The sequence below is a fragment of the Enterobacter soli ATCC BAA-2102 genome (assembly GCF_001654845.1).
GTDB classification, from domain to species: Bacteria; Pseudomonadota; Gammaproteobacteria; order Enterobacterales; family Enterobacteriaceae; genus Enterobacter; species Enterobacter soli.
In genome coordinates this window covers 1-45,228 of record NZ_LXES01000027.1, presented here as the reverse complement: position 1 = coordinate 45,228, position 45,228 = coordinate 1, and the positions used below count along the sequence as shown (strand labels likewise).

The window sequence follows — 45,228 nt, the reverse complement described above, 5'->3', positions numbered from 1 at the left end:
GTGCGCTCGCGGCGGGCGGCGGCGGGATGTCTGCTGGAAGTGCGCTGCTGGCGCTCGCAGGGCCGGTCGGCTGGGGGATCGGTGCGGTGGGTATTGCGGGTGGTACCTTACTGGCACGCCGTAAAAACGGCAAAATCATCGACCAGGCTCAGACCGAAGAGCGCGAAGTGCGTTCGCAAACCTCAAAACTGCGCATCGTGGAACGCAGCGCCGAAGAACTGAAAACGCTGACCTCGGAACATTATCAGGGCACTGAAGGTATCGTGGATGTACTGGAAAAAACCGCCCCGCGTGACTTCAGCCAGTTCAATGCGAATCAGAGAGAGCAACTGGGTGCATTGATCAACCATATCAATGCTTTGTCAAAACTGATCAACAAGAAAATCCAGTGATGGACGGGATGAAACGTCATACTCCGGTGAGCGATCAGCTCATCGGGAGTGCGGTAAATGCCCTCAACCAGGCGCGTATTAACGATGAGATTTTAACGCTCTCTCGACAGGATATTGCGTTTGATCTGGCTCGTGAAGTGATGCAAAAGGCGCGTGATTTTGTCGCCTCGCCGGGCAATATTCTCGGCAGCATGAGCACCAAACATGGCGAAATTGCCGAGCAGGTTGAGGTGGCCGTGCGTAATTCGGAGCAGGCTATTGAAGAGAGGCTACAGGATGCCTCCACCTTTCGCGCCACATTTGAGGGAGTGGGCCGCACCGCGCCGCAAGATTATCTGATTGATGGCCTGGATGTTCAGTCCAAATTCATTAACGGCACCAACAATAACCTGATGCATGTCCTGAAGCACATGGAAACCTACCCCAATTTCGGCAAGGATGGGTCGTTCTATCATATTCCAAAAGATACCTGGCAGGAGATTCAGGACGTTCTCGACGGCAAACCCGTAGAAGAACTTAAATCGAGCACAATTGAGGCGATTAAAGCAAAAGTCGATGAAATTGAAAGGCAAACGCAACGTCTTTTTGCCGACGTGGTGCGTCCGGGGGTCTCTGATTACAAGGATGTGCAGTTGGGTAAAATCGACGAGACGCTCGACAAGCACGATCAGGAGCTGGCCAAACAAAACGACGCGAAACGCGCTGAGATCATCGATGACCATCAGCCTTCGCTGGCCGAAGGGATGCGCGCAACGGCAATGGGGGCCGCGGTGGGTGGCGCCTTTGCGCTCGGCACCGGGATATACCGTAAATACCGCGACGGCAAAAATATCTTTCGTGGCGACTTTGATGCTCAGGACTGGCAGGACGTTGGACTGGACTCGCTGAAAGGTGCGGCTATCGGTGGCATATCCGCCGGGGCGATTTATACCCTGACCAACTACGCGTCGATGGGCGCCCCTTTCGCCAGCGCGTTGGTCACCGCGACTAAAGGTGTGGCAAGCCTTGCGCACTCTTATCAGCGCGGGGAGATTGGTCTGGATGAGTTCACCGACCTTGGGCTTATCGTCTGCGCGGAGTCGGCCATCGTCGGTGCCATGACCGTCGCGGGACAGGCGTTGATCCCCGTGCCGGTGCTGGGGGCGCTCATTGGTTCGATTTCCGGGAAGTTTATGGTCACCGTGGCCAAAAGCCTGGACGGTAAAGCGCGTCAGGCGTTGCAGGCACGCATGGATGAATTTGCCCGCCGGTTAGATGCTATCGAACAACAAGTACTTAACCGTATCTTGTCTGAATTTGCCGCCCTGGGCGAACTGACGGCGGCGGCCTTTAATGTCGAAAATAACCGTCAGCTGCTGGAAGCAAGCATCACGCTTGCACAGGCACATGGCGTTGAAAACGATAAAATCATTAAAAATGCGGATGATCTGGATGCGTTTATGACGGCGTGATGTCGGGATAAAGGTGTTTAAATTAAACATCCCCATTTGTAAGAATGGGGATGTTTTATCTAGAAATTAAAAGTGGACAGGCGTAATTTCTCGTCATAAATTTTCCATCACCTGAAAGTACTATTTCCAGGCGTAATAATTGATTATAACGAGAGGCTTTTATACTGACAGGCTTAATTGAAGGGATAAAGAGTATTATAAACAGGTTAGATGCTAATACATTTTCATTATCAACTATCCCCCTAACAAGTTAGATATGTTTTTCCATGCCGAATAATTACAAAAAATTACGTTCACATCAGGGCTAAAAATATATCATGCATTATTTATAAAAAGTGTGGTTATTCAGCCACCTGCCCCGCATGAAACATCACCCGCCGCACTAATTCGGCGCTCTTATGCTAAGCAAGCCGCGCTATACCTCGAATCTGGACGCCACCTCTTTGTGTATACTGTTGTGTAAGCCTGCCGTTATTGGTATGTTGCTTATTATATGCAGGAAGCGTAGCCGTTTGGACAGTCGAATACGGATGATGACATCGTTGCTGTATACCTGTTCAATAAATATATAGAAATCGAATGAATTTCCCCTGAAACAATTATGGGGTGGTCATTAAGAATATCATTTTACATTTGAGATTTTCGAAATCGCTTTTTTGCCATTATTTGTCTTTATGTGGTTGAAATAATTCAGAATCGGTCGTTGTCGTACGACTTACAAAGCGTATGAACTTAGCTGTACTTTCTGGGGCGGTGTGTTAAATGGATGATATATCCTGTACACGATCCGCTAAGTCCACAAAACAATAAAATTGTTTACGAACAATCAAGGCAAGCGCAATGAAAATTTTATTAGTGAATAAGTTCTTTTTTATCAAAGGCGGTGCGGAAACCGTTTATTTTCAGGAGCGCACCATGCTGAAACAGGCGGGTGTCCAGGTGATTGATTTCTCCATGCAGCATGAAAAAAACATCCCTTCTGATTATTCGGATTATTTCATCAGCAATGTCGATTACCATCAGGAGAGTAATCTGATTGGGGGGCTCAAAACGGCGGTAAATTTTATTCACAACAGCCGGGCCTGTAAAAAGATGCAGGCACTACTGGAAAAAGAGCGACCGGATATCGTCCACTTCCATAACATTTACCACCAGATGACACCGTCGCTTATCAAAGTGGCGCGCAATTTTGGCTGCAAGACGGTGCTGACTGCGCACGACTATAAGATTGTGTGCCCCGCCTACTCTATGCTGCGCGAGGGTAAGGTCTGTGATGCCTGTATCACCGGGTCGGTATTCAATGCTTTTAGGTATAAATGCCAGGGCGGTTCTGCCTCAAAGAGCTTGCTGCTCTCGTTAGAGGCGACCTGGCAATATATTGCCCAAAATTACCAGGCTCTGGATGTGATTGTTTCACCCAGCGCCTTTTTACGTGGCGTGTTACTGCGTACTCTGCCTGATTCGCGTATCGATGTGATCGTAAATGGCGTTGATAATAGCCATCCCGTTGAGGACGTGAGTGATGACGGCTATATGCTGTACTTTGGCCGCCTGAGCCATGAAAAAGGCGTGGCAACATTGCTGGCGGCGCATCAGAAAATGAAGAATAAGACCCCGCTGAAAATAGTGGGCAATGGCCCGTTGTATGACGAGCTGGTTGCTCAGTACCCGGAGGCTGAGTTTTTAGGGTATATCCAACAAGGTGATGCGCTCAATTCGCTTATTCAGCGAGCCCGGGCGGTGATCCTGCCTTCGGAATGCAATGAGAACTGCTCTATGGCGGTGTTAGAAGCGATGTCTTTGGGTAAACCGGTGATTGGGTCGCGGATTGGTGGGATCCCTGAACAAATTCGTGACGGGATTGAAGGGATCTTATTTGAACCCGGCAATGCACAAGATCTGGCAAATGCGATGGATACACTGGCCGATTGTCAGGAGAAAGCGCGGAATATGGGCTTGCAGGGGCGCAGGCGTTTGAGTGAAGTGTACTCCCTGAACAAACATATGGATTCATTAATGACGTTGTATACAGAACTTCTGAGCAGTCCGCAGCCAGATTTTAGACCTGGCAGCCTGGTGCTCGCGAACAACTCTGAAAGACCACTGGTATGAGCAGACCTGTGGGGGGCGTTGCGGCAGACAGTAGCAGCAAGGAACCTGGAAACCAGACTCCTTGCTGCTAAGCATTACACGTTATAGCCATCAGGATTATTTTTTTGCCAGTTCCACGTGTCACGCATCATCTCATCAAGACTGTGGGTCGCCACCCAACCCAGCTCTTTACGTGCCAGAGACGGGTCAGACCAACACTCAGCAATATCTCCCGGCCTTCTTCCGACAATCTTATAGCTGATCTTCTTTTGTGACGCTTTTTCAAAGGCTTCAATAAGATTAATAACGGAATAACCGATACCGGTGCCGAGATTAATGATCTTATATGCCGCACCTTTATCCACGGAATCCAGCGCCGCTAAATGGCCGGTTGCCAGATCCATCACATGAATGTAATCACGCACACCTGTACCGTCTGGGGTTGGATAGTCATTGCCGTATACCGACACGCTCCCCAGCTTCCCAATTGCCACCTGGGAAATATAAGGAACCAGATTGTTAGGGATACCACCAGGATCTTCGCCAATTCTGCCTGAGGGATGCGCGCCAACAGGGTTAAAATAACGCAAACAGGTAATGCGGAACTGGGGCTGTGCGCGTGAGAAATCCGCCAGAATCTTTTCAACCATCAATTTTGACGTGCCGTACGGGTTAGTGCAGTCACCTGTCCGGGATTGTTCACTTAACGGAATTTTTTCCGGGTTACCGTACACCGTAGCGGAAGAACTGAAAATAAAGTGCTTCACCCCAGCCGCTAACATCTCATTGAGTAAAACCTGGGTACCCGTGACATTATTTTCATAATAGGCAAGCGGTTCTTTGATTGACTCGGAGACCGATTTTAATCCAGCAAAATGAATAACATCGGTGATGTTATGGCTGGAGAATATGGTTTTCAGCGCGTCTCTGTTCAGTATGTTATCAATATAAACCACAGGCTTTTTCCCGGTCAGCTCTGCGACCCGGTCCAGGGATTTTTGTGAGGAATTCGAGAGGTTATCGATGACAACAACGTCATCCCCTCTCTCCAGGAGAGTCAAAACGGTATGTGAACCAATGTAGCCAGCTCCACCAGTAACAAGAATTGCCATACAGTCTCCAAATATATTTGGTGTAAACAACTATTGATTTACCAATGCTACTGATATTAACGGATTATATTAACGCCACCCTGCAAGCGCGTTTTTTCTGGATTTAACCTTCAATTTATAGTTAACTTTTTTCAGCGCTGAAAAAAGACTGAATTTATTGATTTTACTATCATATACAATGAAGTTATCTGTGAAGTTCAACGTATGCACGCCATCGCTCTGATTGATGCCAGAATTTATCTGTTCAATAAGATTCTCAACAAAGCTGTGAGCGTTAAGCGTGACTAACTCTTTTATATAAACTGACTTACCATAGCTTTCCGGGGTGCACTCCTGAGTAAAGAAGTACGTTTTGCCATTTACCCTGCAAGGTGCGCCTGCCCCGCGATGATACGGATTCGAAATGTGTAGCTCTGGGGTTATTTTTTGCCACGGCCCCGTAATATCATTGGCTGTATGGATAACCAGTTCATCATCCATCGTAGTGGATGCCAGATACAAAACTCCATTCAATTCAAAAAGAATGTTATCCGTTAAGGCGATATCAGAGATTAAAACCTTGACCTGGCGCCAGTGCACAGGGAAATCCGTGGACTCGAATAAAATAACCTCTTTTCTTTCTGATGATTCAGGGATCATGAAAAGCTTATCATCACTTTGATATAAAAAAGGAAATGATAAATGGCACTTTATGTTATCGAACCCTTCGAGTTTTACATCTTCAAGCTCATCAAGTTCGGCATTCAGTATCCGGCAGCGTAATGTTCCCTGCGAATCCCGAAAGTTCATCGCTTCATAAAAAACGTAAACTTTATCGTCTTTTTCAATAATGAAAGGATCGGCCTGAAACGTATATTTCTTTTTAAGCTGTTTAGTCCTGGCATGACTCAGAATGTCCAGAGTGTTAGCAGGAAATGCATGTGAACGGTTATTTTTAGCAATCAAAATATCCCAGGTTTCATGGAAAAAAAGGGATTTAATCAATCGTTTTGCTTTAGCTTGCATTCGCGCCTGCACCTTTATCCGTTTCGCTATAGGTGGTTCTTGTACGCCAACATTAACAGCCATTTTAAAACATAGTCGTCAGTTCATTTTTTGTCCAATGGTAAAAATAGATGTCGGGACGTGACAGCGCCAGCGTGGGGTTGCTCTTAGGGATGCTTTATGACAATGGCATTATCGGTATGGTTGAAGAAATGCACTGTAAAGGGGCATTACGGGTTACAGCGTGTTGAATATATTGGTGAGTGACTGTAAGTGGGGGCTTTAGAATGGTGCCGATAATAGGAGTCGAACCTACGACCTTCGCATTACGAATGCGCTGCTCTACCAACTGAGCTATATCGGCCCTGAAAGGCCGGTTACGAGCGTAACCACGGGGCAAAAGAGTAGATCTAACAGGGTGGTGCGTCAATGGCCTTGCGAATCAAACGGCTATTTTTGCACCACCCACGCTTATTTACGCACGAATCGTATCATCACCGAAACCGATCCACTTGTAGGTGGTCAGTGCTTCAAGCCCCATCGGGCCGCGCGCGTGCAGCTTCTGGGTACTTACGGCAACTTCAGCGCCCAGACCGAACTGGCCGCCATCGGTGAAGCGGGTTGAAGCATTCACGTATACCGCAGATGAATCCACTTCGTTCACAAAGCGGTCGGCATTGCGCAGCGTGCGGGTCAGGATTGCGTCAGAGTGCTGCGTACCGTGTTCACGGATGTGCGCAATGGCGTCATCAAGATCGGCCACTACCTTCACGTTCAGATCCAGCGACAGGAACTCATCGTCATACTGCTCTGCTTTTACCGGAACCACTGTCGCAGGGCCCTCTTTCAGCAACGCCAGAGCATTCGCTTCGGCGTGCAACGTTACGCCACTGTCCGCCATCTGCTTGCTCAAAGCAGGCAGGAAGGCATCCGCAATCCCCTGATGAACCAGCAGCGTTTCGACCGTGTTACAGGTGCTTGGACGCTGCGTTTTCGCATTCACGATGATTTTCAGCGCCGGTTCAATTTCGGCGCTGTCGTCTACAACGATATGACACACACCGATACCGCCGGTGATAACCGGGATCGTCGACTGCTCACGGCACAGTTTGTGCAGGCCCGCACCACCGCGAGGGATCAGCATGTCGATGTATTTGTCCATACGCAGCATTTCATTCACCAGGGCGCGATCCGGGCTTTCGATGGCCTGAACAGCGCCTGCGGGTAAACCGCACTCTTCCAGCGCCTGCTGGATGACTTTTACCGTTGCCGCGTTGGTGCGCCAGGTCTCTTTTCCGCCGCGCAGGATGGCCGCGTTGCCGGTTTTCAGGCACAGAGAAGCTACATCCACGGTCACGTTCGGACGCGCTTCATAGATAACACCGATCACGCCGAGCGGCACGCGACGGCGCTCAAGACGTAAACCGCTGTCGAGCAGCCCGCCATCAATCACCTGCCCTACCGGGTCAGCCAGGTTGCACACCTGACGCACATCGTCAGCGATGCCTTTCAGGCGTGCCGGCGTCAGCGCCAGGCGGTCGAGCATAGCTTCGCTCAGCCCGTTTTCACGGGCTTCAGCTAAATCCTGTTCGTTGGCACGCAGAATGTCAGCAGACTGCGATTCCAGATAATCAGCGATTTTTTCCAGCACACGGTTTTTCTCGCGGCTGGAAAGGAGCGCCAGTTTGTACGAGGCGGCTTTCGCAGCTGCGCCCATTTGTTCCAGCATGTTCAGGCTCCTTAACGAATAATCATGTCATCGCGATGCACGGCAACCGGGCCATATTCATAGCCCAGGATCGCATCGATCTGCTGAGAATGGTGCCCGGCAATACGGCGCAGCGCATCGCTGTTATAGCGACTGACACCGTGCGCGATGTCGCGACCTGCAAGGTTGCGGATACGAATCACTTCACCACGGGAGAAGTTACCTGTCACGCTTTTAATTCCTTTTGGAAGTAATGAACTCCCTCTTTCCAGAATTGCGGAGGTCGCCCCTTCATCCACGGTGATTTCACCAGCCGGAGGCGCACCAAAAATCCAGCGCTTACGGTTTTCCAGTGGCGATTCCTGCGCGTGGAAGCGCGTCCCTACAGAGAGGCCTTCCATCACATCGCCAATCACGCCAGGACGGCTACCGGCCGCGATAACGGTGTCGATGCCTGCACGACATGCGACGTCTGCCGCTTGCAGTTTGGTCCCCATACCACCGGTACCAAGGCCAGACACGCTATCCCCGGCGATGGCACGTAGCGCATCATCAATACCGTGAACATCGGTTATCAGCTTAGCGTCTGGATTATTACGCGGGTCTGCGGTAAACAGCCCTTGCTGATCGGTCAGCAGCAGCAATTTATCCGCCCCGGCCAGAATGGCGGCCAGCGCTGAAAGGTTATCGTTATCGCCCACTTTGATTTCAGCGGTCGCGACGGCGTCGTTTTCGTTAATGACGGGAACGATATTGTTGTCGAGCAACGCACGCAGCGTATCGCGGGCGTTCAGGAAGCGTTCTCTGTCTTCCATATCCGCACGCGTCAGCAACATCTGGCCGACGTGAATGCCGTAAATAGAAAACAGTTGTTCCCAGAGTTGAATGAGTCGGCTTTGTCCCACGGCGGCCAGCAACTGCTTGGATGCTATCGTCGCGGGGAGTTCGGGGTAGCCCAGGTGTTCACGCCCGGCAGCAATTGCCCCGGAAGTCACAATCACAATTCGATGCCCTGCGGCATGTAACTGAGCGCACTGACGTACAAGCTCAACAATGTGGGCGCGATTTAGGCGGCGCGATCCGCCTGTTAAAACACTGGTACCGAGTTTTACCACCAGCGTCTGGCTGTCACTCATGATTCTCTGCCGTTCAACAATAAGGGAAAATGATGTCAAACGAACGTTTTAGCAGGACTCAGCCCCGTTGCCAACTGCCTTCGCACAATGTGGAACACTTTGTTGCGCGGGATCAGTAAGCGTAGCGGCAGATTTTGACAATTTTATTACTGAAATAATAAATCACAGTTTTTTAAATTAATTCTCAAATTGTCATAAAACTTTAATTCCAGAACGTTAAAACCCTTCCTGTTTTTCACGGGGCAAGAACAGGTGTTCATTGCTCAGCGAATTTTAGCGCGTTTATAAAACTCAGGATTGAAAATGAAAAAGAGTATTCTGGCATTAGTGGTAATGGGCGTTGTTGCTTCCGCATCTGTACACGCAGCCGAAGTTTATAATAAAGATGGCAATAAACTGGATGTGTACGGCAAAGTAAAAGCCATGCACTATATCAGTGATGATGCCTCTAAAGATGGTGACCAGACTTACGTACGTTTCGGCTTCAAAGGTGAAACTCAGATCAACGATCAGCTGACCGGTTACGGTCGTTGGGAAGCTGAGTTTTCTGGTAACAAAGCAGAGAGCGATTCTTCGCAGAAAACCCGTCTGGCGTTTGCTGGTCTGAAACTGAAAAACTTCGGCTCCTTCGACTACGGTCGTAACCTGGGCGCCCTGTACGACGTTGAAGCCTGGACAGATATGTTCCCTGAATTCGGCGGCGACTCTTCTGCTCAGACCGATAACTTCATGACCAAGCGTTCCAGCGGCCTGGCAACCTACCGTAACACCGACTTCTTCGGCGCGGTTGATGGCCTGGATGTGACCCTGCAATACCAGGGTAAAAACGAAAACCGTGATGCCAAAAAACAGAACGGCGACGGTTTCGGTACTTCTGTAACGTATGACTTCGGTGGCAGCGACTTCGCCATCAGCGGCGCGTACACCAACTCTGACCGTACCAATGACCAGAACCTGCTGACCCGTGGTCAGGGTGACAAAGCGGAAGCCTGGGCAACCGGTCTGAAATATGACGCCAACAATATTTACCTGGCGACCATGTACTCCGAAACCCGCAACATGACCCCAATTTCCGGTGGTTTTGCGAATAAAGCGCAGAACTTCGAAGTAGTTGCGCAATACCAGTTTGATTTTGGTCTGCGTCCGTCCCTGGGCTATGTACAGTCTAAAGGCAAAGATATTGAAGGTATCGGCGACGAAGATCTCGTGAAATATATCGATGTGGGCGCGACCTATTATTTCAACAAAAATATGTCAGCGTTTGTTGATTATAAAATCAACCAACTGGATGACAATAACAAACTGGGTCTGAGCAGCGACGACATCGTTGCGCTGGGTATGACTTACCAGTTCTAATAATGTAGAAATAAAAAAACCGGCTAAAAGCCGGTTTTTTTTTATTTGCCCGGTGGCGCTACGCTTACCGGGCCTACGATATCGTGCATTTTGTAGGCCGGGTAAGGCGAAGCCACCACCCGGCACTGTTTCATCATCAAGCCGTTAGCTTCACCGCTTCGCTGGAAAAGTCATCCGCGGGTTCAAGCTTCAGATCCAGCGTCGCCAGCAATGCGCTTGCCTTGCCGAGGTACTCTTTCAGCGTGTACTCCAGGCGATCGATCACTTCCTGATCTTTGATTGGCGCAACTTGCCAGTTACCGTCTTTATTAAACAGACCAAACTGATAGCTGTAAGTAAAACGTTTTTCCTCGGCTTCCATTTCCATCCACCAGCCCCAGAATTCACGTTTTTCGGGTGCAGGCTTCACATTGACGCATACAGCCAGGCAGTCGAAAAAAAAGCGATTCTCTTCACACTGCTCTTCTCGAATATACGGGCCAAGAGCCATGAACTTCTTAATCAGTCTACTTTTCGGGTGTCCACTCGGTAACGTCATTGCGATCTCCTTTTGTGAAGCCACTGTTTTACCAAACCATCAAAATTTAGCAATCTCTTAACACAATCTCTGCGTGATCCAGCGCGTAATCTCTTTTAGCGCTTTGTCAAAATTCTGATACACCGGGCTGAACGGCACCTCAAGCAGTTTGCCATCCGCAGATGACGATGTGATTAAGCGCGACTCTTCTTCCGGGCTGAACGGATCGTTTTTCCAGAAACCGGACAGCATCGGCGTCGGACAACGCCTTCCCAGCAAGCCCTGCATTTTTAATGAGTAACGATTCAGTTCAACGCGCAGCGCTTCATCAGATGCATCATGCATACCAAGTCGGCTGGCCAGTACGTCCAGATACATTTCCGGTACGCTCCCCTGACGAGCAGGCTCACTTAAAAGCGCATGAACCACCGGGCCAAGACAGGCAACAGCTTTAAGACGAGAAGATTCAAGATAAGCCAGACGCACCGCAACGTTCGCGCCAAAGCGGAAACCGAAAGCGGCCACTCTGGTGTGGTCAACCCACGGGATATTCTCCAGCGCTTTTAACGCGTGCTGGTGCAACAGGCTCGAATCCTGGGTCAGTTTCCATTTAGAGGAGAAGCCAATAGACGGCATATCAAGTGTTAACATCGCGATCCCTTTTGGTGCAAAGTAGCGCTCAAAAAGGCTGTAATAGTCAGTCTGAAGTGAATCCAGACCACCGCACATTAACACGACAGGGAATGGATCTTCGCCATCAGGCATATGCAGGAACCCGGTCACGGGGGCGCCTCCCGGGATAGTGAACTCCAGTTCACGCATCCGGACCGGCAAACGCTGGGCAGCTTCTTCATAAGCACGGTTTGCAAGCGCCTGCGCTTGTTCGGCCAGTTCGTCGCCTTTCAGATGGGGGTAAGCAGCAATGCTGTAGAGGTTGGCTGCATGGAGCCAGTGCTGGCCGCTCAGAGTGGCATCCTCTTCCTGGCTGGCCTTCTGTTGCCAGAGCATCGCCTGTTTAGCCCATTCGTAAATCCAGTTTCCGCCACGATAACCGACCACGGTGTCGTAGAGTTCGCTGTCAGTCCGTTCGGCGTCGCTCATCACGATACGCGCCTGCACGTCGAGGATTTCGCGGGGATCGATTCCGCGCCAGATCCACATCAGGCGGTTAATCATTCGATACCAGTGAGGCACATTTTTGCCGTCTAATGCAGACTGTACTGAAGGCATAGCGCCCTGGTTAAACCGGCGCACCAGCGTCGACGTTTCAGGGTGTTTAAAGCGGGGTTTGAATAGCGTTTCGCTAAGATTTGCCTGCGTCATTGCATTGCCTCCATGAATACATCGTATAGAGACTATTGTAACTCGCCACAAGCTAAAAAAAACAACGCCCGGCATTTCCGGGCGTTAAAATAATTTCGCGCAGGAATTAACGACCAGAGATAGGTGGAACGAAGACCACGCCCATATCCCACGGCTGCTCAATCCAGGTATCCTGAGGGATATCAATCACGTAATCATCCACCAGCGGACGGCCAGCAGGTTTCGCAAAGATAGTGACGAAGTGTGCTTTAGGATACATTTCGCGGATCGCAACCGCAGTACCGCCGGTATCGACCAGATCGTCAATAACGATGAAGCCTTCACCGTCGCCTTCGGCGCGTTTCAGCACGGTCAGTTCACGCTGGTTGTCATGATCATAGCTGGAGATACATACGGTATCGACATGACGAATACCCAGCTCACGTGCCAGCAGTGCGCCCGGCACCAGACCACCACGGCTAACGGCAATAATGCCTTTCCACTGCTCGGAAGGCATCAGACGCGCAGCCAGTTTGCGTGCGTGAATCTGCAACATGTCCCAGGTGACGACGTATTTTTCGCTCATGTGAAGTGTCCCAGCCTGTTTGTATACGGCTTAAAAAGTGTTCAAGGGGGAAATAGGTTGCGCGAGATTATAGAGATCTGACGCACTAAAAACCAGTGTTTAGCGCCCTGAGCCCGAGTTTTTACATGCTTTATGCTACCAGCAACCAGAGAAAGTGGTATTCTCAGTTGCATCTCGCAAGCCTGACTTGTGGTAACTATTAACCTGCTAACCCTGTGACCTGCATCAATGTTTGCAGAGCATCGACAAGGAGACTTATCGTGTCTGAACTGTCTCAATTATCTCCACAGCCGCTGTGGGATATTTTTGCCAAAATCTGTTCCATTCCACACCCGTCCTACCATGAAGAACAGCTTGCCGAACACATTATTGGCTGGGCGAAAGAAAAAGGTCTGCACACCGAACGCGACCAGGTTGGCAACATTCTGATCCGCAAAGCTGCAACCGCAGGCATGGAAAACCGTAAACCGGTTGTGCTGCAAGCGCACCTGGACATGGTTCCACAGAAAAACAACGATACCGTTCACGACTTCACTAAAGATCCTATCCAGCCTTATATCGACGGCGACTGGGTAAAAGCACGCGGCACCACGCTGGGTGCGGATAACGGTATTGGCATGGCATCTGCCCTGGCTGTGCTGGCAGACGACAGCGTTGAGCACGGTCCACTGGAAGTGCTGCTGACCATGACCGAAGAAGCCGGTATGGACGGTGCGTTTGGTCTGCAAGCTAACTGGCTGCAAGCGGATATCCTGATCAACACCGACTCCGAAGAAGAAGGCGAGATCTACATGGGTTGTGCAGGCGGGATCGATTTCATCTCCACGCTGCCGCTGTCCCGTGAAGCGATTCCTGCTGGTTTCCAGACCTTCAAGCTGACGCTGAAAGGCCTGAAAGGGGGCCACTCTGGTGGCGATATTCACTTAGGTCTGGGTAACGCCAACAAACTGCTGGCGCGCTTCCTGGCTGGCCACGCGGCTGAGCTGGACCTGCGTCTGGTTGATTTCAACGGCGGTACGCTGCGTAACGCAATCCCGCGAGAAGCGTTTACTACTGTAGCGGTGCCGGCAGCAAAAGCAGACGAGCTGAAAAAGCTCTCCAGCGTTTATCTGGATATCCTGAAAAACGAGCTGTCCGTTAAAGAGAAAAACCTGACCGTGGTTCTGGAATCGGTATCGACAGATAAAGCCGCTCTGACTGCACAGTCTCGCGACAGCTTTATTCAGTTGCTGAATGCCACACCAAACGGTGTGATTCGCAACTCTGACGTCGCAAAAGGCGTTGTAGAAACCTCTCTGAACGTGGGCGTTGTGACCATGAGCGACGACAGCGCAGAAATCATCTGCCTGATCCGTTCACTTATCGACAGCGGTAAAGAGTACGTTGTCAGTATGCTGGAATCTCTGGGCAAACTGGCTGGTGCGACAACATCCGCTAAAGGTAGCTACCCAGGCTGGCAGCCGGATGCAAGCTCACCGGTAATGGCTCTGGTGCGTGAAACTTACCAGCGTCTGTTCAACAGCACCCCGAACATTCAGGTGATCCACGCAGGTCTGGAATGTGGTCTGTTCAAAAAACCGTATCCGGACATGGATATGGTGTCTATCGGGCCAACCATCACCGGGCCACACTCCCCGGATGAGCAGGTTCATATCGAAAGCGTAGGCCACTACTGGACCCTGCTGACGGAACTGCTGAAAGCAATTCCTGCGAAGTAAAATCCTCATCACAAAGTGAGACAAGCCCGGCAAGCATAGCGCTACCGGGCTTTTTTACAATCCCAATACCAGCTGTCGCTCTAACTGCGGATCCAGCAGCGTAACGTGTAATCCCACCAGCCGAACCCCTCTTCCACCCCGCCGTTCTTCCCAGGCTTTTTTAGCCGTCGCGATAAGATCGTCTTTATTCAGGCGCGGCCAGACGTGCTCCTGGGTGGTTTGCTGAAAATCATTGAACTTGAGTTTGATCCCCTGACGGGCAATCAACAGGTCTGGTTTCACCTTTGCAAGGCGTCGCTCCAGCTCCGGGTAAAGTTGCCCGGTAATAATGGCCTCGCATTCAGCCCAGTCATGAATATCTTCAATCAGCGTCCGTTCCACGCCAACGGATTTACGCAGTCGCTCGTTATTCACGCTTCGCTCATCAATTCCCTGGCTGCGCTCCCACAGGACACGGCCAAACTTCCCGAAACGCTTAAGCAGCATGGCGAGATCGCTGCGCTGCACATCTTCGCAGGTTCGCAGCCCCATGCTTTCCAGCTTCGCGGCGGAGACTTTCCCGACACCGGGTATTTTCCCAAGCGGCAATGTTTTTAAAAAGGCCGGAACGTCATCCGGGGTGATGACGTACTGGCCATTTGGTTTATTCAGGTCTGAGGCGATTTTTGCGAGGAACTTCACCGGCGCAACGCCTGCCGATGCCGTTAAGTTCAGCTCACGGGCAATAGTCTGGCGGATCTCCTGTGCCATCAGCGTGGCGGAGCCGTGACAGTGGACGCTGTCAGTGACATCCAGATAGGCCTCATCCAGCGATAGCGGCTCAATCAGCGACGTGTACCGGGAGAAGATTTCCCGGATATGGACGGATGCCTCTTTGTAGGCCTCAAACCGCCCAGGCAGAAGGGTGAGATGTGGGCAGAGCTTCAGCGCCATCGCCGTGGGCATGGCGCTGCGTACGCCGAATTTGCGCGCAGGATAATTGGCGGTGCTGATCACACCGCGCTGGACGCGGCTACCGCCAATAGCGATAGGGATATCCCGCAGCGCTGGGTTGTCACGCATCTCCACTGCGGCAAAAAAACAGTCCATATCCACATGGATTATTTTGCGCATAGTAAGCCCTCACTCATCACTGGATAAGTATACAGTAAACTTGTGAGGATTGAGAAGTGGATGTAAGAACGCCGGGCGGCGGCCTCGCCTTACCCGGCCGACAAAAACTTAAATAATGCGTTGCTGTTCGCGGGCCATTCTTTTTTTCCGTGCGTCGCACGGCTCCGGGCAATCGCAGACTTTTTCCATTCCCAGGGAAGAGATACCGCCACAGCTGCCCTGAATGCTTTTGCGCTTAAGTATCCAGCCCAGCGACATGCCAAGAACCACCAGCACAAACACCAAAAAGGTTGCCAGAAACGTCAACATCATCAGCCTCCAAAGTCATCCAGCATGATGTTCTCATCTTCGACGCCAAGATCTTTAAGCATCTTAATCACGGCGGCGTTCATCATCGGTGGACCACACATATAGAACTCGCAATCTTCCGGTGCAGCGTGCTGCTTCAGATAGTGCTCATAGAGAACGTTGTGGATGAAGCCCGTATAGCCCGTCCAGTTATCTTCCGGCTGCGGGTCAGACAGCGCCACGTGGAAGGTAAAGTTAGGGTTTTCACGTGCCAGCTGTTCGAACTCGTCGTCATAGAACATTTCGCGCAGGGAGCGTGCCCCGTACCAGAAGCTTATTTTACGCTTGCTGCTAAGACGTTTGAGCTGGTCAAAGATGTGCGAGCGCATAGGGGCCATACCGGCACCGCCGCCAATAAAGACCATTTCTGCGTCGGTATCTTTGGCAAAGAACTCACCGAACGGACCGGAGATCGTCACTTTGTCGCCTGGCTTAAGGGACCATATATACGACGACATCATACCCGGCGGTGCATCCGGCACAGACGGTGGTGGCGTAGCAATACGCACGTTGAGCATAATGATGCCCTTCTCTTCCGGGTAGTTCGCCATAGAGTAAGCGCGCAACGTCGGCTCGTTGACCTCAGACACAAAGCGGAAGAGATTGAATTTATCCCAGTCGGCGCGGTATTCATCCGGCACGTCGAAATCGGCGTAAGCAACGGTGTGCGCCGGGCACTCAATCTGGATATATCCACCTGCGCGGAAGGGTACATCTTCCCCATCCGGCACGCGCAGTTTCAGCTCTTTAATGAAAGTGGCTTTGTTATCGTTAGAGATAACCTCACAATCCCATTTTTTGACGCCGAAAATCTCTTCCGGCAGCTCAATTTTCATGTTCTGGCGCACCGCAACCTGACAGGCCAGGCGGCAGCCCTCTTTCGCTTCACGCTTCGTGATATGCGCCAGTTCAGTTGGCAGAATGTCTCCGCCGCCCTCTTTCACCGTCACACGGCATTGCCCACAGGAGCCACCGCCGCCACAGGCCGAGGAGACAAATATCCCGTTACCCGAAAGCGTGTTAAGCAGCTTGTCACCCGCTGGAGTGCGGATCTGGTTCTGCGGCTCATCATTAATATCAATAATGACGTCCCCGGCATTCACCAGCTTAGAGCGTGCAGCCAGAATCAGCCCAGACAGTACCAGTACAATAAGCGTGAACATCACCACGCCAAGAATAATTTCCATATCGAAGCCCTCAGAGCTGCACGCCGGAGAAGGACATAAAGCCCAGCGCCATCAGCCCGGTGGTGATAAAGGTGATCCCTAAGCCACGCAATCCTGCGGGCACGTTGGCATATTTCATTTTTTCGCGGATCCCCGCCATGGTGACAATCGCCAGCATCCAGCCAATACCGGAACCAAAGCCGTAAACGATGGATTCACTGAAGTTGTAATCACGCTGGACCATAAACGACACGCCACCGAATATCGCGCAGTTCACCGCGATCAGCGGCAGGAAGATCCCCAGCGCGTTATAAAGCGACGGGAAGTATTTATCGAGGATCATCTCGAGTATTTGTACCAGTGCCGCAATCACACCAATAAAGGTGATGAAGTTAAGGAAGCTCAGATCGACCCCCTCAACCAGCGCGCCATCACGCAGAACAAAGTTGTACACCAGATTATTAATCGGTACAGATAATCCGAGTACCACAGTGACCGCCACACCCAGACCAAAGGCCGTCGACACCTTCTTGGACACCGCAAGGAACGTACACATGCCGAGGAAAAACGCGAGCGCCATGTTTTCAACAAACACCGCGCGCACAAACAAACTCAGGTAATGAGCCATTGTCGGTTACTCCTTTTCCTGCTGTTCTGGCTTCAACGTACGAATCAGCCAGATCAGCAAACCGATAATGAAAAATGCGCTTGGGGCCAGCAGGAACAGCCCGTTTGGCAGATACCAGCCGCCATTTTGCACCGTGTCCAGCACCGTGATACCAAACAGCTTGCCGCTGCCGATTAACTCACGCAGGAAGCCTACCGTCAGGAGGATGACCCCATAACCCAGGCCGTTGCCGATACCATCCATAAAGCTCGCCAGCGGCGGCATTTTCATGGCGTAGGCTTCCGCGCGCCCCATCACAATACAGTTGGTGATGATCAGGCCAACAAACACCGAGAGCTGTTTTGAGGTTTCATAGGCAAAAGCGCGCAACAGCTGATCGACGACGATCACCAGCGACGCAATGATCGCCATCTGCACGATGATCCTCACGCTGTTCGGAATGTGGTGGCGGATCATGGAGATAAACATGCTGGAAAATGCCGTGACCAGCGTCACCGCGACGGTCATCACCAGTGCAGTTTCCAGTTTGGTGGTCACCGCCAGTGCTGAACAGACGCCAAGCACCTGCAACGTAATCGGGTTATTGGCTAAAAGTGGGCCAATGAGTACCTTTTTCACTTCTTTCAATTCACCCGCATCAGCCATTGTTCAGCGCTCCTTCACGTACATTTTTCAGGAATGGGCCAAACCCCAGCTCGCCCATCCAGAAGTCAAAACTGTGCTGCACGCCGTTGGACGTGAGTGTTGCCCCGGAAAGCCCGTCCACTGCGAACTCATCACCTGGACGCGCCGCACCTTTCATCACTTTCAGCGCGGGTAATCCGTTATCGTCGAGCACCTTTTTACCGATAAACTGCGCCCGCCAGTTAGGGTTCTCGATTTCGCCACCGAGTCCCGGCGTTTCGCCCTGGTCATAATAGGTAATGCCTTTCACCGTGCGGCCGTCCGTCTCTAACGCAACAAAGGCATACATCATCGACCACAGGCCGTTGCCGTAGATCGGCAGCACCAGCTCCTGCACGCGTTTTTGCTCGTCGCGTACCAGATAGATCTCCGCAAGATTGCTGCGTCGCTTAATGCCGGCCGGATCTTGTGATGCCTCCAGCACAATGCTCATCTGCGGGTCTTTCAGTGCCTGTGCCTGGTTAAATTTGGCTGGGTCGCTGTCCAGCAGCTCACCGGTTTTGAGATCCACCAGCCGGGACGAAATGCGTTCAGCAAAGATTTTTGCCACCTCATCAGCGCTCATCCCGTCCTGCATAAGCCCAGCGACCGCCAGGATGTTGCGCTGTTTATCCAGTGCGCGCTGCTCCTGCTGAAGCGGTTTTAACCCCACGGCAGAGCCCGCCACCACAATGGAGCATACCAGGCAGAGCACCAGCACCACCAGCAGCGTTTTGCCGGTGCTGTCGTTATTTTTGATATCAGCCACGCGCCTTCCTCCGCTTAATGTTGGCGCATACCACCAGATAATCGAATAGCGGCGCAAACAAGTTGGCAAACAAAATGGCCAACATCATCCCTTCCGGATACGCCGGGTTGACCACGCGAATCAATACACACATCACGCCGATAAGCGCGCCGTAGCACCATTTCCCTTTGTCGGTGAATGAGGCCGAAACAGGGTCAGTTGCCATAAACATCATGCCAAAAGCAAAGCCCCCCAGAACCAGATGCCAGTACCAGGGCATAGAGAACATAGGGTTGGTGGCAGAGCCGATAACATTGAACAGCGTGGCAGTGAGCACCATACCCAGCATCACACCCGCCACGATGCGCCAGGAGGCTACTCGCCCGAACAGAATGATGGCCCCACCGAGCAAAATCATCAGCGTAGAGACTTCACCAATCGACCCCGGGAGGTTGCCAATAAAGGCATCAAACCAGGTAACGGGTTGCCCCGTGGCGTTATTCACCAGCGTTTCACCGCCGCGAGCCGCCCACTGCGAAAGCGGGGTCGCACCGGAAAAGCCATCTGCTGCCGTCCAGACCAGGTCGCCAGAGATTTGTGCCGGATAGGCAAAAAACAGGAATGCGCGCCCCGCCAGTGCCGGGTTCAGGAAGTTGCGCCCGGTTCCGCCGAAGATCTCTTTCGCAATCACCACCCCGAAGCTGATGCCAAGCGCAGCCTGCCACAGAGGTAAGGTTGGCGGCACAATCAGGGCAAACAGAATGGAGGTGACAAAGAAACCTTCGTTGATTTCATGTTTGCGAATAATGGCAAACAGGACTTCCCAGAACCCACCGACGATAAAGACCGTGAGGTAAATCGGCAGGAAGAAAACCGCCCCCAGCGTCATCATGCTTATCCAGCCAGCATCCGCGGCAAAGCTCACGCCCAGCATCTGAGCAAGACGGTAATGCCAGTCTGACTGAATAACCTGTGCCAGCTGCGGCGCATCATACAGATGATGCAGCGCCGGGATGGTTTGCAGGCCGACGTTGTACATGCCCCAGAACATGGCCGGAAAAACAGCGAGCCAGACCAGGATCATCATCCTTTTAAGATCAATGGCGTCACGAACGTGCGTAGCGCCTTTCGTGACTAGCCCTGGCGTGTAGAAAACGGTCGCGGTGGCTTCAAACAGCGGATAGTACTTTTCCAGCTTGCCGCCCTGTAAGAAGTGCGGCTCCATTTTTTCGAAGAGGTGTTTTAAGCCCATCAGTTATCCTTCCTGCTCAATGCGGGTTAACACCTCGCGCAATACGGGTCCGTATTCGTATTTTCCTGGACAAACGTAGGTGCAGAGCGCCAGGTCTTCTTCATCCAGCTCCAGGCAGCCAAGCGCCTGTGCGCTGTCGCTGTCCCCGGCCAGAAGATCGCGTAGCAACAGGGTTGGCAGGATATCGAGCGGCATCACGCGCTCGTAGTTGCCAATCGGCACCATTGCACGCTCACCGCCGTGGGTGCTGGTTGAGAAGTTAAAGAGCTTGTGGCGCAGGAAGTGCCCAAGCGTAGTGCGGGTAACGGAGAATTTATCCGCACCAGGTAGCACCCAGCCAAACAGCTCTTTCTCGCGCCCTTCCTGCACAATGCTGACCTGAAAGTGAAAACGCCCCAAAAATGCCAGCGCGCCTGCTGCCTGCCTGCCGCTGAGCACCGAGCCAGATATAAGACGGTTTTCACCCTCTTTTGTTTCACCCGACAACAGTTCAGAGATATCCGCCCCCAGCAACGTGCGCACCAGACGTGGATTCACAGCCTGCGGCCCACCGATGGCGATCACCCGTTCAGAACACAATTCGCCCTCAGTAAAGAGCTTACCGATAGCAATGACATCCTGATAATTAAGGTGCCAGACCTGCTTCGTCAGGCTGACGGGTTCAAGAAAATGAATGTGCGTTCCGGCAAGGCCTGCCGGATGCGGGCCGGCGAATTCGTTAAAGGTGACCTGCCCTTGCGGATGGCCGCCAAGTTTACCCCCCGAGGCCTGGCAGACGTGGACTTTCCCGGCCGTCAGCCGCGTCAGCAGGGTAAGCCCGGCATCAAACGCTTTACGCTGCGCAAAGATAAGAGGCTGCGGGTCTGCACTAAGCGGGTTGGTATCGATAGCCGTGACGAAGATGGCGGCAGGAACAGAACCGGGCACCGGGGATTTGCTGAACGGCCGCGTGCGAAATGCCGTCCACAGGCCGGATTCCAGCAGTTGTGTCTGAACAACTTCGCGCTTCAGGGTAGCGAGATCGGCGACGTCAAACCGTGCAAACTCGCGTTGTTCGTTACCCTCAATACGGATAACAACCGACTGCAATACGCGGCGTTCGCCACGGTTAATTGCCACAACGGTGCCGCTGGCAGGTGCAGTGAACATCACGCCCGGATTTTTTTTATCTTCGAAGAGCGCCTGTCCTTTGATGACCCGTTCCCCTTCCTGCACCAGCATGGAAGGGCGCATTCCGACGTAATCTGCGCCCAAAATGGCGACATGGCGAATGTCAGGGGCTTGAGAAACGTGCTGTTCTGGCACGCCAGCGATCGGGAGATCAAGTCCTTTTCTGATTCTAAACATGTGGTTAGCAAGTATCCATGAACAACAATCCAGAGGGGGCGAAGTGTACCATTTTTCCCCCTTTCTGGGGCAGCGGAACTGCCGCCGGACGTGCCAAAATGCGAGCTATTGCGCAAAGTTCCTAACGCCAGCGCGGCCAGGATGGGTTATAAGGTAAAACTATTTTGTAAACTCGCTCGTTCACTCTTGCGAAAAACTACAGCGGTGCTAATGTGAGCGCTCCTGTCCAGAATAATCTGATTTCGGGTTTCTTTTGCCGTCCTGGCAATTTGGTCTTAGTTTTATCAAGGAACTAGTAGTATGCGTAAAATCGCATTGTTCATTGCGATGCTTCTGATTCCGTGCGTGTCATTTGCCGGGCTTCTCAGCAGCAACAGCTCCACCACGCCGATCAGCAAAGAATATAAACAACAGTTAATGGGATCACCGGTTTATATTCAAATCTTCAAGGAAGAACGCACACTCGACCTGTTTGTGAAAATGGGTGAGACATACCAGCTGCTCGACAGTTACAAGATTTGTAACTACTCCGGTGGTCTGGGGCCAAAACAGCGTCAGGGCGATTTTAAAAGCCCGGAAGGGTTTTACAACGTTCAGCGTAGCCAGTTAAAACCTGACAGCCGCTTCTATAAAGCCATTAACATCGGCTTCCCGAATGCCTATGACCGTGCTCACGGTTACGAAGGTAAATACCTGATGATCCACGGTGCGTGCGTGTCTATCGGCTGTTATGCGATGACCGACACCGGCATTGATGAGATTTTCCAGTTTGTCACGGGCGCGTTAGTCTTTGGTCAGTCAAACGTTCAGGTCAGCATCTATCCATTCCGCATGACCGATGCCAACATGGCGCGCCACAAGTACTCTTACTATGCAGATTTCTGGAAACAGCTGAAACCTGGATACGACTACTTCGAGCAAACGCATAAGCCGCCTGTCGTTTCGGTTGTGGATGGCCGCTATGTCGTCAGTAAACCTCTGAGCCACGAAGTCGTCCAGCCACAACTGGCGTCAAACTACTCGGTCCCCGAGGCAAAATAGTACCCACTCGCCTGGCAGAATCTTTTGCCAGGTTTCGTTGCCCGTCAGCGGCTGCGTTGCAATTACGGTGACCACATCGTTCGGTGTGGTCTCCTTCTGAAAGTCTATCTCCACATCCTGATCGAGTAGCGTCGCAACGCCGAACGGTGCACGCCGAGTGATCCAGTACAGATTCGTCGAGCAGAATGCCATCACATAGCGACCGTCAGATAACAGCATGTTGAACACGCCTTTTTCGCGGAGTTCAGACGCCAGCGTTGCGATGTATTTAAACACCGATGCCATGTTGCCAGGCGTGCGGGGATAGCGCTCCGTCAGCTTATGTAGCAGCCAGCAAAAAGCTTTTTCGCTGTCGGTTTCCCCGACCGGGCGGAAGTTACCGGTTTCCAGCGATTTATAACCAGAAAGCTGCCCGTTGTGCGCGTAAGTCCAGTTGCGGCCCCACAGTTCACGGGTAAAGGGATGGGTATTTTCCAGCGCCACTTCTCCGCGATTCGCCTGGCGGATATGCGCGATAACAGAGCAAGACTTTATCGGATAGTCCTGCACCAGTTTGGCAATCGGTGAGTTAAAGCTGGGCTGTGGATCTTTGAACGTGCGACAGCCTTTGCCTTCGTAGAAGGTAATGCCCCAGCCGTCTTTATGCGGCCCGGTTCCCCCACCGCGCTGAACCAGCCCGGTGAAACTAAAGCAGATATCGGTTGGCACATTGGCGCTCATCCCGAGCAGTTCGCACATACGTTACCTCCACAACTGCGGGGGACACTGGTGCCCCCCAGCGAAGTCTTACTTAACCATCTCTTTTTCAATCAACTGAATCAGGATATGAATCACTTTGATGTGAATTTCCTGAATACGGTCAGCATAACCGAAGTGCGGAACACGAATTTCGATATCCGCAGTACCCGCCATCTTACCGCCATCTTTACCCGTCAGGGTGATGACTTTCATGCCTTTTTCACGCGCAGCAGCAATCGCTTTGATCACGTTACCGGAGTTACCAGAAGTCGAAATGCCCAGCAGAACGTCACCTTCACGGCCAACCGCTTCGACATAACGCGAGAAGACATAGTCGTAACCAAAATCGTTACTCACGCAGGAGATGTGGCTAACGTCAGAAATCGCAATCGCCGGATACCCTGGGCGGTTTTCACGATAACGTCCGGTCAGCTCTTCGGCGAAGTGCATTGCGTCGCAGTGAGAGCCACCATTACCGCAGGAGAGCACTTTGCCACCGTCTTTGAAGCTGTCGGCCAGCAGGACCGCCGCGCGCTGAATAGCGTGAATATTGGCATCATCTTTCAGAAAGTTGGCCAGCGTTTCCGCCGCTTCGTTCAGTTCGTTACGAATAAGATCCTGGTACATGAGGATAATCCTTCAGTATTGATGAAATAACTCAGTGGAGTGTACCGGATAGCGATAAAAGCGAGAAGCTAAAGCCTTGCGAATCGTCCGGCGTTTTGATTTTTCGTGCCTGCTAAAACATGAACAATGTGAACCAGGTTGTAATTATTTTGTGAACGCATTGCTAAAAGAAATAACATCCACTACAACCATATCATCACAAGTGGTCAGACCTCCTACAAGCAAGGGAGCTTTTCTTTATGATGATTTTGAGCATTCTCGCAACTGTTGTTCTGCTCGGTGTGCTGTTCTATCACCGTGTCAGTTTATTTCTGAGCAGCCTGATTTTACTGGCCTGGACGGCTGCGTTTGGCGTCGCAGGTCTCTGGAATATCTGGCTTTTAGTTCCTCTGGCAATCATCCTGTTGCCGTTTAACTTTACGCCTATGCGTAAGTCGATGATCTCCGCACCGGTGTTCAAGGGCTTTCGTAAAGTGATGCCGCCGATGTCGCGTACTGAAAAAGAAGCGATTGATGCGGGCACCACCTGGTGGGAAGGCGACCTGTTCCAGGGCAACCCGGACTGGAAAAAGCTGCACAACTATCCGCAGCCACGACTGACCGCTGAAGAACAGGCCTTTATCGATGGCCCGGTGGAAGAAGCCTGCCGCATGGCGAACGATTTTGCGATCACTCACGAAATGGCCGACCTGCCGCCAGAGCTGTGGGCGTATCTGAAAGAGCATCGCTTCTTCGCGATGATCATTAAGAAAGAGTACGGTGGCCTGGAATTCTCTGCCTACGCTCAGGCTCGCGTACTGCAAAAACTGGCGGGTGTCTCCGGGATCCTGGCGATCACCGTCGGTGTACCGAACTCTTTAGGCCCGGGTGAACTGCTGCAACATTACGGAACAGAAGAGCAGAAAGATCACTACCTGCCGCGTCTGGCACGTGGCCTTGAAATTCCATGTTTCGCGCTGACCAGCCCGGAAGCGGGTTCCGATGCAGGCGCTATCCCGGATACCGGTGTCGTTTGCATGGGCGAATGGCAGGGTGAGCAGGTGCTCGGGATGCGCCTGACCTGGAACAAGCGCTACATCACGCTGGCGCCTATCGCCACCGTGCTGGGCCTGGCGTTTAAACTCTCCGACCCGGAAAAACTGCTGGGTGGTGAAGAAGATCTGGGCATTACCTGTGCGCTGATCCCAACGTCTACTCCGGGCGTTGAAATTGGTCGTCGTCACTTCCCGCTGAACGTGCCGTTTCAGAACGGCCCGACCCGCGGTCAGGATATCTTTGTACCGATTGATTACATCATCGGTGGCCCGAAAATGGCCGGTCAGGGCTGGCGTATGCTGGTGGAATGTCTGTCGGTGGGTCGCGGAATTACCCTGCCGTCGAACTCAACCGGTGGTCTGAAGTCTGTGGCGATGGGGATTGGTGCTTACGCGCATATCCGCCGTCAGTTCAAAATCTCCATCGGCAAGATGGAAGGTATCGAAGAGCCGCTGGCGCGTATCGCGGGTAACGCCTACGTAATGGATGCCGCAGCATCGTTAATTACCTACGGCATTATGCTGGGCGAAAAACCGGCCGTGCTGTCAGCGATTGTGAAATACCACTGTACCCACCGTGCCCAGCAGTCAATCATCGATGCCATGGATATCGCGGGCGGTAAGGGCATTATGCTCGGCGAAGGCAACTTCCTCGCCCGTGGTTATCAGGGCGCGCCAATCGCGATCACCGTTGAAGGGGCGAATATCCTGACTCGCAGCATGATGATCTTCGGCCAGGGAGCGATTCGCTGCCATCCGTACGTGCTGGAAGAGATGGCCGCCGCGCAGAATAACGATGTGGATGCCTTCGATAAGCTGCTGTTCAAACATATCGGTCACGTGGGTAGCAACAAAATGCGCAGCTTCTGGCTGGGTCTGACCAACGGTCGCACCAGCTCGACGCCAACCGGTGATGCGACTAAGCGCTATTACCAACAGCTGAACCGTCTGAGTGCCAACCTGGCCCTGCTGTCAGACGTTTCTATGGCGGTACTGGGCGGTAGCCTGAAACGCCGTGAACGTATCTCTGCCCGTCTGGGTGATGTGCTGAGTCAGGTCTTCCTGGCCTCTGCGGTGCTGAAACGTTATGACGACGAAGGCCGTCAGGAAGCGGATCTGCCGCTGGTGCACTGGGGTGTGCAGGATGCTATGCATCAGGCTGAGCAGGCTATCGACGATTTGCTGGCAAACTTCCCGAACCGTTTTGTGGCGGGAGCCCTGCGCGTGGTGATCTTCCCGACCGGACGTCATCACCTGGCCCCCTCTGACAAGCTGGATCATAAAGTGGCGAAGATCCTGCAAGTACCGAGCGCAACCCGCTCCCGTATCGGCCGTGGTCAGTACCTGGCTCCGACCGAGCATAACCCGGTGGGTCTGCTGGAAGAGGCGCTGCTGGATGTGATGGCCGCCGACCCAATTCACCAGAAAATCTGTAAACAGCTGGGCAAAAACCTGCCATTTACCCGTCTGGATGAGCTGGCAAAACAGGCGCTGGCGGGCGGTATCATCGATAAAGATGAAGCAGCAACCCTGGTGAAAGCAGAAGAAAGCCGTCTGCGCAGTATCAACGTGGATGATTTCGAACCGGAAGAGCTGGCGACACAGCCGGTAAAGCTGCCGGAGAAGCACCGTAAACCTGAAGCGGCATAACCCGTTTCGCACTGACAAACCCCGCCGCGTGCGGGGTTTTTTATTGCCACATTTTCTCGTAGTGTCGTGCTACAGTGTCAAAAAGCGGTCGTTTGAGGAGTCTTAATTGTGCCTGGTCTGAAGATTTCTATTTTGCAGCAACCTTTAGTGTGGATGGATGGCCCTGCCAACCTGCGCCACTTTGATCGTCAACTGGAAGGTATTACCGGGCGCGATGTGATTGTCCTGCCGGAGATGTTCACCACCGGCTTCGCGATGGAAGCGGCAAAACAGTCAATGCCACAAGAAGACGTGGTGGCCTGGATGCACGCCAAAGCGCAGCAAACCAACGCCCTGATTGCGGGCAGCGCCGCGCTGCAAACCGAACGCGGGCCGGTGAACCGCTTTCTGCTGGTCGAGCCGCAAGGTAACATGCATTTTTACGATAAACGCCACCTGTTCCGCATGGCGGATGAACATCATCACTACGAAGCGGGTAACGAGCGCGTGGTGTTTGAGTGGCGCGGCTGGCGCATTCTGCCGCTGGTTTGCTATGACCTGCGTTTCCCGGTGTGGTCGCGTAACCGCAATGATTATGACCTGGCGCTGTATGTTGCCAACTGGCCTGCACCGCGCTCCCTGCACTGGCAATCTTTACTGGTGGCACGCGCGATTGAAAATCAGGCTTATGTTGTTGGCTGTAACCGCGTGGGCACCGACGGCAACGGGCATCACTACCGGGGTGACAGCCGGGTCATTAATCCACAGGGTGAGATTATTGCCACCGCCGAGCCGCATCAGGCAACGCGTATAGATGCTGAAATTTCGCTGACGGCACTGAAAGAGTATCGGGAGAAGTTTCCTGCCTGGCAGGATGCTGATCCATTTAGCATTGGGTAAATGTTCCCCTCACCCCCTCCCTCTCCCAAAGGGAGAGGGAGGATAAAACATTAACTTACCAGCGCCTGCCCGTCTTTGCGGCTTTCCGTCGCGGCCACGTAGTGCCCTTCCGGCAGACGATAAATCACCTGCGCGCCACCAAAGTTGTAATCCTGGAGTGGGTCTTCCACAACAATCTGATGCCCGCGCTCGCGCAGCGCCGCAATGGTATTACGGTCAAACGTCGACTCAACAATAACCTCTCTGCCCTGCACCACGCGCCAGCGCGGCGCGTCGATCGCCGCCTGCGGGTTTTGCCCGTGCAGCATAATACGCAGCGCCATTTGCATGTGCCCTTGCGCCTGCATTGGCCCGCCCATTACGCCGAATGACATCAGCGGCTTGCCGTTACCGTCCATCGCAAATCCCGGAATGATGGTGTGGAATGGACGCTTGTTACCTGCCAGCGCGTTCGGGTGATTTGGGTCAAGCACAAAACCGCAGCCACGGTTTTGCAGGCTGATCCCGGTATCGGGAACCACCACGCCAGAGCCGAAGCCCATAAAGTTCGACTGAATAAAAGAGATCATCATGCCGCTGGAATCCGCTGCGGTGAGATAAACTGTCCCGCTTTGCGTTGGCGAACCGTAGGTGAAGTCAGAAGCTTTATCCTGGTCAATCAGCGCAGCACGTGATTTCAGGTAGGCATCGCTCAGCAACTCTTTAGCGGCGAACTCCATATGCGCTTCATCTGCCACATAGCGGTCGAGATCGGCCAGCGCCAGTTTCATGGCTTCAATCGACAGATGCAGCGCCTGCACGGAATCCGGGTGATGTTTTTCGATACCGCACTGCTCCAGAATGCCAAGGGCAATCAGCGTGGCAATCCCCTGTCCGTTTGGCGGCAACTCCTGCACCGAGCCCCCCGCAAAATCGCGCGACAACAGTTCAACCCAGTCAACGCGATGGTTTGCCAGGTCCTCGGCCGTAAGATGAGCGCCGTGTTCTTTGGCAAAGGCGGCAATTTTCTGCGCCAGCTCACCGCGATAAAACGCTTCGCCGTTGGTTTTGGCAATCAGCTCCAGCGAGTCTGCCTGCGCCGGGTTACGGAAGATTTCGCCAATTCGCGGAGCACGTCCTTCAGGGGCGAAACAGGCACTAAAGCCCGGCTGGTCTTTCAGCTTGTTGTAGCCACGCTGCCACAGATGGCCAATCAGTGGCGACACCGGGAAACCGTTACGCGCATACTCAATTGCAGGCTGTGCCAGTGTTGTGAGCGGCAATGTGCCAAAACGTTCCGCCAGTGCAACCCAACCCGATACCGCACCCGGCACGGTGACGGCCTCCCAGCCAATTTCCGGCACAGCCGTTTTCCCGGCAAACATATCTGCGTGCCAGCTGGCAGGTGAACGACCAGATGCATTAAGACCGTGAAGCTTTTCCCCGTCCCAGATGATGGCGAAAGCATCGCTGCCAATACCATTCCCGGTGGGTTCGACCACCGTCAGTGCCATCGCAGTGGCAATCGCGGCATCAACGGCGTTACCACCCAGTTGCAACATCCGCATCCCCGCCTGCGCCGCCAGCGGCTGCGACGTTGCCACTGCGTTGTGGCCCATCATCGGCGGGCGTCGTGAATCGTAACCGGAAGTAAAATCAAGCGCTTTGGTCATCATGACTCCTTAGTCGTGGCGCGGATCGAGCGCATCGCGCAGCCCGTCACCGAGTAAATTAAAGCCCTGTACCGCAAGGAAAATCGCAATACCGGGGAAAACAGACATCCACGGTGCCTGCTCAAGGAACCCCTTCGCGGTGTTGAGCATCGAGCCCCAGGACGGGTTCGGCGGCTGCTGGCCGAGCCCTAAAAATGAGAGGCTGGCTTCAGCGATAATCGCCGAGGCTATTGCCAGCGTGGCCTGCACCAGGATTGGTGACATCACGTTAGGCAGGACGTATTTCACAATGATCCAGCGATCCGGCAGGCCAATCGCCCGCGCACCGTCGATGTACTCTTCATTGCGAATGGCGATCACCTGGCCACGCGTCAGACGGGCGAAGATCGGCATCGCGGAAAGACCAATGGCGATCATGGCGTTGGTCAGGCTTGGCCCTAAAAACGCACCCAGCGCGATCGCCATGATCAGGAATGGACAGGCCAGCAGCGCTTCAATAAAACGCGAGATCACGCCGTCCCACATTTTCTGGAAGTAGCCCGCCACCAGCCCCAGCGGCACGCCGATGACAACGGCGATCACCACCGACATGCAGCCTGCCATCAGCGAGGTTCTCGCCCCCCAGACAATGCGCGACAGAATATCTCGCCCCAGTTCGTCAGTACCAAACCAGTACATAGCCGAAGGCGCTTTACGCACCGCCAGAAAGTTAGCTTTGACCGGGTCAAATGGAGCAATCCAGGGCGCGAGCAGCGCCAGCAAAACGAAGAAGCCCACAATCACCGCACCAATCACCGCACTTTTGTTGGCGAGGAATTTTTTCAGCACCCGGTTCTGCGCGCGCGGTAACGCAGGCGCAACGGTTTGAGTCGTCAGTTCCGCCATCATTTAACCTCGCATCTTCGGGTTGATAAGGACATACAGCACATCGGCCAGCAGGTTCAGCAGCAGGAAACCGATCGCCACGATCAGCACCACGCCCTGCACCACGGCATAGTCGCGGTTAAAGACAGAATCGACGATCATCTTGCCAAAGCCCGGAATGGTGAAAACCTGCTCGGTCAGCACCGCGCCGCCCAGCAGCTCGCCAAACAGCAGCGTGGTGAGAGTGATAACCGGGACCAGCGCATTGCGAAATGCGTGCTTTAAAATCACCGCTTTTGGCAGTAGCCCTTTTGCCCGGGCAGTACGGATATAATCCGCTTTCAGCACGGCGATCATCGACGCGCGGGTATGGCGCATCAGCGTGGCCGCCAGCCCCGTCCCCAGAACCGATGCCGGTAACAGCAACGTGCGCAGGTTTTGGAGCGGATCTTCACTGAACGGCACAAACCCCGAGGCAGGCAGCCATTGCAGATTGACCGAAAACACCAGGATCAGCAGGATCCCAAGCCAGAAGTGCGGTATCGAGATCCCCGAGATCGCCACAAAGTTCGCGCCATGATCCACCCAGCTGTTTTTATTGACCGCCGCCAGGATCCCCATCCCGATGCCGAACAACAGCGCAATGATCATCGCCAGCAGCGACAGCTCCAGCGTCACCGGCAGCTTGCTCGCAATCAGCTGCGTGACCGGTTCGTGAGTACGTAAGGAGACACCAAGATCGCCCTGTAGCGCGCGCGTCAGCCAGTGGAAGTACTGCACAGGAATCGGCGCATCGAGGTTTAATTCAGCGCGCAGCTGCGCAATCACTGCCGGATCGCGCTCCTCCCCGGCCATCGCGATCAGCGGGTCGCCAGGCAGCAGCTTTTGCAGCCCGAACACCATCATGCTCACCAGGAGCAGAGTCGGGATGGCCAGCAGCAGACGCTTGCAAATCAGTTCAAGCATGGTTTCTCCTCAGGGCCTTTTTTATTTCGCCAGCGTCAGACCGGCAAGACGTACGATGCCGTCCGGGTAAGGTTTAAAGCCCTGCACGCTTTTGTTCAGGCCAAAAATACGTGGCTCAAAGTAGAGGTATGCGATAGGCATATCGGTTTGCAGCTGCTTCACCACTTTGTCATACAGCGGCTGGCGTGCGGCCTGATCGGTGTTCAGACGCGCCTGAGTCAACCATTCATCCACCTGCGCATTGCTGTAACGCCCGTCGTTTAAGGTGCCTTTGCTGTTAATGAAGCCAAAGATGCTGCCATCCGGATCGGGGCGACCAGACCAGCCAGAGAAACTCAGCTGATAATCACCGCTTTGCTGGCGATCGAGCAGCGTGGCGAACTCGGTCATTTGCAGATTGAGGTTAAAGCCAGCCTCCGCCACCATCGCCTGAAGCACCTGCCCTACCTGCTGAGAGGTTGGGTTGTTTGGCACCAGCAGGTTTACGGTCAGGGGGGTTGCCACGCCCGCCGCTTTCAGCAGCGCTTTCGCTTTGTCGACGTCGCGCGGTGGCACCGGCAGGTTGACGTGATACGGGCTGACCGGTGAAAACGCCTGGTTTGCTGGCGTGTACAGCCCTTCGAACACCACCTGATTGATGGCATCGCGGTCGATAGCCTGTGAGAACGCCTCGCGCACGCGGGCATCTTTGAATGGATCGTTGGCCGGGACTTTGCCGTTATTAATGTTGAAGGTAATACCCTGATAACCCAGGCCGGTGACCTTCGCCAGCGCCAGCTTGCTGTCGGCTTCCACGGTTTTCACATCGCTTGCCGCAATGCCTTCGGTCAGATCAAGATCGCCCGCACGCAGGTTAGCCAGGCGTACAGAGGCGTCCGGGATCGGCAGATAGATAATCTTGTCAAAGTGGTAAGCGTCTTTATTCCAGTAGTTATCAAAACGCGTCAGCACAATGCGGTCCTGCGACACGCGGCTCTCGAATTTATACGGGCCGGAACAGACCGGGTGAGCCGCAAAATCAGGTTTTTTCGCCGCTTCTGGCGCCATCATCGCACCGGCACGGTCGGTGAGCTGCATTAACAGCGCGGCATCAGGGGTTTTCAGATGCAGGGCGATTTGCATTGGGCCAGTAACGTCAATCGACTCAACAGAAGAGATCTCGCTTTTACGCAGGGAGCCTTTTAAGGTCAGGGCGCGCTCGAGGTTGTATTTCGCCGCAGCGGCATCGAATTTTTCACCATCGTGGAAGGTCACCCCTTCGCGCAGATTCATGGTCAGGGTTTTGCCGTCGTCACTCCACGCCCAGTCCTTCGCCAGGCCCGGCACCACTTTCAGGTGATCGTCAACGTCCACCAGCCTGTCGCACAATGAGGCGAAAACAAAGCGGCCATAGTAGGTGCGCGCCAGATGCGGGTCGAGCATGTCCGGGTCTGCCCCCAGACCAATTCGCAGCACACTTTCTGAATGGGCGGGCAGCGCCGCGCCAAGCAACATTACACTTCCCAGTACGGTCAAAAGAGAATTACGCATTGTCATTATCATGAGTTCCTTGAAGGAAGGGAGGAGTGAGATGCCGCGTGTTCAAACAGCGCGCGGCGGCGCAGAAATGCTGCGGATGGCGGTGCTACCTGAATAACACTGCGATCGCGATTAATGTCCTGCCAGCGATGACAGGCAACCTGACGCCCGCCTTCAAGCACCTGATTAATCGGCTCAACCTGGCGGCATTCATCGGTGACATACGGGCAACGGGTATGAAAACGGCACCCGGAAGGCGGGTTAGACGGATTCGGCAAATCTCCCTGCAACAGGGGCGTATCGCGCTGGGCACCCGGCTGCATTTGCGGGGCAGAGGCAATCAGCGCCTGGGTATAGGGGTGCAGCGGCGCGTCGAAGATTTCATCGACCGTGGCAAGCTCCACAATTTGCCCGAGATACATCACCGCCACCCGGTCGCTCATATGACGGATCACCGCCAGACCGTGAGCGACAATCACCATCGTCAGCCCCAGTTGATGCTTAAGGCTTTCCAGCAGATTCACCACCTGCGCCTGTACAGAGACATCCAGTGCGGAGACGGGCTCATCTCCCAGCAGCAGTTTTGGCCCTGATGCCAGCGCTCGCGCAATGCCGATGCGCTGACGCTGGCCGCCGGAAAATTCATGCGGGTAACGCCCGGCCCAGGCTGCCGGCAGCCCAACGGTTTTGAGCAACTCGGCAACGCGGTACTGGCGGTCTGCTTTTTTCATGTTCTGGTGCAGCCACAGCGGCTCACCCACGATCTGCTCTACCGTCATACGCGGGTTCAGCGAGGCAAAAGGATCCTGGAAGATAATTTGCAGTTCGCGCCGGAGCTGATTAAGGCGCGCGCCAGTCGCGTGGGTGATCTCCTCGCCCTGATAAAACACGCGCCCTTCGCTTGCCGCCAGCAGGCGCAGCAGCAAACGGCCCAGCGTGGATTTCCCGGATCCAGATTCGCCTACGATAGCCAGCGTTTCCCCCGGCATAACGGAAAGGGAAACGCGATCAACAGCGGTGACAAAACGCGCCGGAGTAAACAGTTTTTTCGGGCCAGGGAACAGCTTGCTGAGGTCACGGGCTTCAAGAATTGGCGTCGTCATGCTGTCTCTCCCAGCGCAATATGTTGTTCCAGCGGTACGCGGAAACAGGCCACCTGATGCCCTGCACCCAGCGTGTTAAGTTGTGGTTTTTCATCGTGACAGCGGGTCTGTGCAAAAGGACAACGGGTGGCAAAACGGCAGCCTTCCGGCATGGATTCGGGTAGCGGCACGGCGCCCGGAATGGTGGAAAGCTGGCCTTTACGCGCCCCAAGAGAAGGAATAGATCCCATCAGACCGATGGTGTACGGGTGTTGCGGGTCAGCAAAAATCGCCTCTACGCTGCCCTGCTCCACGACCTGGCCGGCATACATCACCGCCACCTGCTGCGCCACTTCTGCCACCACGCCCAAATCGTGAGTGATCATCAGCACCGCCGTGCCCGTTTCTTCTTTTAATGTGTTGAGCAATGCGAGGATTTGCGCCTGAATGGTGACATCCAGCGCGGTGGTCGGTTCGTCGGCAATCAGCAAACGCGGGTGGTTAATCAGGGCCATCGCAATCATCACGCGCTGGCGCATCCCGCCAGAAAGCTGATGTGGATAAGCCTTAAGGCGCATCTCTGCCGCCGGGATCTGAACCTTTTCCAGAATGTTCAGCGCCGCGTCCATCGCTTGCGCACGCGTCATTTTCTGGTGGCGCATAACCGCTTCGCTCAGCTGATCGCCAAGGGTAAAAGCGGGGTTCAGCGAGGTCATCGGCTCCTGAAAAATCATCGCCAGCTCGCTGCCACGGAGATCGGCATATTCGCGCGGGGAGAGTTTTCGCAGGTCATGGCGTCGAAACTGCATCTCGCCGCTGACGATTTGCGCACTGGCGGGTAATAACCCCATCAGCGCTAACGAGGTGATACTTTTCCCACACCCGGATTCCCCCACCAGAGCGAGCGTTTCACCCGCTTTTACGGTCAGCGAAATACCATCAAGTACGCTGACGGGCGACCCCGCAAATTTAACGTTGAGGTTTTGCAGCCGCAGAACAGGAGATGCTTCCTTAAACGGGATCGTTGTCATAGCGTGAAATCGTCCTCAAGGTGAATAGCCTGAATCAGGGCTGTTTGCAGGCTGAGCAGGTGTTCGCGCATCGCGGCGGCAGCTTCATTAGGCTGGCGATAGATAATCGCTGACATGATTTTGTGGTGATGGTCGTTGTAGTTATCAACGCGTTCAGGGGTGCGGGCTAATTCGCGCAGGTGTTGCCAGCCGGGTTCGCGCCTGACCGCATCAATCGCATCGAATAATCCCAGCATCAGGCGGTTACCTGCGGCTTCCGCTATCGCGCGATGGAATGCGCTATCCCACAGTTCATTGAGATCGCGGTCATCCGGGCTGACCTTATTAATGCGTTCCAGCATACGCTGCATCAGCGCGAGGTTTTCCCTGGTGGCACGCAGCGCCGCAAGACGGGCCAGGCCGGGCTCAAGTTGCAGACGAGCTTCCATCACTTCCAGCAGATTGGTCTGTTGTACCAGCCCCTGAAGCGCCAGAGGCTCAACGGGTGCTGCCGGGCCAATAAACGTACCTTTGCCCTGTTTACGCCAGATCCGCCCCTCTTCTTCCAGCACGTCCAGCGCACGACGCACTTCACGTCGCCCTACGCCGAGTGTTTCCGAAAGCTCACGTTCAGTGGGCAATGGAATGCCTGGTGTTGACTCATGCTGGTTGATAAGCCCGCGCAATTGCTCGAGTGCGGTGCTGGAATTTGCCAGAAACCGTGACGGTTTTTCCATATTGGTTCGCTCGCTGTCATCATTTCTTTATTTTTATTAACAATAAGTTATGGATATGACCGATAACTTATCGTCCTAATGATTAAGCAAATAATGAACCAATAAATCATTGGTTCATGAACTTTCTGGAATGCATGGGTTAACTGAATGATTTAAAGCGATTTATTTTTACAAAATTGTTACAAAAAGAAACAACCGAGAGTGAGGCGCGAACAATAACTGCACAACATTAGTGCAAATCACGCACTATTATCGTGCAATTGTTAATTATTTGCACTATTGATATTGAATTTTTGTTAATTAAAAGGGATGTTGGATAAGATTTTTGCGGGGTCAGAAACGACGAAGGCCTGAATCATTTCTGATTCAGGCCTTCTGAATAGTGGCGGAACGGACGGGACTCGAACCCGCGACCCCCTGCGTGACAGGCAGGTATTCTAACCGACTGAACTACCGCTCCACTGTTCCCGTTTGGGGAACGAAGCGGATATTACGGATTGCCTCTGAACTCGTCAACGCTTTTTCTCACGTTTTGAATCGTTTGCTGCAAAAATCGCCCAGACGGTGATTTTACAAGCATTCAGGCACTGTTTATGCACGCCACATGCAACTTCCGCCTTTCTTCTGCACTAAATCAAGACGGGATTCGTGGTTAAGCAGCTCTTCATCGCTGGCTAAAACAACCCGCAACCGACTGGCCTGACGCACAACCCGCTGAATACCCGCTTCACCCAGAGTTTGTTGGCCTTCATTTTCCATGCTGAATGCCATCGACGTCTGGCCACCGGTCATGGTCAGATAAACATCCGCCAGGATCTGGGCATCGAGCAATGCGCCGTGCAGCGTACGCTTGGTGTTGTCTATCTCGTAACGTGAACAGAGCGCATCAAGACTGTTTCGCTTGCCGGGAAACATCTTCCTTGCCAGCGCCAGGCTATCGGTCACCTTACAGAAGGTATTGGTCTTTGGAATATCGCGATTGAGCTTGCTGAACTCATAGTCCATAAAGCCGATATCGAACGATGCGTTGTGAATGACCAGCTCTGCGCCTCTGATGTATTCCAGAAATTCGTCTGCAACATCTGCAAAGGTCGGTTTATCCAGCAAGAACTCATCGGCAATACCGTGAACGCCGAACGCTTCCGGGTCCACCAGCCGGTCCGGCTTCAGATAAACGTGGAAGTTGTTCCCCGTAAGGCGACGGTTCACTACCTCTACAGCACCGATCTCAATAATCTTGTGCCCTTCGTAGTGTGCGCCGATTTGGTTCATACCGGTGGTTTCGGTATCGAGAACAATCTGGCGAGTAATTGCAGTGCTCATGTCGGTCATTTATGTCAGACTTATCGTTTAACTGAACGTTTCAAATACAGGAAGTCTACCAGAGATGCGTAAACAGGTAGAAATTTTCACCGATGGATCTTGTCTCGGTAACCCAGGACCTGGCGGTTACGGCGCCATTATGCGCTATCGCCAGCACGAAAAAACCTTTAGTGAAGGCTATCGCCTGACCACCAACAACCGCATGGAGCTGATGGCGGCCATAGTGGCGCTGGAAGCGTTAAAAGAGCACTGCGACGTGGTGCTGAGCACCGACAGCCAGTACGTGCGCCAGGGCATCACCCAGTGGATCTTCAACTGGAAAAAACGCGGCTGGAAAACGGCAGATAAAAAACCGGTCAAAAATGTCGATCTCTGGAAGCGCCTGGACGCCGCGTTAGGGCAGCATGAGATCAAATGGGAATGGGTAAAAGGCCATGCCGGACACCCGGAAAACGAACGCTGTGACGAGCTGGCCCGCGCGGCTGCATCAAACCCAACCCAGGAAGATGTCGGGTATCAGCCTGAATCCTGATCAGGGTTTGCGGTACTGCCGCGTTGCGCCAACGGTCTGACGGATCTGGGTTTTCGATTTACTTTGTTTCATCGGGTTAAGCGTGAGGGGGATCGTCCGCTTACGCGCTACGATAAACTGCATACAGCCCAGCGCCGGCAGATGCGTGCTCAGTAACACCCCACCCTGTCTGGCCCAGGGTAAAACCTGAAAACCACCGTAGCAGAGCACTTCAAAGTTCAGCAGTGAAAGCCAGTCCAGTTGACGCATCTGCGTAAACATTCGGCTGTTATAAGGCGGCGTGCGGCGCAGCACTGGCACCAGTTTACGTAACCCCATCAGGCTGAGTGGATTGAAACCGCTGAGGATCAGCCAACCGTCATCGATCAGTACCCGGTCGGCTTCACGCAGCAAACGATGCGGATCACTGCACCAGGGCAAGGTATGCGCCAGCAGACAAGCATCGACGGATTTTTCCGCGAAAGGTAAATGCAATGGATCGGCTTTAACCTGCACAGGCGATCCGCCAAGCGAAACGTTAACCTGATGTGAGATAGCACAGCCTTCGGTGTTGATTTCTGCACTGAGATTGCCAATCTTAAGCAGGTGAAAACCATACATTTTCGCAAGCCAGGGTTTAAGCTGTTGTTCTAACGCCTCGCGATAGTATTCACCCCAGGGCAATTCCGCCCAACGTTCCGGTGCTGCGACAGTCTGAGGTATCCTTGCCGGTTTCATCAAAACGCCCGCCACGTAAAAAGAGGTAATTTATGAATCTTATCAGTATTCCAGCCTTCCAGGACAATTACATCTGGGTTTTAGTTGATGACGATCGCCGTTGCGTGATTGTTGATCCCGGTGAATCTGAGCTGGTTTTAACTGCCATTGCCGAAAACGGCTGGCAGCCGGAAGCCATTCTCCTTACGCATCATCACAACGATCACGTTGGCGGTGTTCCGGCGTTGCGGGCAAAATTTCCGCATCTTGTGGTATACGGACCGGAAGAAACACAAGATAAGGGAACCACTCACGTAGTCAAAGACGGCGAAAAAGTCCTCATTCTCGGGTGGGATTTTTCCGTTTTTGCCACACCGGGTCACACTTCAGGACATATTTGTTTCTACAGTAAACCTTATCTATTTTGCGGCGACACACTCTTTTCTGGCGGCTGCGGAAGGTTGTTTGAAGGTACACCAGCGCAAATGTATCAATCTTTACAGAATATTGCCGCACTTCCGGACGATACACTCATATGTTGCGCACATGAGTATACATTAGGGAATATGAAGTTTGCTGCCAGCATCTTACCCGACGATCGCGCTATTCAGGATTATTACCAGAAAGTGAAGGAGTTACGTGCAAAAAACCAAAAAACACTCCCCGTAATTCTGAAAAATGAGCGTGAAATAAATGTATTTTTGAGAACAGATGATATTGATTTAATTAATAAAATTAACCAAGAAACAAATTTGCAACAACCAGAAGATTGTTTTGCATGGTTAAGGTCAAAGAAAGATAACTTCCGATAATTCTGGGTTGCCTTTTGAAAATTTCGCCGTTATCATCGCTCGTCTTTTAAGCAACTATTGACACACACATGAAGGCAAAAGCGATATTACTCGCCTCTGTCCTGCTTGTAGGTTGCCAGTCGCAAAACGGCAGCAACGTACAACAGCACGCACAGAGCCTTTCTGCAGCTGGTCAAGGGGAAGCAGGGAAGTTTACAAGTCAGGCGCGATGGATGGACGATGGGACATCATTCGCGCAGGATCAAGACTTGTGGGCCTCTATTGGCGACGAGCTAAAGATGGGAATTCCGGAAAACACCCGGATTCGCGAACAGAAACAGAAGTATTTGAGAAATAAGAGCTATCTCCACGATGTAACTTTACGGGCAGAGCCGTATATGTACTGGATAGCCGGGCAAGTTAAGAAACGTAACATGCCGATGGAGCTGGTACTCCTACCCATAGTGGAGAGCGCTTTTGACCCACACGCGACGTCTGGCGCCAATGCCGCAGGCATTTGGCAGATCATACCGAGCACAGGGCGCAATTATGGTTTAAAACAGACCCGCAGCTACGATGCGCGTCGTGATGTAGTCGCTTCCACGACTGCCGCTCTCGACATGATGCAACGTCTGAACAAGATGTTCGACGGTGACTGGTTGTTAACAGTCGCAGCATACAACAGTGGTGAAGGTCGTGTACTGAAGGCAATGAAAGCGAATAAAGCGCGTGGGAAATCCACCGATTTCTGGTCGCTCTCACTGCCACAGGAAACCAAAATTTACGTACCGAAAATGCTGGCATTGAGCGATATTCTCAAGAACAGTAAGCGTTACGGTGTACAACTGCCAACACCAGACGAAAGTCGTGCACTGGCGCGTGTTCGCCTCAGCAGCCCGGTTGATATTCAACAGGTTGCCGATATGACGGGTATGTCGGTAAGTAAACTAAAAACCTTTAATGCAGGCGTTAAAGGCTCAACGCTGGGTGCCAGTGGCCCTCAGTATGTGATGGTTCCGCAAAAACACGCGGAGCAGTTACGTGAGTCGTTAGCTTCTGGTGAGATTGCAGCGGTTCAGTCTACGCTTGTTGCAGATACCTCACCAGTGAGCAGCCGCAGCTATAAGGTTCGTTCAGGTGATACGCTTTCAGGTATTGCATCACGTCTTGGCGTGAGCGCAAAAGACCTACAGCAGTGGAACAATCTGCGTAGCTCTGGTCTGAAAGTGGGTCAGAATCTGACGGTTGGCGCAGGTAGCAGCGCGCAGCGTCTTGCCAGAAACAGCGATAGCATTACCTATCGCGTGCGTAAGGGTGATTCGCTGTCCAGTATTGCAAAACGTCACGGCGTGAACATCCAGGATGTTATGCGCTGGAATAACGATACTGACAATCTGCAACCCGGCGATCAGCTGACGCTGTTTGTGAAAAATAGCGCAACGCCAGACTCCTGATCAGACGGTCTGAACATAAAAAAGGCACCGATTCCCCCGGTGCCTTTTTTTATTTATCCCGCTTTTTGGACTTCAGCCATGATGGTATCGCTGGTAAACGATCCATCCTCCTGCAACTCAAAGTACGCCTTCACTTCCGCAGACGCGCTCTCCTGATAAAGACGAATCGCCTGGCTTAATGCTTCCGGCGTCCGCATCCGCGCAATCCAGGAGCTGAATTCGAGCGGCAAACGGTCGGTTATCAATGAGCGTGAAATCAACCCGGCCTCTGCGGTCATCTGCAACCACTCCCCACTGGAATAATTGCGGACATGCGATGTGTCGCGCAGTGCTTCAACCGTTTGCAACCAGACATCCCGTACCGGATGGCCAGGTGACATGACATCCATGATGATAAAAATTCCACCCGGCTTCAGCACACGTTTAACTTCCCGCAACGCTTGCCCGACATCGTGCCAGTGGTGCGCGGAGTAACGACTGATGACAACCTCAAAAGTCGCATCGGCAAACGGTAATGATTCCGCGTACCCCTGACGGGTAATGAGGTTTGTCAGTCCTTTAGCTTTGGCGGCTTCAGCCACAACGTCGAGCATCTGGCTGGATAAATCATATGCTGTCACCTGAGCGACCTGCTGCGCGGCAGCAAAGCTTGCGTGCCCTGCCCCACACCCTAAATCCAGCGCGTGCGCCTGCGGGAATGCCGCCAGCCGCTCGCTCAGACGCGTCAGATCGCGACCAGACGCATGAACGGCGCTGCTCAGATAAGCACTTGCCTGGGAGCCAAACTGTTTTTCTACGTTGTCATGATGGGAGTGTGTTGTCATCTTACTGTCCTTTGGTTGATAAAAAATAAAGGGCAGCACCTGCACATAGGTCTGCCCCACGGCAGACCTGACACACCATTATTTATCAGGTTTGCCGGGACTGAATTCAACTAGTAGAGGATTGTGATCGGATGCGCGTGTCACCAGCACAGAGGCATCGTGAACACTCAAACCGCGATAAAAGACAAAATCGAGAGGACGACCAAAGGCTTTCTTGCGCTGGTCATCGTTAAAACGCACTTCGCGCAGTGACATCTCACGCGCAAAGCGATACAGGGCGTTCATCCGCGGGCGGCTCCAGGCATTAAAATCCCCGGCCATAATGATAGGCCCGCTGTGATGGGCAATCTGATCGCCAATCGGAAGTAACTGCTTGCTGTAGACATCCACGCCAAGGCTGAAATTGACAGCGTGAATATTGACGACCATCAGCAAACGGCTATCCGGTAAGGGGTAAACGGTAACCAGCGCGGATTTTGCCAGCCGCAGAATAGGTTCTCGCTCACGAAGTGGACAACAATAAACAGGATGCGCCGCAGAAAGCGTCATGACGCCAGAAGGGTGCTGCGGCAGCACGAATGCAGGTACCTGATCGGCCGCAAGATAGTTAGTGGTCGCAAACCTGACCAGCTCAGGCGTCGTTTGCGCTTCTTGCAGGAGAACGAGATGAGCGTCCTTACCAAAATTTTTGAGGACGGATAACCACTCAGCACGCTGTTGCTTAAAGATATTCCACACCAGCACACGAATTTTTTCATCGCTGCTTAATGGCGTACCGGCGGGCAATGCCTGGCTGATGCTCGCGAACGACCCCGGAGGCAGTATTCGCTCCGCAGGTAATCCGGCAACATAACGCATGGCATAGGTATTTTTTCGCACTTTCGGAAACGACCTCTATAACAGGAACCAGCCCGGAAACGGACTGGTTCTAATGTTATAGGGATTTTAGGTCACAGTTTCAACGCAATTACTGAGAAACCTTATCTTGTTTTGTAAGCGAGCACTTACTGATATTTATCCAAGAGCCACCCGGGCAGGTTTATCAAGGCGGCCGCTCAGGCCAATCAGCAGGAAAGCGATAAACACAATTACAGCGCCAATCCACGGTGTCTGGGTCAGGCCAAAGTGTTCAACAGTCTGCCCACCAATGATGGAGCCGAGTGCGATACCAATATTGAACGCAGCAATGTTCAGACCCGATGCAACATCAACGGCATTAGGTGTATAAAGCTCTGCCTTCTGGACGACATAGACCTGAAGCCCCGGCACGTTGCCAAATGCAAAGATCCCCATCACCAGTACCGTGGCCAGCGCCGCATACTGCACAGAAGCGGTGAAGTGGAAGACCAGCAGCAGTACAACCAGGGCTGCGAAGATAAATTTCAGGGCCGGAACGGCACCGTGTTTATCGGCAAGCTTGCCACCCCAGATATTGCCAATTGCCACCGACACACCGTAACCCAACAAGATCCAGCTTACCGCGCTCGGTGAGAAGCCCGCCAAATCTTGCATCATCGGCGCAAGGAAAGTAAATGCGGTAAAGACACCACCGTACCCCAAAGCTGTAATCGCATAGATGATCAGCAGGCGAGGATGAGTCAGTACTTTAAGTTGATCGCTAAGGCTGGCACTCGCGCGGCCAGGAATATTTGAAGGGACCAGAAGCAGACTAGCCACCAGAGCAATCACGCCCAACAATGAGACGGCCAGGAACGTTTCACGCCAGCCAAAATGTTGGCCGATGAACGTCCCCAGAGGCACGCCGGTGACCAGCGCAACGGTTAATCCACCAAACATAATCGCAATGGCAGATGCCGCTTTCTCTTTGGGCACCAGGCTGGTTGCAATGGTTGAACCAATCGAGAAAAACACACCATGAGCAAGGCCTGTCAGCAAACGGGCAATCACCAACGTGGTGTAGTCAGGTGCCTGCCAGGCCAGAATATTCCCGGCGGTGAACAGGACCATCAACGCCATCAATAACTGCTTACGCGGAAAACGTCCGGTCAGCGCCGTAAGTACCGGTGCACCAACGGCCACACCCAGTGCGTAGATAGAAACCAGCAGCCCGGCTGAAGGCAGAGAGATGGCAAGTTGGTCTGCAATCGTAGGAACCAGACCTACGATAACAAATTCGGTCGTGCCAATTGCGAAGGCACTGATCGTCAGGGCAAGTAGCGCCAGTGGCATAAAATACTCCGTATCATCAGGATTAAGATGACAAGAAGTATGCGCCAGTGCTTAAATAACAAAAATGGTCAAAATCTCAATAGAATTTTGCAGGTGGTGCAATAATGAAGGCAACATCAGAAGAGCTGGCGATATTTGTCGCCGTGGTAGAAAGTGGCAGTTTTAGCCGTGCAGCTGAGCAACTCGGACAGGCAAACTCCGCCATTAGCCGCTCGGTGAAAAAGCTGGAGATGAAGCTTTGTGTCAGCCTGCTCAACCGGACCACAAGGCAGTTAAGCCTGACAGAAGAAGGCGAGCGTTACTTCCGCCGCGTACAGTCCGTCTTGCAGGAAATGGCCGCAGCAGAGACAGAAATCATGGAGTCGCGCAGTACACCACGCGGACTGTTGCGTATTGATGCAGCAACACCTGTGGTGCTGCATTACCTTATGCCACTCATTAAACCTTTCCGTGAACGCTACCCGGAAATGACCTTGTCGCTGGTGTCATCTGAGACATTCATTAATCTGATAGAGCGAAAGGTAGATGTAGCAATCCGCGCTGGCACACTTACCGATTCCAGCCTGCGTGCCCGTCCTTTGTTTACGAGCTACCGAAAAATCATTGCATCACCAGAGTACCTTGCACAGTTTGGCCAGCCTGAAACGGTTGAGGATCTTAAACAGCATCTGTGCCTGGGCTTTACCGAACCCGTATCGCTGAATACCTGGCCTGTCGCCTGTAGTGACGGACAGCTTCATGAGATAGATTGCGGCTTATCGTCCAACAGTGGAGAAACACTGAAACAGCTTTGTCTTGAAGGAAACGGAATTGCCTGTTTATCCGATTACATGATCGATAAAGAGATTGCCCGTGGGGAACTGATAGAGTTGATGGCTGATAAACGCCTGCCGGTAGAGATGCCGTTTAGTGCGGTGTATTACAGTGACAGAGCGGTGAGTACGCGCATCCGCGCATTTATCGACTTCCTGAGCGAACATGCGAAAACAGCTCCCGAAGGAGCTGTGTGAGGGTTTAGGGCACAGAGGGTGGGTCAATATTAATCCCAGTCAGGTGCTAAACCTTCCGGGCTTACCAGGCGATCGTTGCAATCCAGAGCAGCGATCGCTTTTTTGTCTTCGTCATCCAGCTGGAGATCCCGTGCTAACAGGTTGCTCGCCAGATTTTCACGTTTAGTTGAGGATGGGATAACGGCATAGCCCTCACCCATTGCCCAGGCCAGAATCACCTGTGCAGCCGTGGCATTGTGTTTCTGCGCAATGCGGATAATCACTTCATCTTTCAGTGCTTTACCATAGGCCAGAGTCATGTAAGAGGTAATATGGATACCGTGCTGTTTAGCCCAGTCAACCACTTTGCGGTTTTGCAGATACGGAGACAGCTCAACCTGGTTGGTTGCAATGTTTTCTGCACCCACGGCCGCAATGGCTTTTTCCATCAACGGGATAGTGAAGTTAGAGATACCAATTTCACGGGTTAAGCCCTGCTCTTTTGCTTCCAGCAGCGCCTGCATGAACTCTTCCACGGAAACGGCATCGTTCGGTGATGGCCAGTGGATCAGCGTCAGATCGACGTAATCGGTACGCAGTTTCTTCAGGCTCTCTTTCAGGCTTGGGATCAGTTTGTCTTTGCTGAGGTTCTCAATCCAGATTTTAGTGGTGATGAAAAGTTCATTGCGGGATACGCCACTCTCTTCAATTGCCTGGCCAACGGCAGCTTCATTTTCATAAATCTGTGCCGTATCAACGGTACGATAGCCAAGTTCAAGAGCAGTTTTTACAGATGCGATAACAACGTCGTCTTTCAGGCGGAAAGTGCCCAGACCAAATGCAGGGATAGCCATGTCATTCCTCGTTAATCATATTGTGTTCGTTAACTGAGGAAGATTATCGCGATTGCCGTTATTTAGAAAAAGAGCGTAAAACGCAGAGGATTTTTGCTAATTCAGCAATAATTATACGACAGATAAGAAAAAAGCCCTGAGCGTTAGCTCAGGGCTTTC

At 52.8% G+C, this 45,228-nt stretch carries 41 protein-coding genes, 2 tRNA genes and 1 pseudogene; 12 read left to right on the top strand and 32 right to left on the bottom strand.

All coding sequences use genetic code 11. The annotated features are described in order from the left end of the window. The 3 genes and pseudogenes from M987_RS10155 to M987_RS10145 form a co-directional block, all read left to right on the top strand. Positions 1 to 392, top strand: a pseudogene (locus M987_RS10155) (hypothetical protein); the annotation flags it as partial. Between the two features lie 8 nt (positions 393 to 400). Beyond that, positions 401 to 1,843: a hypothetical protein gene (locus M987_RS10150; RefSeq protein WP_041162190.1), complete on the top strand. Its 1,443-nt coding sequence runs from the start codon at positions 401 to 403 to the stop codon at positions 1,841 to 1,843. An 840-nt stretch (positions 1,844 to 2,683) separates the two neighbouring features. After that, positions 2,684 to 3,955 carry a glycosyltransferase family 4 protein gene (locus M987_RS10145; RefSeq protein WP_014069033.1) on the top strand — a complete coding sequence of 424 codons (1,272 nt, stop codon included), beginning with the start codon at positions 2,684 to 2,686 and terminating at the stop codon, positions 3,953 to 3,955. A gap of 74 nt (positions 3,956 to 4,029) precedes the next feature. On the opposite strand, the gene galE is transcribed toward M987_RS10145, so the two are convergent. The 5 genes from galE to proB all read right to left on the bottom strand — a co-directional run bounded on the left by galE (position 4,030) and on the right by proB (position 8,874). Then, entirely contained in the window at positions 4,030 to 5,046 is a 1,017-nt protein-coding gene (gene galE, locus M987_RS10140; protein WP_014069032.1) for a UDP-glucose 4-epimerase GalE, read from the bottom strand. Positions 5,047 to 5,115: 69 nt separating this feature from the next. Beyond that, positions 5,116 to 6,051, bottom strand: a complete 936-nt coding sequence (locus M987_RS10135) for a glucosamine inositolphosphorylceramide transferase family protein (protein ID WP_014069031.1) — start codon at positions 6,049 to 6,051, stop codon at positions 5,116 to 5,118. Positions 6,052 to 6,318: 267 nt separating this feature from the next. Then, positions 6,319 to 6,394, bottom strand: a tRNA-Thr gene (locus tag M987_RS10130). A gap of 111 nt (positions 6,395 to 6,505) precedes the next feature. Further along, positions 6,506 to 7,759 carry a glutamate-5-semialdehyde dehydrogenase gene (gene proA / locus M987_RS10125; RefSeq protein WP_014069030.1) on the bottom strand — a complete coding sequence of 418 codons (1,254 nt, stop codon included), beginning with the start codon at positions 7,757 to 7,759 and terminating at the stop codon, positions 6,506 to 6,508. A gap of 11 nt (positions 7,760 to 7,770) precedes the next feature. Next, complete coding sequence (gene proB, locus M987_RS10120; RefSeq protein ID WP_014069029.1) at positions 7,771 to 8,874, bottom strand: glutamate 5-kinase; 1,104 nt, start codon at positions 8,872 to 8,874, stop codon at positions 7,771 to 7,773. A 303-nt stretch (positions 8,875 to 9,177) separates the two neighbouring features. On the opposite strand from proB, the gene phoE reads away from it, so the two are divergent. Next, positions 9,178 to 10,230, top strand: a complete 1,053-nt coding sequence (gene phoE / locus M987_RS10115) for a phosphoporin PhoE (protein ID WP_014069028.1) — start codon at positions 9,178 to 9,180, stop codon at positions 10,228 to 10,230. A 136-nt stretch (positions 10,231 to 10,366) separates the two neighbouring features. Here phoE and crl read toward each other — a convergent pair whose 3' ends face one another. The 3 genes from crl to gpt form a co-directional block, all read right to left on the bottom strand. After that, positions 10,367 to 10,768, bottom strand: a complete 402-nt coding sequence (gene crl / locus M987_RS10110) for a sigma factor-binding protein Crl (protein ID WP_014069026.1) — start codon at positions 10,766 to 10,768, stop codon at positions 10,367 to 10,369. 57 nt (positions 10,769 to 10,825) lie between these two features. After that, a complete protein-coding gene (frsA, locus tag M987_RS10105; RefSeq protein ID WP_014069025.1) occupies positions 10,826 to 12,070 on the bottom strand; it encodes an esterase FrsA in 1,245 nt (414 codons plus the stop codon). Between the two features lie 106 nt (positions 12,071 to 12,176). Then, positions 12,177 to 12,635, bottom strand: a complete 459-nt coding sequence (gpt, locus tag M987_RS10100; RefSeq protein WP_010427903.1) for a xanthine phosphoribosyltransferase — start codon at positions 12,633 to 12,635, stop codon at positions 12,177 to 12,179. Between the two features lie 260 nt (positions 12,636 to 12,895). Here gpt and pepD point away from each other — a divergent pair, with 260 nt between their 5' ends. Next, complete coding sequence (gene pepD / locus M987_RS10095; RefSeq protein WP_014069024.1) at positions 12,896 to 14,353, top strand: cytosol nonspecific dipeptidase; 1,458 nt, start codon at positions 12,896 to 12,898, stop codon at positions 14,351 to 14,353. Positions 14,354 to 14,407: 54 nt separating this feature from the next. On the opposite strand, the gene dinB is transcribed toward pepD, so the two are convergent. From dinB to M987_RS10055, 8 genes are all read right to left on the bottom strand, one after another. Continuing rightward, positions 14,408 to 15,466, bottom strand: coding sequence for a DNA polymerase IV (gene dinB / locus M987_RS10090; protein ID WP_014069023.1), 1,059 nt, complete (start codon positions 15,464 to 15,466; stop codon positions 14,408 to 14,410). 108 nt (positions 15,467 to 15,574) lie between these two features. Next, on the bottom strand, positions 15,575 to 15,775 hold the full coding sequence (nqrM, locus tag M987_RS10085) for a (Na+)-NQR maturation NqrM (RefSeq protein ID WP_014069022.1): 201 nt from the start codon (positions 15,773 to 15,775) through the stop codon (positions 15,575 to 15,577). Positions 15,776 to 15,777: 2 nt separating this feature from the next. Next, positions 15,778 to 17,001 carry an NADH:ubiquinone reductase (Na(+)-transporting) subunit F gene (gene nqrF, locus M987_RS10080; protein ID WP_014069021.1) on the bottom strand — a complete coding sequence of 408 codons (1,224 nt, stop codon included), beginning with the start codon at positions 16,999 to 17,001 and terminating at the stop codon, positions 15,778 to 15,780. 10 nt (positions 17,002 to 17,011) lie between these two features. After that, on the bottom strand, positions 17,012 to 17,608 hold the full coding sequence (gene nqrE, locus M987_RS10075; RefSeq protein ID WP_014069020.1) for an NADH:ubiquinone reductase (Na(+)-transporting) subunit E: 597 nt from the start codon (positions 17,606 to 17,608) through the stop codon (positions 17,012 to 17,014). Positions 17,609 to 17,614: 6 nt separating this feature from the next. Further along, on the bottom strand, positions 17,615 to 18,253 hold the full coding sequence (locus tag M987_RS10070; RefSeq protein WP_014069019.1) for an NADH:ubiquinone reductase (Na(+)-transporting) subunit D: 639 nt from the start codon (positions 18,251 to 18,253) through the stop codon (positions 17,615 to 17,617). Beyond that, the gene (locus M987_RS10065) at positions 18,246 to 19,040 is read right to left on the bottom strand and encodes a Na(+)-translocating NADH-quinone reductase subunit C (RefSeq protein WP_014069018.1); all 795 of its coding nucleotides are present in this window, start codon (positions 19,038 to 19,040) and stop codon (positions 18,246 to 18,248) included. The genes M987_RS10070 and M987_RS10065 overlap by 8 nt, the downstream gene beginning before the upstream one ends. Next, the gene (locus tag M987_RS10060) at positions 19,033 to 20,271 is read right to left on the bottom strand and encodes an NADH:ubiquinone reductase (Na(+)-transporting) subunit B (protein WP_014069017.1); all 1,239 of its coding nucleotides are present in this window, start codon (positions 20,269 to 20,271) and stop codon (positions 19,033 to 19,035) included. The genes M987_RS10065 and M987_RS10060 overlap by 8 nt, the downstream gene beginning before the upstream one ends. Positions 20,272 to 20,274: 3 nt before the next feature. After that, positions 20,275 to 21,618, bottom strand: coding sequence for a Na(+)-translocating NADH-quinone reductase subunit A (locus M987_RS10055; RefSeq protein ID WP_014069016.1), 1,344 nt, complete (start codon positions 21,616 to 21,618; stop codon positions 20,275 to 20,277). A 300-nt stretch (positions 21,619 to 21,918) separates the two neighbouring features. On the opposite strand from M987_RS10055, the gene dpaA reads away from it, so the two are divergent. Continuing rightward, a complete protein-coding gene (gene dpaA, locus M987_RS10050; protein ID WP_014069015.1) occupies positions 21,919 to 22,659 on the top strand; it encodes a peptidoglycan meso-diaminopimelic acid protein amidase in 741 nt (246 codons plus the stop codon). Here the strand turns inward: dpaA and M987_RS10045 are convergent. Then, positions 22,630 to 23,397, bottom strand: coding sequence for a class II glutamine amidotransferase (locus tag M987_RS10045; protein WP_014069014.1), 768 nt, complete (start codon positions 23,395 to 23,397; stop codon positions 22,630 to 22,632). The two genes, dpaA and M987_RS10045, sit on opposite strands and share 30 nt — an antisense overlap. 48 nt (positions 23,398 to 23,445) lie before the next feature. After that, positions 23,446 to 24,024, bottom strand: a complete 579-nt coding sequence (gene lpcA / locus M987_RS10040) for a D-sedoheptulose 7-phosphate isomerase (RefSeq protein WP_014069013.1) — start codon at positions 24,022 to 24,024, stop codon at positions 23,446 to 23,448. A gap of 239 nt (positions 24,025 to 24,263) precedes the next feature. Here lpcA and fadE point away from each other — a divergent pair, with 239 nt between their 5' ends. Both fadE and M987_RS10030 read left to right on the top strand, forming a co-directional pair. Further along, positions 24,264 to 26,708, top strand: a complete 2,445-nt coding sequence (fadE, locus tag M987_RS10035) for an acyl-CoA dehydrogenase FadE (protein ID WP_014069012.1) — start codon at positions 24,264 to 24,266, stop codon at positions 26,706 to 26,708. 108 nt (positions 26,709 to 26,816) lie between these two features. After that, the gene (locus M987_RS10030; RefSeq protein ID WP_014069011.1) at positions 26,817 to 27,587 is read left to right on the top strand and encodes an amidohydrolase; all 771 of its coding nucleotides are present in this window, start codon (positions 26,817 to 26,819) and stop codon (positions 27,585 to 27,587) included. A 50-nt stretch (positions 27,588 to 27,637) separates the two neighbouring features. Here M987_RS10030 and M987_RS10025 read toward each other — a convergent pair whose 3' ends face one another. The 9 genes from M987_RS10025 to dnaQ form a co-directional block, all read right to left on the bottom strand. Further along, positions 27,638 to 29,239, bottom strand: coding sequence for a gamma-glutamyltransferase family protein (locus M987_RS10025; protein WP_014069010.1), 1,602 nt, complete (start codon positions 29,237 to 29,239; stop codon positions 27,638 to 27,640). Between the two features lie 9 nt (positions 29,240 to 29,248). Beyond that, complete coding sequence (locus M987_RS10020) at positions 29,249 to 30,124, bottom strand: ABC transporter permease (RefSeq protein WP_014069009.1); 876 nt, start codon at positions 30,122 to 30,124, stop codon at positions 29,249 to 29,251. A 3-nt stretch (positions 30,125 to 30,127) separates the two neighbouring features. Further along, positions 30,128 to 31,069, bottom strand: a complete 942-nt coding sequence (locus tag M987_RS10015) for an ABC transporter permease (RefSeq protein WP_014069008.1) — start codon at positions 31,067 to 31,069, stop codon at positions 30,128 to 30,130. A gap of 21 nt (positions 31,070 to 31,090) precedes the next feature. Next, a complete protein-coding gene (locus M987_RS10010; protein ID WP_074392813.1) occupies positions 31,091 to 32,605 on the bottom strand; it encodes an ABC transporter substrate-binding protein in 1,515 nt (504 codons plus the stop codon). A gap of 2 nt (positions 32,606 to 32,607) precedes the next feature. Beyond that, positions 32,608 to 33,690: an ABC transporter ATP-binding protein gene (locus M987_RS10005; RefSeq protein WP_014069007.1), complete on the bottom strand. Its 1,083-nt coding sequence runs from the start codon at positions 33,688 to 33,690 to the stop codon at positions 32,608 to 32,610. After that, positions 33,687 to 34,700 carry an ABC transporter ATP-binding protein gene (locus tag M987_RS10000; RefSeq protein ID WP_014069006.1) on the bottom strand — a complete coding sequence of 338 codons (1,014 nt, stop codon included), beginning with the start codon at positions 34,698 to 34,700 and terminating at the stop codon, positions 33,687 to 33,689. Before M987_RS10000 ends, M987_RS10005 begins: the two co-directional genes overlap by 4 nt. Beyond that, positions 34,697 to 35,416 carry a FadR/GntR family transcriptional regulator gene (locus M987_RS09995; RefSeq protein ID WP_014069005.1) on the bottom strand — a complete coding sequence of 240 codons (720 nt, stop codon included), beginning with the start codon at positions 35,414 to 35,416 and terminating at the stop codon, positions 34,697 to 34,699. The genes M987_RS10000 and M987_RS09995 overlap by 4 nt, the downstream gene beginning before the upstream one ends. A gap of 383 nt (positions 35,417 to 35,799) precedes the next feature. Then, positions 35,800 to 35,876 (bottom strand) — tRNA-Asp (locus tag M987_RS09990). 131 nt (positions 35,877 to 36,007) lie between these two features. Continuing rightward, positions 36,008 to 36,739, bottom strand: a complete 732-nt coding sequence (gene dnaQ, locus M987_RS09985) for a DNA polymerase III subunit epsilon (protein WP_074392815.1) — start codon at positions 36,737 to 36,739, stop codon at positions 36,008 to 36,010. Positions 36,740 to 36,803: 64 nt separating this feature from the next. On the opposite strand from dnaQ, the gene rnhA reads away from it, so the two are divergent. Beyond that, complete coding sequence (gene rnhA, locus M987_RS09980; protein WP_014069003.1) at positions 36,804 to 37,271, top strand: ribonuclease HI; 468 nt, start codon at positions 36,804 to 36,806, stop codon at positions 37,269 to 37,271. Here rnhA and M987_RS09975 read toward each other — a convergent pair whose 3' ends face one another. After that, positions 37,272 to 37,988, bottom strand: a complete 717-nt coding sequence (locus M987_RS09975; RefSeq protein WP_014069002.1) for a class I SAM-dependent methyltransferase — start codon at positions 37,986 to 37,988, stop codon at positions 37,272 to 37,274. A gap of 32 nt (positions 37,989 to 38,020) precedes the next feature. Here M987_RS09975 and gloB point away from each other — a divergent pair, with 32 nt between their 5' ends. After that, positions 38,021 to 38,779, top strand: a complete 759-nt coding sequence (gloB, locus tag M987_RS09970) for a hydroxyacylglutathione hydrolase (protein ID WP_014069001.1) — start codon at positions 38,021 to 38,023, stop codon at positions 38,777 to 38,779. A gap of 68 nt (positions 38,780 to 38,847) precedes the next feature. Next, positions 38,848 to 40,212, top strand: coding sequence for a murein transglycosylase D (gene mltD, locus M987_RS09965; protein ID WP_014069000.1), 1,365 nt, complete (start codon positions 38,848 to 38,850; stop codon positions 40,210 to 40,212). Positions 40,213 to 40,265: 53 nt separating this feature from the next. On the opposite strand, the gene M987_RS09960 is transcribed toward mltD, so the two are convergent. From M987_RS09960 to M987_RS09950, 3 genes are all read right to left on the bottom strand, one after another. Next, positions 40,266 to 41,036: a class I SAM-dependent methyltransferase gene (locus tag M987_RS09960; protein WP_014068999.1), complete on the bottom strand. Its 771-nt coding sequence runs from the start codon at positions 41,034 to 41,036 to the stop codon at positions 40,266 to 40,268. Between the two features lie 78 nt (positions 41,037 to 41,114). Beyond that, positions 41,115 to 41,915 (bottom strand): endonuclease/exonuclease/phosphatase family protein, encoded by an 801-nt coding sequence (locus tag M987_RS09955; protein WP_014068998.1) that lies wholly within the window; start codon positions 41,913 to 41,915, stop codon positions 41,115 to 41,117. A gap of 135 nt (positions 41,916 to 42,050) precedes the next feature. Then, entirely contained in the window at positions 42,051 to 43,226 is a 1,176-nt protein-coding gene (locus M987_RS09950; RefSeq protein WP_014068997.1) for an MFS transporter, read from the bottom strand. A 104-nt stretch (positions 43,227 to 43,330) separates the two neighbouring features. On the opposite strand from M987_RS09950, the gene yafC reads away from it, so the two are divergent. Then, positions 43,331 to 44,236, top strand: coding sequence for a DNA-binding transcriptional regulator YafC (gene yafC, locus M987_RS09945; protein WP_014068996.1), 906 nt, complete (start codon positions 43,331 to 43,333; stop codon positions 44,234 to 44,236). 29 nt (positions 44,237 to 44,265) lie between these two features. Here yafC and dkgB read toward each other — a convergent pair whose 3' ends face one another. Next, a complete protein-coding gene (dkgB, locus tag M987_RS09940) occupies positions 44,266 to 45,069 on the bottom strand; it encodes a 2,5-didehydrogluconate reductase DkgB (RefSeq protein WP_014068995.1) in 804 nt (267 codons plus the stop codon). Between the last annotated feature and the right edge of the window lie 159 nt (positions 45,070 to 45,228).

What these genes read in the sequence shown, in the direction of transcription:
- proA (WP_014069030.1), bottom strand. Translation starts at nt 7,759, where the DNA reads ATGCTGGAACAAATGGGCGCAGCTGCGAAAGCCGCCTCGTACAAACTG.
- nqrF (WP_014069021.1), bottom strand. Translation starts at nt 17,001, where the DNA reads ATGGAAATTATTCTTGGCGTGGTGATGTTCACGCTTATTGTACTGGTA.
- M987_RS09975 (WP_014069002.1), bottom strand. Translation starts at nt 37,988, where the DNA reads ATGAAACCGGCAAGGATACCTCAGACTGTCGCAGCACCGGAACGTTGG.
- M987_RS10045 (WP_014069014.1), bottom strand. Translation starts at nt 23,397, where the DNA reads ATGTGCGAACTGCTCGGGATGAGCGCCAATGTGCCAACCGATATCTGC.
- gloB (WP_014069001.1), top strand. Translation starts at nt 38,021, where the DNA reads ATGAATCTTATCAGTATTCCAGCCTTCCAGGACAATTACATCTGGGTT.
- nqrM (WP_014069022.1), bottom strand. Translation starts at nt 15,775, where the DNA reads ATGTTGACGTTTCTGGCAACCTTTTTGGTGTTTGTGCTGGTGGTTCTT.
- M987_RS10005 (WP_014069007.1), bottom strand. Translation starts at nt 33,690, where the DNA reads ATGACGACGCCAATTCTTGAAGCCCGTGACCTCAGCAAGCTGTTCCCT.
- dkgB (WP_014068995.1), bottom strand. Translation starts at nt 45,069, where the DNA reads ATGGCTATCCCTGCATTTGGTCTGGGCACTTTCCGCCTGAAAGACGAC.
- M987_RS10145 (WP_014069033.1), top strand. Translation starts at nt 2,684, where the DNA reads ATGAAAATTTTATTAGTGAATAAGTTCTTTTTTATCAAAGGCGGTGCG.
- mltD (WP_014069000.1), top strand. Translation starts at nt 38,848, where the DNA reads ATGAAGGCAAAAGCGATATTACTCGCCTCTGTCCTGCTTGTAGGTTGC.
- rnhA (WP_014069003.1), top strand. Translation starts at nt 36,804, where the DNA reads ATGCGTAAACAGGTAGAAATTTTCACCGATGGATCTTGTCTCGGTAAC.
- galE (WP_014069032.1), bottom strand. Translation starts at nt 5,046, where the DNA reads ATGGCAATTCTTGTTACTGGTGGAGCTGGCTACATTGGTTCACATACC.
- gpt (WP_010427903.1), bottom strand. Translation starts at nt 12,635, where the DNA reads ATGAGCGAAAAATACGTCGTCACCTGGGACATGTTGCAGATTCACGCA.
- M987_RS09950 (WP_014068997.1), bottom strand. Translation starts at nt 43,226, where the DNA reads ATGCCACTGGCGCTACTTGCCCTGACGATCAGTGCCTTCGCAATTGGC.
- M987_RS10020 (WP_014069009.1), bottom strand. Translation starts at nt 30,124, where the DNA reads ATGGCGGAACTGACGACTCAAACCGTTGCGCCTGCGTTACCGCGCGCG.
- M987_RS10135 (WP_014069031.1), bottom strand. Translation starts at nt 6,051, where the DNA reads ATGCAAGCTAAAGCAAAACGATTGATTAAATCCCTTTTTTTCCATGAA.
- M987_RS09995 (WP_014069005.1), bottom strand. Translation starts at nt 35,416, where the DNA reads ATGGAAAAACCGTCACGGTTTCTGGCAAATTCCAGCACCGCACTCGAG.
- phoE (WP_014069028.1), top strand. Translation starts at nt 9,178, where the DNA reads ATGAAAAAGAGTATTCTGGCATTAGTGGTAATGGGCGTTGTTGCTTCC.
- crl (WP_014069026.1), bottom strand. Translation starts at nt 10,768, where the DNA reads ATGACGTTACCGAGTGGACACCCGAAAAGTAGACTGATTAAGAAGTTC.
- M987_RS10010 (WP_074392813.1), bottom strand. Translation starts at nt 32,605, where the DNA reads ATGACAATGCGTAATTCTCTTTTGACCGTACTGGGAAGTGTAATGTTG.
- nqrE (WP_014069020.1), bottom strand. Translation starts at nt 17,608, where the DNA reads ATGGCTCATTACCTGAGTTTGTTTGTGCGCGCGGTGTTTGTTGAAAAC.
- frsA (WP_014069025.1), bottom strand. Translation starts at nt 12,070, where the DNA reads ATGACGCAGGCAAATCTTAGCGAAACGCTATTCAAACCCCGCTTTAAA.
- M987_RS10060 (WP_014069017.1), bottom strand. Translation starts at nt 20,271, where the DNA reads ATGGGCTTAAAACACCTCTTCGAAAAAATGGAGCCGCACTTCTTACAG.
- yafC (WP_014068996.1), top strand. Translation starts at nt 43,331, where the DNA reads ATGAAGGCAACATCAGAAGAGCTGGCGATATTTGTCGCCGTGGTAGAA.
- proB (WP_014069029.1), bottom strand. Translation starts at nt 8,874, where the DNA reads ATGAGTGACAGCCAGACGCTGGTGGTAAAACTCGGTACCAGTGTTTTA.
- fadE (WP_014069012.1), top strand. Translation starts at nt 24,264, where the DNA reads ATGATGATTTTGAGCATTCTCGCAACTGTTGTTCTGCTCGGTGTGCTG.
- M987_RS10000 (WP_014069006.1), bottom strand. Translation starts at nt 34,700, where the DNA reads ATGACAACGATCCCGTTTAAGGAAGCATCTCCTGTTCTGCGGCTGCAA.
- M987_RS09960 (WP_014068999.1), bottom strand. Translation starts at nt 41,036, where the DNA reads ATGACAACACACTCCCATCATGACAACGTAGAAAAACAGTTTGGCTCC.
- M987_RS10150 (WP_041162190.1), top strand. Translation starts at nt 401, where the DNA reads ATGAAACGTCATACTCCGGTGAGCGATCAGCTCATCGGGAGTGCGGTA.
- dnaQ (WP_074392815.1), bottom strand. Translation starts at nt 36,739, where the DNA reads ATGAGCACTGCAATTACTCGCCAGATTGTTCTCGATACCGAAACCACC.
- M987_RS10070 (WP_014069019.1), bottom strand. Translation starts at nt 18,253, where the DNA reads ATGGCTGATGCGGGTGAATTGAAAGAAGTGAAAAAGGTACTCATTGGC.
- M987_RS10055 (WP_014069016.1), bottom strand. Translation starts at nt 21,618, where the DNA reads ATGTTTAGAATCAGAAAAGGACTTGATCTCCCGATCGCTGGCGTGCCA.
- dinB (WP_014069023.1), bottom strand. Translation starts at nt 15,466, where the DNA reads ATGCGCAAAATAATCCATGTGGATATGGACTGTTTTTTTGCCGCAGTG.
- M987_RS10025 (WP_014069010.1), bottom strand. Translation starts at nt 29,239, where the DNA reads ATGACCAAAGCGCTTGATTTTACTTCCGGTTACGATTCACGACGCCCG.
- lpcA (WP_014069013.1), bottom strand. Translation starts at nt 24,024, where the DNA reads ATGTACCAGGATCTTATTCGTAACGAACTGAACGAAGCGGCGGAAACG.
- M987_RS10015 (WP_014069008.1), bottom strand. Translation starts at nt 31,069, where the DNA reads ATGCTTGAACTGATTTGCAAGCGTCTGCTGCTGGCCATCCCGACTCTG.
- dpaA (WP_014069015.1), top strand. Translation starts at nt 21,919, where the DNA reads ATGCGTAAAATCGCATTGTTCATTGCGATGCTTCTGATTCCGTGCGTG.